The sequence below is a fragment of the bacterium genome, assembly GCA_036382775.1.
Lineage (GTDB): Bacteria > Hydrothermota > Tepidihabitantia > SM23-42 > JAOAFX01 > DASVHD01.
Genome location: DASVHD010000041.1, coordinates 1 through 57,671, shown reverse-complemented (window position 1 = coordinate 57,671; position 57,671 = coordinate 1). Strand labels below are relative to the sequence as shown.

51 protein-coding genes (1 of these 51 running past the window's edge) are annotated in these 57,671 nt (G+C 50.5%); 43 read left to right on the top strand and 8 right to left on the bottom strand.

Annotated features, from left to right (window positions below):
• From VF399_10665 to VF399_10535, 27 genes are all read left to right on the top strand, one after another.
• Positions 1-110: the end of a GNAT family N-acetyltransferase gene (locus VF399_10665; protein HEX7320802.1), read on the top strand. The gene continues 868 nt to the left of window position 1, outside the view; only the last 110 of its 978 coding nucleotides appear in the window; the start codon falls outside the window, past its left edge; the stop codon is at positions 108-110.
• Positions 111-141: 31 nt separating this feature from the next.
• On the top strand, positions 142-1,440 hold the full coding sequence (locus VF399_10660) for a polysaccharide deacetylase family protein (GenBank protein HEX7320801.1): 1,299 nt from the start codon (positions 142-144) through the stop codon (positions 1,438-1,440).
• A 2-nt stretch (positions 1,441-1,442) separates the two neighbouring features.
• Positions 1,443-2,207 carry a class I SAM-dependent methyltransferase gene (locus VF399_10655; GenBank protein ID HEX7320800.1) on the top strand — a complete coding sequence of 255 codons (765 nt, stop codon included), beginning with the start codon at positions 1,443-1,445 and terminating at the stop codon, positions 2,205-2,207.
• A gap of 16 nt (positions 2,208-2,223) precedes the next feature.
• On the top strand, positions 2,224-3,591 hold the full coding sequence (locus VF399_10650; protein ID HEX7320799.1) for a T9SS type A sorting domain-containing protein: 1,368 nt from the start codon (positions 2,224-2,226) through the stop codon (positions 3,589-3,591).
• 136 nt (positions 3,592-3,727) lie between these two features.
• Complete coding sequence (locus VF399_10645) at positions 3,728-4,699, top strand: GDP-mannose 4,6-dehydratase (GenBank protein HEX7320798.1); 972 nt, start codon at positions 3,728-3,730, stop codon at positions 4,697-4,699.
• 5 nt (positions 4,700-4,704) lie between these two features.
• Positions 4,705-5,409 (top strand): sugar phosphate nucleotidyltransferase, encoded by a 705-nt coding sequence (locus tag VF399_10640; GenBank protein HEX7320797.1) that lies wholly within the window; start codon positions 4,705-4,707, stop codon positions 5,407-5,409.
• 18 nt (positions 5,410-5,427) lie between these two features.
• Positions 5,428-6,363: a GDP-mannose 4,6-dehydratase gene (locus VF399_10635; GenBank protein HEX7320796.1), complete on the top strand. Its 936-nt coding sequence runs from the start codon at positions 5,428-5,430 to the stop codon at positions 6,361-6,363.
• A 10-nt stretch (positions 6,364-6,373) separates the two neighbouring features.
• Positions 6,374-7,576 carry a glycosyltransferase family 4 protein gene (locus tag VF399_10630; GenBank protein ID HEX7320795.1) on the top strand — a complete coding sequence of 401 codons (1,203 nt, stop codon included), beginning with the start codon at positions 6,374-6,376 and terminating at the stop codon, positions 7,574-7,576.
• Between the two features lie 157 nt (positions 7,577-7,733).
• Positions 7,734-8,342 carry a GNAT family N-acetyltransferase gene (locus tag VF399_10625; GenBank protein HEX7320794.1) on the top strand — a complete coding sequence of 203 codons (609 nt, stop codon included), beginning with the start codon at positions 7,734-7,736 and terminating at the stop codon, positions 8,340-8,342.
• A complete protein-coding gene (locus VF399_10620; protein HEX7320793.1) occupies positions 8,330-8,974 on the top strand; it encodes a class I SAM-dependent methyltransferase in 645 nt (214 codons plus the stop codon). The genes VF399_10625 and VF399_10620 overlap by 13 nt, the downstream gene beginning before the upstream one ends.
• Positions 8,958-10,193, top strand: coding sequence for a hypothetical protein (locus VF399_10615; protein ID HEX7320792.1), 1,236 nt, complete (start codon positions 8,958-8,960; stop codon positions 10,191-10,193). The genes VF399_10620 and VF399_10615 overlap by 17 nt, the downstream gene beginning before the upstream one ends.
• The gene (locus tag VF399_10610; protein HEX7320791.1) at positions 10,190-11,227 is read left to right on the top strand and encodes a D-2-hydroxyacid dehydrogenase; all 1,038 of its coding nucleotides are present in this window, start codon (positions 10,190-10,192) and stop codon (positions 11,225-11,227) included. Before VF399_10615 ends, VF399_10610 begins: the two co-directional genes overlap by 4 nt.
• Positions 11,228-11,239: 12 nt before the next feature.
• A complete protein-coding gene (locus VF399_10605) occupies positions 11,240-13,090 on the top strand; it encodes an asparagine synthase-related protein (protein ID HEX7320790.1) in 1,851 nt (616 codons plus the stop codon).
• On the top strand, positions 13,087-14,235 hold the full coding sequence (locus VF399_10600) for a glycosyltransferase family 4 protein (GenBank protein HEX7320789.1): 1,149 nt from the start codon (positions 13,087-13,089) through the stop codon (positions 14,233-14,235). The genes VF399_10605 and VF399_10600 overlap by 4 nt, the downstream gene beginning before the upstream one ends.
• Entirely contained in the window at positions 14,232-15,401 is a 1,170-nt protein-coding gene (locus VF399_10595; protein ID HEX7320788.1) for a glycosyltransferase, read from the top strand. The genes VF399_10600 and VF399_10595 overlap by 4 nt, the downstream gene beginning before the upstream one ends.
• A complete protein-coding gene (locus tag VF399_10590; protein ID HEX7320787.1) occupies positions 15,401-16,450 on the top strand; it encodes a hypothetical protein in 1,050 nt (349 codons plus the stop codon). The genes VF399_10595 and VF399_10590 overlap by 1 nt, the downstream gene beginning before the upstream one ends.
• Complete coding sequence (gene asnB / locus VF399_10585; protein HEX7320786.1) at positions 16,438-18,306, top strand: asparagine synthase (glutamine-hydrolyzing); 1,869 nt, start codon at positions 16,438-16,440, stop codon at positions 18,304-18,306. Before VF399_10590 ends, asnB begins: the two co-directional genes overlap by 13 nt.
• A 21-nt stretch (positions 18,307-18,327) precedes the next feature.
• Positions 18,328-19,362, top strand: coding sequence for a DUF354 domain-containing protein (locus tag VF399_10580; protein HEX7320785.1), 1,035 nt, complete (start codon positions 18,328-18,330; stop codon positions 19,360-19,362).
• Positions 19,359-20,405, top strand: a complete 1,047-nt coding sequence (locus tag VF399_10575; protein HEX7320784.1) for a peptidoglycan bridge formation glycyltransferase FemA/FemB family protein — start codon at positions 19,359-19,361, stop codon at positions 20,403-20,405. Before VF399_10580 ends, VF399_10575 begins: the two co-directional genes overlap by 4 nt.
• Positions 20,402-21,520, top strand: coding sequence for a hypothetical protein (locus tag VF399_10570; protein HEX7320783.1), 1,119 nt, complete (start codon positions 20,402-20,404; stop codon positions 21,518-21,520). Before VF399_10575 ends, VF399_10570 begins: the two co-directional genes overlap by 4 nt.
• Positions 21,521-21,589: 69 nt before the next feature.
• Positions 21,590-22,600 (top strand): Gfo/Idh/MocA family oxidoreductase, encoded by a 1,011-nt coding sequence (locus tag VF399_10565; protein ID HEX7320782.1) that lies wholly within the window; start codon positions 21,590-21,592, stop codon positions 22,598-22,600.
• Between the two features lie 3 nt (positions 22,601-22,603).
• Positions 22,604-23,080, top strand: coding sequence for an acyltransferase (locus VF399_10560; protein HEX7320781.1), 477 nt, complete (start codon positions 22,604-22,606; stop codon positions 23,078-23,080).
• Positions 23,081-23,185: 105 nt separating this feature from the next.
• Positions 23,186-24,367, top strand: a complete 1,182-nt coding sequence (locus VF399_10555; GenBank protein HEX7320780.1) for a DegT/DnrJ/EryC1/StrS family aminotransferase — start codon at positions 23,186-23,188, stop codon at positions 24,365-24,367.
• A gap of 63 nt (positions 24,368-24,430) precedes the next feature.
• A complete protein-coding gene (locus VF399_10550) occupies positions 24,431-25,759 on the top strand; it encodes a sugar transferase (protein HEX7320779.1) in 1,329 nt (442 codons plus the stop codon).
• Between the two features lie 76 nt (positions 25,760-25,835).
• Positions 25,836-27,254: a hypothetical protein gene (locus VF399_10545; GenBank protein ID HEX7320778.1), complete on the top strand. Its 1,419-nt coding sequence runs from the start codon at positions 25,836-25,838 to the stop codon at positions 27,252-27,254.
• A gap of 35 nt (positions 27,255-27,289) precedes the next feature.
• Entirely contained in the window at positions 27,290-28,234 is a 945-nt protein-coding gene (locus VF399_10540; GenBank protein HEX7320777.1) for a UbiA family prenyltransferase, read from the top strand.
• On the top strand, positions 28,231-28,617 hold the full coding sequence (locus VF399_10535) for a hypothetical protein (protein HEX7320776.1): 387 nt from the start codon (positions 28,231-28,233) through the stop codon (positions 28,615-28,617). The genes VF399_10540 and VF399_10535 overlap by 4 nt, the downstream gene beginning before the upstream one ends.
• Before the next feature lie 75 nt (positions 28,618-28,692).
• Here the strand turns inward: VF399_10535 and VF399_10530 are convergent, their stop codons facing one another.
• From VF399_10530 to VF399_10515, 4 genes are read right to left on the bottom strand one after another with little or no spacing between them, the layout of a single operon-like run.
• Positions 28,693-29,772, bottom strand: coding sequence for a serine hydrolase domain-containing protein (locus VF399_10530; protein HEX7320775.1), 1,080 nt, complete (start codon positions 29,770-29,772; stop codon positions 28,693-28,695).
• Positions 29,765-30,712: a phosphotransferase gene (locus tag VF399_10525; GenBank protein ID HEX7320774.1), complete on the bottom strand. Its 948-nt coding sequence runs from the start codon at positions 30,710-30,712 to the stop codon at positions 29,765-29,767. The genes VF399_10530 and VF399_10525 overlap by 8 nt, the downstream gene beginning before the upstream one ends.
• On the bottom strand, positions 30,690-31,610 hold the full coding sequence (locus tag VF399_10520) for an NDP-sugar synthase (GenBank protein ID HEX7320773.1): 921 nt from the start codon (positions 31,608-31,610) through the stop codon (positions 30,690-30,692). Before VF399_10520 ends, VF399_10525 begins: the two co-directional genes overlap by 23 nt.
• A gap of 7 nt (positions 31,611-31,617) precedes the next feature.
• Complete coding sequence (locus VF399_10515) at positions 31,618-32,781, bottom strand: DUF1343 domain-containing protein (protein ID HEX7320772.1); 1,164 nt, start codon at positions 32,779-32,781, stop codon at positions 31,618-31,620.
• A gap of 294 nt (positions 32,782-33,075) precedes the next feature.
• On the opposite strand from VF399_10515, the gene pilB (VF399_10510) reads away from it, so the two are divergent.
• From pilB (VF399_10510) to VF399_10440, 15 genes are all read left to right on the top strand, one after another.
• Positions 33,076-34,797, top strand: coding sequence for a type IV-A pilus assembly ATPase PilB (gene pilB, locus VF399_10510; protein HEX7320771.1), 1,722 nt, complete (start codon positions 33,076-33,078; stop codon positions 34,795-34,797).
• A gap of 22 nt (positions 34,798-34,819) precedes the next feature.
• Positions 34,820-36,532, top strand: a complete 1,713-nt coding sequence (gene pilB / locus VF399_10505; protein ID HEX7320770.1) for a type IV-A pilus assembly ATPase PilB — start codon at positions 34,820-34,822, stop codon at positions 36,530-36,532.
• Between the two features lie 85 nt (positions 36,533-36,617).
• A complete protein-coding gene (locus tag VF399_10500; GenBank protein HEX7320769.1) occupies positions 36,618-37,694 on the top strand; it encodes a type IV pilus twitching motility protein PilT in 1,077 nt (358 codons plus the stop codon).
• 123 nt (positions 37,695-37,817) lie between these two features.
• Positions 37,818-39,023, top strand: coding sequence for a type II secretion system F family protein (locus VF399_10495; protein HEX7320768.1), 1,206 nt, complete (start codon positions 37,818-37,820; stop codon positions 39,021-39,023).
• Positions 39,024-39,079: 56 nt separating this feature from the next.
• Positions 39,080-40,543 carry an ATP-binding protein gene (locus VF399_10490; protein HEX7320767.1) on the top strand — a complete coding sequence of 488 codons (1,464 nt, stop codon included), beginning with the start codon at positions 39,080-39,082 and terminating at the stop codon, positions 40,541-40,543.
• Complete coding sequence (truA, locus tag VF399_10485; GenBank protein HEX7320766.1) at positions 40,540-41,283, top strand: tRNA pseudouridine(38-40) synthase TruA; 744 nt, start codon at positions 40,540-40,542, stop codon at positions 41,281-41,283. The genes VF399_10490 and truA overlap by 4 nt, the downstream gene beginning before the upstream one ends.
• Before the next feature lie 102 nt (positions 41,284-41,385).
• On the top strand, positions 41,386-42,024 hold the full coding sequence (gene fsa, locus VF399_10480) for a fructose-6-phosphate aldolase (GenBank protein ID HEX7320765.1): 639 nt from the start codon (positions 41,386-41,388) through the stop codon (positions 42,022-42,024).
• A gap of 295 nt (positions 42,025-42,319) precedes the next feature.
• Complete coding sequence (locus tag VF399_10475; protein ID HEX7320764.1) at positions 42,320-43,759, top strand: trypsin-like peptidase domain-containing protein; 1,440 nt, start codon at positions 42,320-42,322, stop codon at positions 43,757-43,759.
• A 29-nt stretch (positions 43,760-43,788) separates the two neighbouring features.
• The gene (purB, locus tag VF399_10470) at positions 43,789-45,054 is read left to right on the top strand and encodes an adenylosuccinate lyase (protein ID HEX7320763.1); all 1,266 of its coding nucleotides are present in this window, start codon (positions 43,789-43,791) and stop codon (positions 45,052-45,054) included.
• A 166-nt stretch (positions 45,055-45,220) separates the two neighbouring features.
• Positions 45,221-46,408, top strand: a complete 1,188-nt coding sequence (locus VF399_10465) for an aminotransferase class I/II-fold pyridoxal phosphate-dependent enzyme (protein ID HEX7320762.1) — start codon at positions 45,221-45,223, stop codon at positions 46,406-46,408.
• Positions 46,409-46,414: 6 nt separating this feature from the next.
• Positions 46,415-47,539, top strand: coding sequence for an N-acetyltransferase (locus tag VF399_10460; GenBank protein ID HEX7320761.1), 1,125 nt, complete (start codon positions 46,415-46,417; stop codon positions 47,537-47,539).
• 67 nt (positions 47,540-47,606) lie between these two features.
• The gene (locus VF399_10455) at positions 47,607-48,698 is read left to right on the top strand and encodes an isocitrate/isopropylmalate dehydrogenase family protein (GenBank protein HEX7320760.1); all 1,092 of its coding nucleotides are present in this window, start codon (positions 47,607-47,609) and stop codon (positions 48,696-48,698) included.
• Between the two features lie 194 nt (positions 48,699-48,892).
• Positions 48,893-50,140 carry a 3-isopropylmalate dehydratase large subunit gene (locus tag VF399_10450; GenBank protein HEX7320759.1) on the top strand — a complete coding sequence of 416 codons (1,248 nt, stop codon included), beginning with the start codon at positions 48,893-48,895 and terminating at the stop codon, positions 50,138-50,140.
• Positions 50,137-50,715 (top strand): 3-isopropylmalate dehydratase small subunit, encoded by a 579-nt coding sequence (locus VF399_10445; protein HEX7320758.1) that lies wholly within the window; start codon positions 50,137-50,139, stop codon positions 50,713-50,715. The genes VF399_10450 and VF399_10445 overlap by 4 nt, the downstream gene beginning before the upstream one ends.
• 13 nt (positions 50,716-50,728) lie before the next feature.
• On the top strand, positions 50,729-51,244 hold the full coding sequence (locus VF399_10440) for an HD domain-containing protein (protein ID HEX7320757.1): 516 nt from the start codon (positions 50,729-50,731) through the stop codon (positions 51,242-51,244).
• A 557-nt stretch (positions 51,245-51,801) separates the two neighbouring features.
• Here VF399_10440 and VF399_10435 read toward each other — a convergent pair.
• Positions 51,802-52,362 (bottom strand): hypothetical protein, encoded by a 561-nt coding sequence (locus tag VF399_10435; GenBank protein ID HEX7320756.1) that lies wholly within the window; start codon positions 52,360-52,362, stop codon positions 51,802-51,804.
• Between the two features lie 229 nt (positions 52,363-52,591).
• Between VF399_10435 and VF399_10430 the strand changes: the two genes are divergently transcribed.
• Positions 52,592-55,264: a T9SS type A sorting domain-containing protein gene (locus tag VF399_10430; protein HEX7320755.1), complete on the top strand. Its 2,673-nt coding sequence runs from the start codon at positions 52,592-52,594 to the stop codon at positions 55,262-55,264.
• A 228-nt stretch (positions 55,265-55,492) separates the two neighbouring features.
• On the opposite strand, the gene VF399_10425 is transcribed toward VF399_10430, so the two are convergent.
• The 3 genes from VF399_10425 to sppA are packed head-to-tail and all read right to left on the bottom strand — an operon-like array spanning position 55,493 to position 57,548.
• On the bottom strand, positions 55,493-56,350 hold the full coding sequence (locus tag VF399_10425; GenBank protein ID HEX7320754.1) for a beta-N-acetylglucosaminidase domain-containing protein: 858 nt from the start codon (positions 56,348-56,350) through the stop codon (positions 55,493-55,495).
• Positions 56,337-56,672, bottom strand: coding sequence for a hypothetical protein (locus VF399_10420; GenBank protein HEX7320753.1), 336 nt, complete (start codon positions 56,670-56,672; stop codon positions 56,337-56,339). Before VF399_10420 ends, VF399_10425 begins: the two co-directional genes overlap by 14 nt.
• A 36-nt stretch (positions 56,673-56,708) precedes the next feature.
• On the bottom strand, positions 56,709-57,548 hold the full coding sequence (sppA, locus tag VF399_10415) for a signal peptide peptidase SppA (GenBank protein HEX7320752.1): 840 nt from the start codon (positions 57,546-57,548) through the stop codon (positions 56,709-56,711).
• Positions 57,549-57,671 lie beyond the last annotated feature (123 nt).

Sequence of the window (57,671 nt, the reverse complement as noted above, 5' to 3'; positions counted from 1 at the left end):
ATATTGCCCGCTTCAAATCCGGTTTTTCTGACCGGGTGGTTCCTTTCTACTGTATATCCAAAAAAGGCGCAGGATACCGCCTGCTGAACCGGCTCGCCGGGGATCGATGATGAGCGATATATCGCTGACTGGAGAATACAAATGAGCTCGAAGGCCCGTATCACCTTATCTACGTTCAAAAGGTTTTGCCGCTCAGCCGTTGCTCTATCATTCGATTACGAGACTTCGGCTCCCTACGGGAACATCGCCAATTTCAGCAGCCGGGTTCGCGGCAGAATATACGCTATCACGAATAAAGTGTTCCATCGTCAAAGAGACCTTTCATTTTATTACGGCATGGGCTATGCAATGCGAAAAGGTACGGAGAAAATAATCAAGATATTTAATAAATACGGAATCCATGCTACGTGGTTTGCCAATGGGCACGCGTTATTAAAAGATAATAATGATGGGAAAGCTTATCGTATCAATCAAATCCTGCCGTATGCCATTTATGAGGCGGGTTTTACTGATATCGTCACCTGGCGAAAAAACCGTCCCACGTTTTTTTATGCACCAAACAGCGATTATAAAAAATTCCCTTACTGGTATTTTGGAGATCAAGCGGAAATTTTGAAAGAAATGGGCGAGGATATTCAATGCCACACATTTTCCCATCCATATATAGTTTTGGAAGAACATAAAAACGTAGCAATTGATCTTGAAGATTGGCAAAACGCAGCGGTAAAGAACGGTTTTAAAAGGGCGAATATATTGTCGCTTCCGTTTTGCGGCGATGCTTACCGAAATTATTATGATTTGAACTTACTCACCGCGCTCGGTAAAGAAATCGCCGGCCAGAAATACGATCTGGTCTATTTGCCGAATGATATTATTAATATCATGATGAGCAATGGGTTCGATCTGATCACAAGATGCGGCAGTAAAATCGGTAAGATCAAGAATTTTTCCAAATATAACGATTCGGAATTATACTACATGTCGGACATAAATTTTTATGATTGTTTTGATGTGCTTGGTTCGCTAAGCGGGACGTTGAAAAAGATCGTAGAGAATAAGTCGGCAGTCAATATCTGGTTGCATCCATCTGATATCTTGGCAAAAAATAATATCGGCAATTTTGAAGCGCTCATTCAGTCTTTGATTAATCGAAGCAATGGGGGTGAGATCTGGCTGGCGACGATCTCGCAGATCTGGGATCATTTCAAGAAGGTAAAAGCATGTGATCTGAACGTCACCGTGCGCAATGGGAAAGATTATGATGTGGTGGTTGTCAATAAGACGGCATCGGTCATTGTTGATCTGGGTCTTGATATTTACCCGCCGGACGTGTTGTTAGTGTCTGAACACGATAACCTCGAACAAAAAGAAGGAAGGATTTCGATCAAAAGACTGCATCCCGATGTTCCCTTTAAATTAACCGGTCAATTGAGGAGGTAGGCATGGACAGCCTCACGCTGAAGCAATTAAAGCAGATCCCGTGGAATACCAGATATGTGTCCGGTCCCGATATTCCTCCCGAACCTCCCCTGGCTGATATCGCAAGACTTGTCGGGATCCCCTTTATGAAAAGACCCGTGAAGTACGCACTATTTTACTCGTGGTCCGAAGCGATAAAAAGCGTTGGCGTAGAACCGGCGCGGGTACTTGACGCGGCATGCGGAAGAGGGATCATTTCTCAGATTCTGTTATTCAAAGGGCATAAAGTATCGGCATGCGATATCCTGGATTGTTTTTCCGCGGATAAACGGATAGATTTCAAGCGGGTCGATCTAAACCATGAATTTCCTTACGAAGACGATTCATTCGACGTCGTAATAAACAGCGAAGGGTTGGAATGTCTTGAGGGTTCCGAACACTTCATTAAAGAAACCGCGAGGGTATTGAAGAACGGCGGGCGATTGATCCTTTCCATACCATATATCCATAGTCTGGTCAGCCGGTTTAATTTCCTGAGATCCGGGTTGCTGGCCGGCTATGATGCTGCTCTACTCGATCGGCAGAATATTCTGTATCTGCCTTTTCTGAAAGAATTTTTCAAAGTTGTCGGTTTTCATATAATGGTCATCAAAGGAAATGTTCCACAGCTGACCCTTAAATCAAAGGTTTTCAATGCCGTTTTCGGAGATCTGATGTTCGATACGAATAATCCGGTCCTCAGGTTCTCTCATTCACTGATCATTACGGCATCGATCGCCAAGCATTAGGATAAAGGAGGCTGAAATGACTTTTATTTCACGAAGATCATTCCTGTTTTTCTTCGGCCTGGCATCGGTTGTCTTCGGACAATCGGATTCCGCAAGATATCTATGGAATTCCGGCGGTTATCAATCCGGTGATAAATTCTTTAGAAGCGATGTCTGCGATACGATGTTCCTGGGAACGCGGCAGATAATGGGGATATACGATGGCGATTCGAGCGTCGTTTTCCCGCGCAAGAGCATTGACGCTTATGACGATTCGGGAGGGATAAAGATCGAGACTAGATCGTCGACCATGTACTGGCATTTCCCAAAATGCTGGGAAGGCGGTGCGGACAGCACGGCGTACGTGTCCCTGGGGATAGCCCCGGATGAATTTCAGATTTCCATGGAGGGTACGTCCGCTTACAATAAGGACATAAATTTTTATTCCCGGCGGGCCATTAACCTGGGATTGAAGATGCCCGGCGACCAAAGCGGTGATTATATGGTTCAATTCAGAGAACAGTTCAACTGCGGCCTGCCCAGTATGTTCGAAAGATTTCCTTTCCGACTGCACGGCGACCGGTGTGGCTACGGATACGGACTGACCAAATTTTTGGAATTAAATCCAAACTATGCCAACATGGGTTATTATTGCGACTCAGTTATTATCCTTAATATACAGTTCGACACTCTTTTTGGTGCTTACGGAGCGCCGGGAAGCGGATACGGTAAATTCGTCAGGGGACAGGTTCTGGATACGGTTAAATTTGATATTGACCGCACCGGTGCATACACGATCCACAACGGCACCGAGATCCGGCTCAAGGCGATCCAGACGGAAAGTCTGTACGTCAAATATATCGTAGCTCAAGGTGACCGGTTCGCGGATATGGTCTACATAGACCGGCCCAGCGCGTTTCGTGTTGCTTACTATGTTCCGGGGATAACCGCCGAATATGGATGTCTGCTCACGCTGCAGGGAGACGACGATGAATTCATTATTTTGAAGGGATTGTGCAAGACCGACAGCCTCGTGATAAGAGGCAGTGGTGGTTATGCAGGTTACATCGAATATCTGTTGTGCAAAAAGGCTTATCAGAAGATCTGGCCAGGACCCGAAGAATACAAGGCGATCGGTCGTCGCAGATTTTTCAACCTTGAAGTACTGCCAAGTATAACCACCGGCACTACGAAACTGCGATATACGGTCCCGGAACATCGACATATCAAGCTCGCGCTCTATGATGTTGCCGGGAGGGAAGCAGCTTTAATCGTTGATGGCGCGGTCGAGGCGGGGCAATATTCATTCGATCTTGACCTGTCCAGGTTCAGCCAGGGTCTCTATTTTCTCAAGCTAGAGGTCGATGCCGAGATCATTAATGAAAAGGTCGTTGTCGTAAGATAATGCGAAAAAACCGCTGGATCACGCATGGAAATCGCAGCGATCGGTAGTTGTTGTTGAAAGACAGAATTAAAGCAGCGGTGATCAATGCCCGAACAAAAAGTGTTATGGTCCAGTGGCCAAGCGAAAGGAAGTGATCATGGGTAAAATCCTGGTAACCGGTGCCAGTGGATTTGTCGGTTCTCATCTGACCGAGGAACTGGTATCAAAAGGTCATAAGGTCAAAGCATTCATTCATTATAATTCCCGTAATAGCCTGGGCAATCTGACCGATTCCCCATTACAGAATGATGTCGAATTTTATGCGGGCGATGTCAGGGATTTTGATTCCGTGTACAAAGCAATGCACGATTGCAATATGGTCTTCCACCTTGCGGCGTTGATTGGCATCCCATATTCTTATGTTTCCCCGCTGGCATACATCCGTACCAATATCGAAGGGACATACAATGTTCTGGAATGCGCACGGAGCCTGCGTACGAATGATGTTGTAATCGTTTCGACGAGTGAAACCTATGGGACGGCGCAATATATACCAATGGATGAAAAACATCCTGTCGTCCCTCAATCCCCTTATGCTGCGACCAAAAGTGCGGCTGAACAGCTGGCGCTGACTTACTACAAAAGTTTTGGTGTCGGAGTGAAGATCGCAAAACCGTTCAATGTCTATGGACCGCGTCAGTCAGCGCGGGCGATAATCCCGGTGATCATTACCCAGGCGCTCACCAGCGATCGGATATATTTAGGTGCTTTGCCACCGACGCGGGATTTCACTTATGTTACTGACGTAATCGATGGGTTCTTCAAGATCGCGCATTCTCGGGCTTGCGACGGTGTCGTGACCAATCTGGGAAGCGGGTTTGAGATCTCAATCGGAGAGCTGACAAAGAAGATCCTTACTTTAATGGATAAAGACCTGGAAGTGGTGGTAGATCCCGGGCGCGTACGGCCCCAGGAAAGTGAGGTGGAAAGGTTGTGCGCGGACATCAGCCAGGCAAAAAAACTCATCAGCTGGAATCCCGGAGTATCATTCGCTGACGGCCTGCGCACGACTATCGACTGGATTGGCTCTCATCTTGATCGGTATCGTCTCGGCATCTATAATATCTGACGACCATGAGAGCAGTTATCCTGGCTGGTGGAAAGGGGAGCCGTCTAGCGCCCTATACGACTATTTTACCCAAACCCCTGATGCCCGTGGGTGAAAAATCCATACTGGAGATCGTGATCAGGCAGCTCAAGCACTATGGTTTCAGGAAAATCACTTTAGCGATCGGATACCAAGGAGAACTGATAAGAACTCTGTTCCAGGATGGAAAGAGCCTGGGTGTCGCGATCGAATATTCGGAAGAACTGGCGCCATTAGGAACCGCCGCGCCTTTACTATTGATCGAGAACCTGCCGGATACGTTTCTGGTCATGAACGGCGATATCTTAACCGATCTGGACTACAGCGCTTTCATTGAATTTCACAAGCAAAACAAGGCCACGGCGACGATCGGTCTGTGTCAGAAGAAACAAGAGGTTGACCTGGGCATCATTGAAGCGGATGAAGAAGGCCGGGTCAGCAATTACATCGAAAAGCCGTCGATGACATATGAAGTAAGCATGGGGATATATATGTTTGAAATTGAGGTACTGAAGTACCTGAAGAAGGGGCTAAGACTTGATATGCCTGACTTGATCAAGCTGCTGGTCCGGGGCAATCACAGGGTGCTGGGCTATCGGCATACCGGCTACTGGCATGATATCGGACGAATCGAGGATTTCAATGCCGCCACCGAGCTTTTCAATAGAGATCCATCCAAGTTTTTGCTCTAAAATGAACCGTTAAAAATTATGACACGGGTGTTGATCAGTGGTGTGAGCGGTTTTACCGGGGTTCATCTTGCCCGATATCTTAAAACGATGGGATTGGAAATTCATGGTTTGGACACGGTGCTGCCAAAAACTGTTGATCACGGCCGAGTGGAAAATTTGGATCTGTTTTACTCTGGCGATGTAAGGGATAAAAAGTTCATCCAAGAAATCATTCGAACAGTAAGGCCGGACTATCTGTTTCATCTGGCTGGTCTGATCGGAAGCGATAATTTTGAGGAATTGCTTGATGTCAATGTTCAGGGAACAAAGAACATCCTGGACGCAGTTCAGGGGTTGACGACCAGGGTCCTGAGCCCCGGCTCGGCTGCTGAGTATGGCGTTGTTGCCGTTGAAAAGCAGCCGGTTAACGAAGAAATGACGCTGCGCCCCGTGTCGTTCTACGGCATAAGCAAGGTGTGCCAGACATTAATTTGCCGCAGATATCATTTTATTCATGATTGTCAGGTTTATATTGCGCGATCCTTCAACATAATCGGCCCTGGCGCACCAGCTCGTCTTGTGTGTTCTTCGCTCGCCCGCCAGGTAGCTGCGATAAATAAAAAAGAACAAGATCCCGTGATCCGTATTAAAAATCAGGATAGTATCCGGGACTTTGTCGACATAAGGGATGTCGTTAAAGCATACTGGGCGATCGTGAGCACCGGGACCGTGGGAGAGATCTATAATGTTTGCTGCAGCAAAGGAACTCCGATCCGGGATATAGTTGATGCTTTTCGCAATATGGTCAATATGAAAGTTGATGTCAAGCTGGATCAAGGCGGTACGGGTAAAACGGCTGTTCCTATGAGCGTCGGTGATAACCGTAAAATCACGACCGCGACTAGCTGGCGGCCCGAAATTTCACTCGCCAATTCCCTGGGCAGTATGGTGGATTTTTATATGTCAATGTCGTAAAAGCATTACCATGAAAATACTCGCCTGGACCAGGGGCCATTTTGATGTGACATTTGAACTGATAAATCATCTTGCGTCAGGCAATGACATCACCCTGGTAATCCAGACCGAGAAATGGGTGTGCGGCAAGACCGAAAGCGTGCTGGAGCTGAATATTCTGCAACAACCGGGCGTTTTTTCCAGAACTGACGCGCAGTTTAAACTGATCGCTGGGGAAAGAATCCGATCGCTGCTCGACGCAAAGGTCCAGGTATATATAATCAATTACCCGTCGATCCGGATAAAAAATCCGCAAAATCTTCAGTTAATCCCTAAGATAATCCGTATGATTAACAGTCTAGATCCCGATGTCATTCATGTTCATGGCGTTAATCTGCATTTCTTATTCCTCCTGCCGTTTTTGGGAAAATACAAAAAAATATTTACCGTTCATGATTATATTCCCCATAGCGGGGAAGAAGCCTGGCAATGCACTTTTTTTAATCGCCTTATTGCCAAATTGAGGTATCCGCTAATCACCGGTTGCGCCTATCAAAGCCGGCAATTCGCCCGCTATTATCATATTCCTTTAAACCGATTGGCTGCGATTCCCTTCGGTGCGTTGAATACCTACGCGAAATGGGTTGCCCGTGACGTCGGTGAGGAGGAATCCACGGTTCTTTTTTTCGGTCGCATTTCCCCTTATAAAGGTCTGGAGTACCTTATAAAAGCGGAGCCACTTATTTCTGAGAAAGTGAAAAACCTTAAGGTGATTATCGCGGGAGACGGTGATTTTTTGATTTATGAAAATATGATACGTAACCGCAGCCGTTATGAGATCTATAATCATTATATCACCAATGATCTCGCAGCTAAGTTCTTTCAAAGGGCAAGCTGCGTGGTGCTTCCTTATATCGATGCCACGCAGAGCGGAGTAATAATGACAGCTTATGCCTTTGGTAAGCCGGTCGTTGTCACTGACGTGGGTGGATTGCCCGAGGTTGTTGAACACGGTGAGACCGGCTTTATTGTTCCACCCCGGAACGAGTTTTCACTGGCGCAGGCGATAACCACTGTATTAAAGGATTATGATCTCCGGAAAAAAATGAGGAACAATATAAGATCAAGGGTAGAAAAGGAGTTTTCATGGCGGCAGATCGCCGGGCAGGTTGTTGATGTCTATCAAAAGGCATGGCTCAATCAGAGATCACGCCATGATATCAAAACGGGATAGGTAAGACAAGCCGATAATGGTAACGGAATTCCACCGCGTAGGGGCAAGGGTAAAGCAAAAGGGTTTGCTTCACTATTTTACCCATCCCTGGCTTTTCAGTGCGTATGGTCGATTCCTGGCACGCGAGTTAGGTCAAAGGTGGCGAGTCGCCAAAAATATGATCTATATTCTAGATATGCGGCTGGTTAGTCATCCTGCAGACCGCGATGTGCGGGTGCGTCGCATTACCGCGCCGGAATCGCTGCTGTCTTTTATCCGTGATCGTGAACGGGAAGACCGGGATTGGTCGCAGGGTGCTTATGCGGACGAAATAAAACGGCGGTTCGAAGACGGGGATTGGTGTTTCTGCGTCGAATATAACCGTAAACCTGCTTCCGTGGTCTTTGTAAGCCGGGGACCATGCTATTTGAGTCCCGTCGACTATACGTTGAACATCCCTGACAAGACAGTTGGCTTTTACGATGTTTACACATTGAACGCGTATCGCGGTAAACGCTTGTACGCCGCTGTTTTTCAGGCAGCCGTGAATACATGCGTCGATGAAGGTTACACGTCGGCTTGGATGTGGATCATGCCTGATAATTATGTTTCCTTCAGGACCCATAAAAAACTCGGCATGAGGCACATATTCTGCAGAATAGAGTTCCGCCAGTTATGGGGGTTCCGGAAGCGCCAGATCAATAGTCTGGATCTGGATACAGACGCAATTCTCAAGGATTGCGGAACCAAGTATCGAACTGTTCCGGGTGATCTATGCCATGGTTGAGATCCGGCGTCAACAAGTTCATTCCATCTGTCATAACCCAGCCGATTCCACAGGTAAAAAAGACACTCATGTCACTGGCTAAAGGAGCCGCGATCATCGATGTCGGCGCCGGCGGTCGTAAGATTGCCGATCGCGTGATCTGCATTGATGCGGTAAGTCTGCCTAATACCGATATCGTTGCCGATATCGGTTCGTTACCGTTAAGGAATGACAGTCAGGATTGTGTTTTTTGTACGGGTGTTCTTGAGCATATTGAGAATCCGGGCCCGGCATTAAAGGAATTTCGCCGGATCATGAAGCCCAATGGGATCGTGCATATTGAAGTCCCGTTCCTGCAGCCTTACCATAAGGACCCCCAGGACTACTGGCGATGGACCCTGGAAGGCTTAAGGCTGTTTGCCCGCCAACACGGGTTCAGGGAGATCAGGTCCGGAGCGCTCATCGGACCGGCTTCGGCGATGAATGCGATGATCATCGCTTATTTCCAGAGCTGGTTTCGCAATCGTTATATCCGCAAGCTCATCGATATCCTGCTTTCTTTCATGCTGTTTCCATTTAAATTTTTCGATCTTTTTCTGCTGGATCAAAACCCGGATATTCTATCGGCGGTCTATTATGTCGGGAAAAAATAATTCTAAACTTCGGTTGACTCATCAAGCATTTGTGCTGGGACTTTTCGATACCGGGCTGGCCGTTATCAGAAGCCTGGGTAAATACGGGATACCGGTCACCGGTTTAGATTATGATCCGAAAATGCCCGGTTTTAGATCCCGTTACTGCACTGCCAGGCTTTTCCCCAATCCTATCCATAAGCCCGAAGAGACGCTTGATTTCCTTTTGCACGAAGGAAAGAAGCGCGCCGACCACGGCATCCTTTTGCCCACGACGGATGCCTTTGTCTTATTTGTGTCGCGTTATCGGGATGCCCTGAAAGAATATTTTCGATTCAACCTCCCGGCCAGTGATATTGTCGAGTCCATTGCTGACAAGCGCAGGCAATACGAACTCGCAAAAAAAAGCGACGTGCCCTGTCCTCGGGCCTTTTTCCCGGAGTCGGCAAGCGATGTTGAATTATTCAAGAACAAAATCGATTATCCGGCGATCGTTAAGGGCTGCTATTCATATCAATGGCAGGCGAAGTTTCCGCAGATCAAGGGGTTCAAGGTTCACGATCCTCGCGAACTGGAAAAGAAGATCAAGGAACTCCTGCCTTTCCGAATTAAGGTCTTAGTCCAGTCAATAATACCTGGTGCAAATACCAATCATTACAAGGTGTGCGCTTATATAAATGGACAGGGGAAAACGCTGGCTTTATTTGTCCTGCAGAAGATCCGGCAATATCCGGTTGAATTCGGCGTCGGCACCTGCGTCGAAAGCGTCAGATCCGATGAACTCATCAGGCTGGGCATGCAGTTCTTTGACGATATCGGATACCGGGGGATCGGTTCCATAGAGTTCAAGAAGGACGAACGCGATGGCAAGTTCAAATTGATCGAACTGAACCCAAGGTACTGGCAGCAGAACGACCACGCGTTGGCATGCGGGATCGATTTCCCATTGATCCAATACGCGGACCTGACCGGGCAGGATCCGGTCCCACAACTGCATTACCGGACCGGCGTTAAATGGCTGGACCCGATGTCCGATTTCCAGTCATTTCTGGACCATCGCCGCAACGGACGGTTGTCGTTCGGGAAGTGGCTGAGCTCTCTCCGCGGCACCAGGGCATTTTCATCGTGGTCATTGAACGATCCGGGACCAATGTTAAAGAGCATTGAATACGGGTGGAAGATCATCAAGGCGCCGCTATATATCATGAAAAAGAGCATGAAGAAGGCAGGATTGGAATGAAGTTTAAGAACGCCTTAAAGAGGATAGTCGCGCCGGTATTGATGAGATCTCATGATTGGATCGAATGGCTGAATGATCGGCTTCACATCCTGATCGAATGCGTTCCTGAGTATTCGGAAAAAGAATGGTACCTTACGCTGGGTAGTATCTACCCGGCGTGGCAGGAACGCTGCGATGTGAGATTTTTCAAGAACTTCGCGGTTCGCGACAAGTATCTGCCAGGAGCTGATGTTCTGATCGGCACCTGGTTCTCCGGCGAATTATTGGCACGTTCGCCGAAGTTGAAACTGGTTCAGTTGATTACCACCGGTACCGAGTTTTTGGATGAACTCAACGCCGGCAAAAAGATCATGATCACTACCGCCGCGGGTCTGTCTGCGCGGGGTGTGGCTGAGCACATATTACTGCTGATGCTTGCCCTGGACCGCAGGTTAGACCTGGCGGTCAGGCAGCAGGATCGAAGGCAATGGAAGCAGGACCGCATCCTGCCCGGTATCCGCGGTCTTGGCGGGCGGACGGCAGGTGTCATCGGAATGGGCAACATCGGCCGCGCCGTTGCTTCTGTGTTATCCAGCATGCAGATGACCGTGGTCTATTATGACACGCGGCTTGATGTGAAATGCAATGTCGCTGAGCGGTGCGGCAGCTTGGAAGAACTGCTGACCCGGTCCGACTTTGTCATCCTATGCGTACCTTTGAACGACGCAACCAGCCGGATGATAAACGAGAAAGAGCTCAAGCGGATGAAAAAAAGCGCTTACCTGATAAATATCGGCCGGGGACAGGTCATGGATGAAAAAGCTCTGGTTAATGTCCTGCGTCAAGGAGTGATCGCCGGCGCCGGGATCGACGTCACTGCCGCCGAACCCCTCCATTTTTTCAGCCCCTTGTGGAACTGTCCGAACCTTATCATCACGCCGCACGTCGCCGGCAATATTTTTTCCTTTCGCAAGGCGATAATGACCCGGTTCGTTTCGAACATTAGAGAGTTTATGTCCGGCAGGGTCCTCGAGGGCGAGTGGAATGGTCGCTGATCATCCGTCGAAATGATCATTGATATCCTGGGTATTTTTGATCCCATGAGGCGGCCGGTATCTCTTTCGCCCATTCGATCATGGCTGTTGGCGAGCCGCAAGCTGATCGGCGACGACAGCGGTTGCGAGGAACACGAGTTCGTCTTCGCGGATCTGCAGCTTGCATTCACGTCACGCAGCGATCCGCGGGAATATTGCGCGGATGATGATGATCTCATGGCCCTGGCTATCGGTGAAGTGTATCTGAATGCTGCCGGACGCGGAAAGTCAAATGCCGGGCGTGTAAAATTGAAACCGGCCGATTTGCTGAGTTTGTACCGTGCGACCGGCAAGAACTTCAGCGATCATATAAAGGGCGATTTCCAGTTGATCATCCTGAACAAGCCGCGAAGGGAATTCATCATTTTGAACAGCCGGTTCGGGATCTCGCCGTGCTATTTTTCATGGCAGGATAAAAAGCTTTTATTTTCAAACAACCTGGCGATGATCGCGAAATTTACCGGTAATGACCAGGATATCGATACCCTGGCTCTAGCCGAGTATGCGATCTTCGGCTATCCGTTAGGCGACCTGACTTTTTTCAAAAAGATCAAGCGCTTGCCCCCGGCCGCGCGGCTACAAGTCTCGGAGGATTCATTCACAAGCGGGATCTACTGGAACTGCGCCAGCATGCTGCACCAGCCGTTGTATTCGCATGCCGAAGCGGGCGAGATCGGCGGCAAATTGTTCAAGGATACGGTCAACGCCTGCGCGGCAGAACCGGGGAAAATATGCCTGTCGCTGACCGGCGGCTTTGACAGCCGGACGATCCTCGCGGTACTGGACAAGGACCCGCAGGATCTGCTGTGTTATTCGTTTGGCATTGATCAAAGCCTTAATGTAAAAATACCGCGTCAAATGTGCGCTGAAAATGGCCTGCAATTTCTGCCGGTGTACCTGGAGCATGATTATGAACGCGCCTTTGGCGATTGCGCCGGCCAGGCGGTATTTTTCTCGGATTGTCTGTCGTCCATTGAGCGGGCCAACTATCCTTATGCCTTCAGGAAATTGCGTCCTTTTTCAGGTGTCGTTATATCCGGGATATTTGGAAGCGAGTTGCTGCGGACGTTCCAGAACGTGGCGCTCGGTTATATGGTCAACGATAATTACGTCTTGATCAATTTTGCGCGCGACAAAAAGGAAGCGATCAACGCGGTGATCGACCGCGCCCGTGCCGGTTCATATTTCCATGCTGATAATTTCAAAAACCGCGACGAGCTCGTCGAGCATATACACCAGACATGCCTTGCTGATTATCCGACGCAAGACGATCAGGAACGCTTCTACCTGTTCATGCTTAAAGAAGGCATGAGGAAGTACTTCGGGGCGGAGGTGCATATGGAACGGATATATGCCGAGAACCGGTTTCCTTTTCTGGATGATGAATTCGTGGAGTTCATTTTTAAGTCACCCTTTGCCGGCGTATATACCGACCCGCTCAAGCCTTCGATCAGGCAAAGGTTCGAGTCACAGCATTTCTATGCCCGGCTCATCAAGCGATACAGACCGCAGTTGCTGAAATTCACGACCGACCACGGATACCCGCCGCGGTATTTGCTTTCCCGGGCGGCTTTGTTCAAAATGATGCCGGGTCTGGCCCTGAAAAAGGCAAGACGGATATTTACCAACTACCGGGAATTCAAGATCGAAGAGTGGAGCGCTGACTTTTATCGCGGTCATATATCGCCCTCAGACCTGGTGCTACCTATGTTTTCGAACCGGTTGAAAGCCGATTATACCGATAATAAGTGGTCAGGCGACCGGATGAAATTCGCTCAGGCGGTTTCTCTGTCATTGTATCTGAAGATCCTCAATAGCTTATGAAATCTGTTCATAGGATCGCCGTCCTCACGAACTACCCTTCTGATTTTACCGGTTTCAGCGGCGGAGTGGAAACCGTGACCTCCTATCTCCTGGAGGGACTGGATGGCCACTATCCTGAAATCGAATTCCATATTGTCAGTCTATCAAGAACGATCAAGAGCGATCAGCATCTTGTCAAGAACGGTTTTCGATTTCACTTTCTTGCGGTGTCGGCCAATCCATTGTTGAAACCTCATACGCCGTACAACATCGCCCGGTGCGTACTATTGCTCAAAAAAATAAAGCCGGACCTTGTTCACTGCCAAGACAATGTCGCGCTGGCGCTTGCCGCTGTGATCGGCGGATATCCGAGAATATTCACCGTGCACGGGATCCGCAGGACCGAAGCCAAGCTCTGGATTGGGAACACGTACTGGAGCCACCAGCTGGACAGGGTCATTGAGTGGTTCGTGCACAGAAATTACCGCTATTTTATCGGCGCTTCGCCTTATGTGGCAAACTTGCTTAGCCGTCGGAAGCGGGTTTTCATTTTGCCTAACCCCATTTCCGAACAATTTTTTGCCGGCGATCCGGCAGCCGTTCATGCTGCGAACGAGATCCTGTTCATCGGTGCGATCATCCACCTGAAACAAGTGCATGTTTTGATTGATGCTTATGCCAAATTGAAACGGGAATTTCATGATATCCGGTTGAATGTCTGCGGCCGCAAAGATGACATGGAATATTATCAGAATCTAATGAACGCGATCCACGCGAGCGTTCATGCCCACGTCAGTTTTTTCCATGATCTGCCGTCATCCGGGATCAAAGATCTCCTGGCAACGGCGGCAGTTTTTATATTGCCATCGATCCAGGAAAACAGCCCGATGACGATCGCCGAGGCAATGGCAGCCGGCGTACCCGTGGTCGCCTCTCGTGTGGGTGGCATTCCATACATGATCGAGCACGGCCGGACCGGTCTGCTGTTCAGCGCCGGCGATGCCGATGAACTGGCGGCATGCATAAAGACACTGCTCGTGGATAAGGAACTGGCTGATCGAATACGCAGGAATGCGCGGCAGCACGCAATGGACAACTACCGGTGCCGCGATATCGCCCGCCGGCACATTGCCATTTACCGCGAGATTATGGACCGTGCCCCATGAGGAACAGCAATCCGGTCGTCGCTCATCTCATGCGTCAATATCTCGGGCCTACGGAAACTTTCATCCATTACCAGATGGCGTTTTTAGGAGCGTATCGCCCTTTTGTAATATGCCATAGACTGCGAAACGGTGTCGAGCCGCCGGCTGATTATAATGTGTTCAGCGCCGTCGCTCACACGGCGGGATTTCCAAAAACGTGGGCAAGATTTGCCTACCAGCTGCTGAGGTATCTTCCTGCCGTCGAGATCGGTCTGATGGAAGACGTCATCAATGATGTCAAAGCTAAACTGCTGCATTTCCACTATGCGGTCGATGCCCGGTATTTTCTCGGCCTTAAGAAAAGGATAAGACTTCCATCGCTGGTTTCACTCTACGGTTATGACGTTTCCCTGTTTCCCCGTCTCTATTTTGGATTGGGATTGGATTATCTCAAGCCGATCTTCGTATCGATCGACCGCTTTATCGCGATGTCCAATGATATGAAGAAAGACCTGGTCGCCCTGGGCTGTCCTGAAGACAAGATCATCGTCCATTATTACGGCGTGGAATGCGATCGTTTCGCAAATCCAAAACGGGAATACCGGCAAAAAGATATTTTGAATATTCTTATGTGCGGAACGCTGGAAATAAAAAAGGCGCAGCACCTGGTCCTCGCTGCGCTGCATGAGATCGAAGAACGAAAAGCAGCAAAAGTGCGTTTTCAGATCACCTTTGTCGGCGACGGCCCGATGAGGTCGAACCTGGTGAATATGGTCGAGCGATACGGCTGGCAGAAAAGGGTGAGGTTTTGCGGTCATATTCCTTATGACAGCGATGTGCTGATCGAAGAATTCAGAAATGCCGATATTTTCGCCCTGCCCAGCATAACCGTTAAAGGCGACAAAGAAGGAATACCGGGCACTATCGTAGAAGCCATGGCCGCAGGTCTGCCCGTGATTTCCTCCTATCATGCCGGCATTCCGGAAATAATCGAAAACGGCGTTCATGGGATCTTGGTTCAAGAAAAAGATCACCAAGGACTTATCGATGCGCTGACCGCACTGCTCGAAAACCGGTATCTGCGCGAAAAGATGGGCAAAGCCGCAGCTGGAAAGGCGATCGGCGAGCTCGATGCGAGGAAAAGAATTTTAGATCTTGAACGCATATATGAACAACTACTTGGTTAATGGACGACCATAACAGATATCGATCGATCTACGGATCTGTCCGCTCCCGCCTTCCTTCTTCATTGAGGATGCTGCTGTCTCGGGCCGTTTATCGACTGCGCCGAAGACCGGTTTATCACGTGAACGCAGCCAAGAATGGCATCAGGGATCTGGAATTGGGAACGGTTATTTTTACGGCTGATTTTGAATTGGCGTGGGCGTGGCGGTTTGACCGTGACCCAAAACACAAGATGATCGACCTTTGCAGTGCGGAAAGGGAGAATATTTCCTTGATCCTTGAAAAACTGGAGACCTTAAGGATTCCTATGACCTGGGCAATAGTAGGCCACTTATTCCTGGATCATTGTGAAAAGGTAAATAACAAAGCCCATCGCGAGATGCCCAGACCGAATTTTTTTAAGAATAACTTATGGAGCTTTATGTCCGGCGATTGGTATGATGGCGATCCATGTTCAGACGCTGCGCACGGTCCAGAATGGTATGCTCCGGACTTAATAAAAAGCATTATCAATACCAGGGTTAAGCATGAAATTGCGTGTCATTCCTTTTCGCATATCGGTTTTAAAGAAAATTATTGTCCAGCCGAGCTTGCCCGCGCAGAATTAAAACAGTGTGCCGATATTATGGCGGGATGGGGATTGAAGCCCGTCACTATGGTGTTCCCTGGCGATGAAGCCGGCCACTTTTCTTTGCTGACCGAATACGGATACAAGTGCATGCGGTATTTCCCGGATGATGACGCCGAAATATCCATGCCATTCAGGACGAATCACGGTCTCTGGGCTTTTCCCGTGGCATCAAATATCGTCCCCGACGATGAATGGAATTCGAGATATATCTTATGGCGCCTGAAAAAATGCGTGGATAAAGCGATCAAGAAAAAGGCACTGTGTCACTTCTGGTTTCACCCTTCGATCAGTCAGGAACGGATAGACGAAGTGTTGTTCCCCGTCATGGACTATTGTGCACAGAAAAGAAAAGAAAATAAACTTAAGATCAAAACAATGGCTGGTGTGATGGATTCGCTGGAGAAACAGTGTGCGGGATAGCCGGCATCTATAATTATGCGAATAAAGAGCCGGTGGACCGTGCTTTATTGAAGCGGATGACCGACATTCTCAGCCACCGCGGACCCGATGGCGAAGGTTCCTATTATGATGATAGAAATGGAATCGGTTTCGGTCACCGGCGTCTGGCAATAATTGACCTCGTGACCGGTCAACAGCCCATGAGCGATGAGAACAAGGCGGTGTGGATAACGTACAATGGCGAAATATACAATTACCGGGAGATTAAAAATGATTTGATCTCCAGGGGTTATCGATTCAGGACCGGTTCGGATACCGAGGCATTGGTTCATGCGTACCGGGAATACGGGACCGGCATGCTGGATATGCTGAACGGAATTTTCGCTTTTGCCATTTGGGATTCTTTGAAAAAGGAACTTTTTATGGCGCGCGATCACCTCGGGGTTAAGCCGCTGTATTACCATGACACGGGGAAGAGTCTGGTGTTTGGTTCCGAGATCAAATCCCTGCTCCTGCATCCCGAATACTCAAAAGGTGTGAATACGGACGCCGTGGACCTGCACATCACCTTCCGGCAAACGCCCGCACCGCAGACTTTATTCCAGGGCATTTATAAAATGCCGGCCGGCTCTTTTCTGAAGGTGAATTCTAAAGGTGCCGGAAAGATCAAATACTTCTGGGCTGATGCCCTGCCGATCGATCATGCCAAGAACGAAGGGGATAGGCTGAACGAAATGAACGCCGCCGTCGAAAAAGCCGTGAAACGCCAGATGATGAGCGACGTCCCGATCAGCCTGTCACTGAGCGGCGGCGTGGATTCCAATCTATTGCTGGCGGTCCTCAGCAGGCATTCAAAAACGAAAGTCAATTGTTTTACCATTGGTTTTGCGGACAATGAACAGTATGATGAGATCGCGCTGGCTCGGGCATCGGCTGAATATTTCAACGGCGACCTAAAGACCATGACCTTGAGCCCCCGTGATTATCAGGATATGTTCAATAAGTATATGCGGGATCTGGAAGAACCATTGGGTAACGAGTCGGCGTTGGCCTATTATTTTGTCGCGAAACTGGCCCGGGACAACGGCATAAAAGTGTTGTTGAACGGCCAGGGCGCTGATGAACTGTTCGGCGGTTACCACCGGCATCTGGGCGAGCGGTACCGCCGGATAATGAACATTGCACCACGGTTCCTGACTAAGCCGGCCAGCCGCCTGGTCAGGAACGAAAGGTTAAAGCGCTCGTTGTACACGCTGAGTGAAAATGATGAAATCGACCGGTTTTACCTGATCTACTCGGTTTTTCTTCCGGAAGAGAAAATGAAACTCTATAACAAAGACCTCTGCCGCCGGTTTGCGCTTGACCGGGGAAGAGCGTGCATCGAACCGTTCTTCCGCCGGTTCACGAATCATTCATCATTGGACAAAATGCTTTACATTGACCTCAGGTTCTCCTTGCCCGATAATCTGCTGCTCGCCGAGGACAAAATGGCGATGGCGGCAAGTGTCGAGGCCAGGGTACCGTTCCTGGATATTGAATACGTGAGATTGGCGGAAAAGATCCCGTCAGAATTGAAACTCAGGCGCTTCCAGTTCAAGCATATTCACAAACAGATCGCCCGTCGCTGGCTGCCCGGTTATATCTTGAAAAGAAAAAAGATCGGTTTCACAAATCCCATGAGCGAATGGCTGACTCATGATCTGGAAAAGTATTTTCTGAATTTGATCAGCGGCCGCGATTCTTTCACACGGCAATATTTCAATATCGAGTACGTGAAAAATATATACGACCTGCACAAGCGTGGCAAAAAGGATTACAAGCGCAACCTGTTCCTGCTGTTATCCATGGAACAATGGTACAGGACTTTTTTTAATTGAAATTTTTAAACGAGCGTGGTCATGCATAATGAAATCAGGGCGCGCATGTGGTTTGATTTTGAGAATGCGCCGCATGTCTGGGTCTTAAAACCACTGCTCACCTATTTTACGGGCAACGGGTATTCATGTTATTGTTCAGCTCGTGATTTTTCATATACAATACGGCTCCTGAGATCGGCCGGGATCGAGGCCGAGATCCAACCGGCGCGTGAAACCAGTAATAAGGCGGCCAAGATCATCAACCTGCTGGTACGCGCGGCGCGGCTCGTTTGGTTGTATCGTAACCGAAAAATAGACATCGCCATTGGACATGGTTCCAGGAGCCAGATAATCGCATCCCGTCTTCTCGGAATCCCGGTCATTTCCATGGATGACTATGAAAAGTCCGACCAGTTCCTGGTGCGGTTTACTGCCCGGACGCTGGTGCCGGCGATCATCAGTAAGTCGAACTGGGGAAGGTTCCAGGATCGGATCGTTCATTACCCGGGTCTGAAAGAGAATATCTACATGGACGGATTTGATTTTGATCGCAAGATCCGATCCCGTCTGGGTGTGGATGAAGACAAGGTTGTTGTATTGCTGCGACCGGAGACCGTCTCCAGCCATTATTACGACCGTAAATCCAGTCGATTGCTGCACTCCTTTCTCAATTATTTGGGCAGCTATAACCGGATGATCGAGGTCGTGCTGTTGCCCCGGAATAAAAAGCAAGAAAAAGAAATCTGCGCCATATTGGAGAGAATTAATGTGGGCTGCATAGTCCCTGATCCTGAAAGGTATGGTTTTGAGATCGTCAGCGCGGCGGATCTTGTGATTGGCGGCGGCGGCACTATGCTCAGGGAAGCCGCTTGCCTTAACATCCCGGCATTCAGTTTTTTTGCCGGGCAATGGGGAAGCGTCGATGATCATCTGGTAGCCAGCGGCCGGTTGACGAAAATAACCGGCGAAGAAGATCTGCGAAAGATAAATTTCGTAAAAAGGAAGGGAACGATACCGGTGCCAAATTCAGGGGGCAGGGATTTCATAATAAAATATATTGAGGATTATCTCGAATGATTAGAGCAATGCGCATAAACTTCATTGATCCCGCACAGGACGGGAAGTGGGATGCTTTCGTCGACGAACACCCGGATTCTAATTTTTTCCACTCGGGCGCATGGGCCAGCGTTATCAAGACGGCCTACGGATATCAGCCCGCCTACTGTGTCGTAATCGATGATCACGACCGGATCACCGCTGGTTGTTCCTTCTTCGTTGTCGACAACTTCCCGTTAAAACGGCGCCTGGTTTCCTTGCCATTTTCCGATTTCTGCCCGCCCTTGTGCAGCCTTCCCGGGCATTGGGCGATGCTGGTCAGTACCATCATTAAGTACGCGCGCGATCATGGGATAAACGGCATCGAGATTCGGGGTCAATTGCCGGGTGTACCGGAGAACTGCGCCGTGACCAATGATTATGTTGACTTCGTGATCCCGCTGGACGGCGGATTCGAAGATCGGATAAGCCGTCGCTTCAAACGTTACCTTCGAAACGTCTGTGAACCGAACCTAAGTATCACTATCGGTTCATCTGAAGATGATATGCACGCGTTCTATCGATTGAACCTGCTTACCAGGCACAAACTGGGTGTTTTCCCCCAATCCTTCCATTTTTTTCGGGCGATCCACCGGCATGTGATGGCTGCCGGTCTTGGTTTTGTTGCCACCGCCCGTTACCGCGGGCGTGCAGTTGCCAGCGGTTTGTATTTTATGCATCGAAATACTGTCTACCATAAATATACCGGGACCGATCTCCGTTTCGATCACCTGCGCGGGAACCATTTTCTGGTCTGGATGATAATGAAATATGCCCTGGACCGCGGCATGCGCTTCTATGATTTTGGCCGGACCGTGAATACCAACCACGGTCTCATCCGTTTCAAAACGAATTGGGGCGCGAAGGCTATCGGAATACCATACTGCTATATCCCCGGAAGGCAGGGCACGAGCAGTGTCAATGAAGAGAGCGCCAAATACCGGATCGCCACCTGGATCATCCGGCGTCTGCCAATGTCCGCCACGACATTCGTCGGCGGCAGGGTGTACCGTTACCTCGCATGATCAAGGAATATTGGAAAGGCAGGGAAGGGACCTTCCAGCTGGATACCGACCATGACCAGCAGGTCCAAAACATAATCTTTGAACGCCGAGTATGGGGCCAGCCATCCGCAACTAAACGTTTGTTCTATGCAGTAAAGCCGCTCATACCGCGCCGCCTGCAGATATACTTTCGAAAGAAAAAAGCTCAAGGGATCGACCGTTCCATCAAACCCGGTATCGAGACCCTGCTGTGCAAACCGGTCATTGAATATGTTCGTTCTTCCGGACTTGATTTTTCCTTCATATGGTTCTGGCCTGGGTCGCATAACCTGGCTTGCGTTATCACGCATGATGTAGAATCTACGCACGGTTTTCAGCAGGTCCTCAGGCTGGCCGAGATCGATGAGCGTCATGGTTTCAGATCGGCGTTCAATTTTGTTTGCGAAAAATATCCGGTTGATGGTGGTGTTATCAAAGAACTGAAGAGCCGCGGTTTTGAGATCGGCCTCCATGGCGTCAGACATGACGGAAAACTCTTTTCGTCAGAAAAGGTCTTTAAAAAGCGCCTGGGGATCATGGCACATTATGCTCATGAATGGCAGGCCGTCGGGTTTAGATCACCATCGCTTCTCCGTGATATCATTAGCCTGCGGTCGTTGCCTTTTGCGTGGGATTCATCGATCCCCGACTGGGATCCTTTCGGACCGCAGCCCGGCGGATGCCGTACCGTGTTCCCCTTTTTTTTATCGCCGCAAACGATCGAGCTTCCCGTGACCATGATGCAGGACCATACCCTGTTTGAGGTCCTTGAAGAAAAGGATGATGCGATCTGGAAAGAAAAGTTCGCTTACATTTTCCGACTGGGCGGTTTGGTGAACCTGATCGTTCACCCCGATTATGTATTTGAACATGGCCGGCTGCGCGTCTACCGGCAATTTTTGGAATACCTTCGCTCCCAAGAACGATTATGGTCAGTAACACCTCGTGAGATCTGCCGATGGTGGAAAGAACGTGACCGGAGCAGTCTCGTGAACAGGGGAGGGAGTCTCGTAGTTGATGGTCCAGCGTCGGTCCGCGCGTCAATCGGAGCCTGGTCCCGGATCGGAGAAAACTGGTTCCGAGCACTGGTTCATTGACATTTAGAACTATTTAAATATAATTTAATATATTGAAAGGTTTATCGGTATAACTATATGAGTGAAAAATTGAAAATTGCTGTCGTCGGTATCGGGTACTGGGGTCCAAACCTGGTTAGAAATTTCCTTAAAAATGATCATGTCAGCGGTGTTGTTTGTATCGATACGGACCGCAACCGGCTGGATTTTATCCTGAAACAACACCCCAACGTCGAGACCGAAACGTCATTCGAACGGGTGCTGGATAACGCTGACGTTGATGCGGTGGTCATTTCGACCCCGGTAAGCACTCACTATCCAATGGCGAAATCGGCGCTTGAGCATGGAAAGCATGTTCTGATCGAAAAACCGATGACCTCAAACAGCCGGGACGCCAAGACACTTTATGAACTTGCCAAGGAAAAGAGCCTGGTCCTCATGGTGGACCATATTTTCGTATACAATGGAGCGATCCGCAAGATCAAGGAGCTGATAAAAACCGGCGAGATCGGCAATATCATGTACTATGATGCCGTGCGCATCAATCTCGGTCTGTTCCAGCACGATGTGAACGTGATCTGGGACCTCGCGATCCATGATCTGTCGATCATGGACTTCTTATTGCCCGAAAAGCCGGTCGCGGTCTCGGCCGTCGGCATCGGACACTACGATAACCGGATCGAAAACATCTCGTACCTGACCTTGTTCTTTAAAAATAACTGTATCGGACATATCAACGTGAACTGGCTGGCGCCGGTGAAGATCCGCCGGATCCTGATCGGCGGCGACAAAAAGATGATCGTTTTTGACGACGTTGAACCGGTGGAAAAGATCAGGGTATACGACAAGGGTGTTTCCGCTAAGACTCAGGAAGGGATCTATCAGACCCTGATTCAGTATCGGACCGGCGACATGTATGCTCCCAAGTTCGACACGACCGAGTCCCTGGAATCGGTCGCAAGCGAGTTCACAGGATCGATCCGGAAACGAAGCGATCCGTTGACCGATGGCGCCGAAGGGATAAGGATGATAAAACTCCTGGAAGCGGCCGAGAAATCGCTCAAGAACAATGGGTGCATCGTAGACCTGAACGGGATCTGAGCCGTGGCCAGCGACCCGCACCAGATCCTGAAAGACGTGAAGCTCGGCAAGGGCGTAAAGATATTAGGATTTGTCAACCTGTACGGCTGCGCGATCGGGGATAACACGAAGATCGGAAATTTCGTGGAGATACAGAAAAACGCGTATATCGGCAATAACTGCAAGATCTCGACCCATACTTTCATTTGCGAAGGGGTCACGGTCGAAGACAATGTTTTTATTGGGCATAACGTCACTTTCATCAACGACAAATATCCGCAGGCGACGGCCCGAGACGGTGTCCTACAGACGGAGTCTGATTGGAAAGTGATCCCGACGCTGGTCAAGAAGGGTGCGTCCATCGGGTCGAGCGCGACCATAATGTGTGGCGTGACGATCGGTGAAAATGCAATAGTGGGCGCCGGCAGTGTGGTCACAAAAGATGTGCCCGCCAGTGCGGTCGTGGCGGGTGTCCCTGCCCGGGTCATTAAAAAACGTTGACCAAACCTGCCGTCAGCGAATTTTATTTGTGATTTGCCATAATTCGTAAAATTCGATGCGTTATTTGCATAAATTCGTGATCTTTACCGGAAAGGAGAATAAATAATGGAAGTACCGTTCATGGATCTCAAGCGACAATACGAATTGATCAAGGATGATATCGACATAGCGATAAAAAAAACGCTCGATTCCTGCGCTTTCGTCGCCGGGGAGCGGGTAAAGGAATTTGAACAGAATTTTGCCGCTTTTTGCGGGGTGAAACACGCCGTCGGCATTTCCAGCGGCACCAGCGCCATTTACGTAGCCCTCAAAGCCCTGGATATCGGGCGGCATGATGCGGTCGTCACCGTGCCCTATACGTTCATTGCCACGGTGGAAGCGGTTTCACTGAGCGGCGCCAAACCGATCTTCGTGGATATCGATGAAGCATCGTATACGATCCTGCCCGCTCGAATAGAAGAGTATTTTAAGAAGGAATGTGAATGGAGTGAAAAAAAGAAAAGTCTGGTTGACAAGGAACGCAAAGTGCGGATCAAAGCGATCCTGCCCGTGCATCTGTATGGTCAGATTGCGGACATGGATGAAATAAACAAGATCGCCCAGAAATATGGCTTAGCGGTGATCGAGGACTCTGCCCAGGCGCACGGTGCGACTTACAAGGGTAAAATGTCGGGTTCGATCGGCCATTGCGGCGCCTTTAGTTTCTATCCCAGCAAAAACCTCGGCGCTTATGGTCAGGGCGGCATGGTAACGACCAACGACGATGCAATAGCGGAAAAAGTGAGGATGCTCATTGACCACGGCCAGAAAGAACGTTACCACCACGTTTTCGAGGGATGGAATTTCAAAATGGATGGATTACAGGCTTCGATCCTTAACGCGAAACTTGAATACTTGAACGACTGGAACGAAGACCGCCGGCAGAACGCTGCCTACTACAATATGCTGCTCAAAGAAGTGCCGGGAATTCAAACGCCCGTGGAGAAGGCGGACCGTAAGCACATGTATCACCTGTATGTCGTGCGGGTCGCCGACCGCGAACATTTTCAGTCGTTCCTTCATAATGCCGGGATCGGTACCGCGATCCACTATCCGATACCGCTGCACTTGCAGGAAGCGTACAAACCGTTGAACTACAAGGCCGGGACATTCCCCTGTTCCGAAAAACTGGCAGACCAGATCGTTTCGTTGCCGATGTTTCCCGAATTGACCAAGCAGGAGATCGAATATGTATGCGGCATGATCAAAGAGTGGTCCAATCAGAGCGGCCAGACGACGGGAAGCTGATTGGAAAAAAGATGGTAAGAAAGCAATAAGGCAGAAAGGCAAGAAGAGAAGAGGATAAAAACGATGCTTAAGTCAATGCTTTTGATCAGCGACTTGTTAGTCATCAGTGGAGCTTATGTGATCTCTCTTCTTTTAAGGTTTCAGGGCATACAAAATGTGGTATGGAACCAATGGGGGACCTACGTTTTTCTCCTCGTGGTTTTCCCCATGTTATTGTATTTCTACGGTGCCTATAACCGCCTGCTGTTTGTCCAACGCGTCCGGTTGTTCTTTACGATCGTGAAGATCGTGATGGCGGTGCTGCTGTTGTACGTCATCGTTGGCTTTGTCACTAAATTCTATTTCTTGATCGAAAGCCGGGCGTTTATTTTTTTCCTCCACAGCATACTGTTCTTGTTTTTCTTCGTTGTCCGTGTCGTTATTGTTCCCCAGATCCTTGCGCAATATTATTTGAATGAACGTAACCGGCGATTCTGCAAATATATCGGTCCCCTAAACCATTTCAAGGTGATAAACGGCTTCCTTAGTGAGAATGCGGTCTCCGGACTGTGCACTTTCCTGGCGGAAAAGCATGGTAAGCAGCCGCTCAACGGGCACGATACTTTTGTCTTCAGCGAAGCGCGGGATTTTGATACGCTATACTGTGAGATCACGTCCAATACCGATTCCTCCTCGCCGCTGCATATCGTTTCTCCGTTATTCGGCGATCTGAAGCTTAACTGGGAATGGGGTTATTTTGACAACGCTCCGATATATACGTTCGACCGAATGGCAAATCAAAGGCTGCGTGACATCGTGCGCCGTTGTTTGGATATCGTTGTCTCGCTTGCCGTCTTAGGGCTCCTGCTGCCGCTTTTCGCAGTTATCGCCTGCGCCATAAAGATGGATTCGCCCGGACCGGTCATTTACAAACAAAAGAGGTGCGGTCGGGATGGAAAAGAATTTACCTTTTATAAATTCCGATCCATGTTCGAGCGGGACCGTAAGGATGAAAAAAGGGAAGAGGAGTTCAAGCATTATATCGAACACCAGCTGCCCAAAGGCAAGGTCATTAACCGGCACGATATCACTCGTGTCGGCAGGATCCTGCGCAAAACGTCATGCGATGAACTGCCCCAGTTCATCAATGTCCTGAAAGGCGATATGAGTCTGATCGGTCCCCGCCCGCCGATACCATACGAGGTCAAGCATTACAAAAAATGGCATAAAGACCGGCTGTTGATCAAACCGGGGATCAGCGGTTTATGGCAGATATACGGCCGGGGCAATATGCCCTGCGATTCATCGATCTTTTTGGACCTTATTTACGTGATCAACCGGTCGCTTTCGCTTGACATCAAACTGATGCTGAAGACGATACCGGCCGTGCTGCTGGGCAAGGGAGCCTACTAGCGGATGTTAAATGGTGATTGGTGAATGGTTAAATATTTAACCATTTAACGATTTAACCAATTATTTTAGATCTAATATGACAATATTGTTCCTGTTATCAATCTTCTATCCCGTGGATTCCTGGCAAAATATGCTGATTGACGAGATCCAGGTTCGGGGAGTTCATATGACCGGCGTCCCCGGCCTGCGGCCGTATAATCTTCCTCATGGAGAACGGCCGCGGTTTGACACGCTTCCCCAGGTTGTGGAAGATTTCACCCGGCAATTGCAGCGTCAGTTATGGATGCCCGGTATTTCGATGGCCATGTCCTATGATACAGTGAAAACCGTCCGTCTTCGTCCAGCATTGTATTTCGACTGGTCCGATTTTTCACTGATGATCCGGCCGGTGGTTAAATTCGGCAATGACAGTATCCCGCCTTTCAACAAGTTCGCGGATTTGTTCGCTGGCGACAATGAACGCGCCTTGGTGCGGTATGATAACCGGAATTTTGGGGCTTTCGTGGGACGCGAACGTTTCTCGATCGGTCCTTCCCCAAGATATAACCTGCTGTTATCTTCTTCTTCTGTCCCGGCTGATTGGCTGAGCTATTATTTCCAAACAAGCAAGGTTCGGTTATCGATCTTCTTAAGCCGGTTGGACAACATGACCTGCAAACCGATCGAGTACGTCGGTGATACCATTACCCAAACTATTACCGCGAAACGGTTCATCACGATCCGCCGACTTGATTTCACGCCGTGCGATCGGCTGAATTTTAGTTTTTCCGAAGCGGCGCTGGTGGGCGGCGAGGATCTGGACCTTTCGTTCTACTATCTATCACCGCTGGAACTGATCCACACAAACCAGTACAATTACGGGAATGATGCGAATATTTTTTTCCATCTCGACGCGAAGGTCGTGTTGAAGAACATCGCTTTCTATAGTGCGCTGCTGGTCGATGATTTCCAGCTGGACGCGGATCCCAACGATGAGCCAAACCATTTTGGCTTCAATACCGGCGTTGAATTCACGGATCTATTTGTAGCGAAGACGTTCGTGTTGTGCGAGTATACCATTATTTCCCGCTATGCCTATTGCCATTTTTATCCCTACCAACGCTATCAATTCTATAATATCCCCATTGGTTATCCTTATGGTCCCGATTGTGATAACGTCTTCGTACAGCCGTTGTACCACATGACCGCTGATCTCGATTTCTACGGGACCGGCGAGCTCCTGCGTAAAGGTTCGGTGACGATCGATAGCTTATGGCCCATCCCTGAAATTCCCAGGGTTCCGGGCACAAGATTTCCGGCACGGAACTTTTTATCAGGTATTGTCCAGCGGTCAATCAGCGTGGGGTTTGGCCTTCGGTACAACTTCCGCCGCCAGCTGGCGGTCGACTGTTCGGCGGGTGCGACATGGCATTCGAACTATCATAATATCCAGGGCGAGCGGAAAACCGCGCCGTATGCTAAAGTGCAGATCGATATTATCAATCTTTCTCAATAAGAAAACCAGTTAGACCTTTTTTAAGATAACCCACTTTGACCGGTACCCTGCGAAATAAAACAAATATCTGGGATTATGTTTTCGTAACCCGGCCGATCCTGCTGGTGCCGGTCTGGGGTTTTTTATTGCTTGGCTATTATCGCTCCGGCGGACCCCGGTTCTTTGTCAGCGGCTACTTTGTTTACACGTTGGCGTGTTATTCCCTGTTGCTTGCCGCGCTTTATATCTTGAATCAGATCTTTGATGTACAATCAGACGCGATCAATAGAAAGCACCTCGTTATTGCGGAAGGACTCTTGCCGAAAAAGGGAGCTTATCTTTGCGCTTTCGTCATGCTCGCCGTCGCATTGGTCATGATGCTGCGGCTGCCCATGCTTATGATCATGTTCTTTTTATTCTCCCTGCTATGCGGAACGCTTTATTCGCTTCCCCCGGTAAAATTAAAAGCGCGTCCGATCGTCGATTTTACGGTCAACGCGATCGGTTACGGATTTTTCAATTTTTCGCTGGGATGGTTGACGCACCGGCCGTTCTCCATCGATACCTTTATCTTTTCGCTGCCTTACGTATTCGCGGTTGGTGCTATTTTCATCAATACCACCATTCAGGACATCGACGGCGATATCAAAAGCGGTTATTGCACGACCGGGATCTTTTTGGGCAAGAATAAGGCGCTGATACTAAGTACGTCCCTCATATCCTGTTGTATCGTTTCATCGGCAGTCACCCGGGACCTGATATGCCTGATCCCGTCGGTGTTAGCGCTGCCTTTATTCATCATTGCCGCGGTCAAACGCGATCTCGATTCGGTCGCTCGTTCGATCCGCATCGGTGGTCCATTGTTGATCTTGATGACCGGTGTGCTGTTCCCTTATTTTTTCATCGTTTGTTTACTCGTGTTATTATTTCTGCGGCTCTATTACCGTAAAAGGTTCAATATCAGTTATCCCGATGTCAGCACGAAAGACTATCGATCATGAGTTTGCTCGCCACGTTTCTGATATGCGCTTTTCTTAACGAACCCGGCGACACGCAAGCCGATTCCATTTTTGATACCGGCGCCGTCGAACCGGCTGCCATCGGTCGCGAGAACGCGTTGTCAGATCCGTGGTTTGGTCAGGATAAGCTCATGCACTTTTACGCATCGGCCGGTATTTGCGGCAGTTCGTTTTACCTTTTTAAATACCATTTTGACCGTGATGTTGGAGAAGGTACGATATATTCGGTGTCAGTCACCGGGTTGATCGGATTGGGCAAGGAGACTTATGATCTGATCAAAGGCAGACATTTTTCCGTAAAAGACCTTTTCTGGGACGCGGCCGGCATCGCCGCGGGGTATTTCATCTTTATGCACCAATACTGATCGCAGAAGGTGATCAGTTGTAAAACCGCAGGGCTGTGTCCCTGCGTTTTTTTTGGCCAATTATTCCAGGTCAACTCAGATCGCCTTAACCACTGATTCGATTATTTTTTTCCTGATCAAGGGCATGATGCCCAGCCGCACGCGGGGATGGACGCTATTGGCAAGGAACACGACCACGAGTTCGCGCGCCGGGTCAACGCAGATCATGGTGCCGGTGAACCCGGTATGACCGAATGACCGCGTGGACAAAGCACCGGGGTACATATCGACTTTCCAGCCCAGACCGAAGCGCTCGGAACCCATGCGGCCCGTGTGGTTTCGCGTCATGTTCGCCACCGACTGCATACTAACGACATCGCCGTTGATGTAGGCGTTTAAGAATTTCGCAAGGTCGGTCGCATTGGAGAAAAGACCGGCATTACCCGAAACGCCGCGGTATGCATAATAGCAGTTGCCGTCGTGCACTTCGCCGCGCAGCACATAGTTTCTCCACTGAACCCGCCGGGCAGAGTTTTTGTTATTCTGGTACCGGCGGACCTTTTGTTTTTCATGTTCGTTGCCGAATTCGGTGGCAGCGATGCTGGGTTTTGCCCCGGGGCAGAACAAGGTATTGTTCAGGCGCGCTTTTTTAAATATCCTTGAATGGCAGAACCGGTCAAGCCGCATGTCGGTTACCTCAGCGATTATTTCGCCTAAAATAACATAACCAAGGCAGGAGTAATTGACCGCTTTATCCCGGATATGGGCGCGGCTCAGATATCCGGTCCGGCAATTACCGCCCAGCAGATACAGCGGATACCAGGACGGCAACCCGGCGGTATGCGTTAGTAATTCCTCAAGCGATGCTGCGCCGTTTGGCTGGCCGCGGAATTCAGGTAGATACCTGCTTACCGGATCACCCAGTTTCAGAACTTTTTCCTGGTGTAACACCATGACCGCCATGGCGGTAGCCAGCGGTTTGGTGAGCGAGGCAAGATCAAAGATCGTATGGAAGTGCATTTTCTCCCGCCTGGGTACGACCTGCAAGAAGCCATAACTTCCCTGAAAAAACGTTTTCCCCTTCAGGCCGATCCAGATCACTGCGCCGGATGGAAAACACCTGCAATTCACGTTCTCTTTCATCACTGCGTCGAGGTCGCTGGTGTCTTTAGCCATGACTTTCCATGACGGTCAGGATCTTTTCGTAATCAGTGCCGCGTAAAGACCGCGTTAGAAATTCAATACCCCGGCTGATATGTTTTCCAAAATGCGGTTTGCCCCGATTCAGCGAAAGGTTCGCGAAAGCGCCCAGAGCCTGGAGCAGGCGCTGAACCGCGCAAAGCCGGTAAGCCTGCAGGAACCGGTTTTCATCGATGTCCAGCCAGCTGGCCGCCACCCGGACCGCCCGCAAGTAGTAATCAACGAGCACGTGTTCGGTTCTCGCCGGGATGTTCACGTACGGGTCTCGCAGCAACGCGGCCAGGTCGTAGGTCAGCGGTCCGATGCGGGCGGATTGAAAATCAATGATCCGGACCTTGGAATCCTTGATCATGATGTTCGATGACTGAAAGTCCCGGTGCATCAGGAATCCGGTGACCGGTTTTATGGCATTATTTACATCCAGTTTGAGTTTTAAGAAAACCGGGTCCAGTTCTTTGATCGATTGTTGCGGGAGCTTCATGTACTGGCGCAAAAAAAATTTTTTAAAGTAACTTTGCTCCCATCCAATGTGCCTCGTGTCGTAGTAAACCTTGACGGGCGCACCGGGCCGAGCTTTGATCTGAAATTTTATCAGTTCCCCAATCGCCTTTTTATAGTACGGTACTGCACGCCTGGGACTTTCGGCGGCTAGCCGCAATAATGATCGCCGGCCCAGGTCTTCGGTGATCAGCAGATCGCTATGCACGCGATAGATCTTCGGTACCGCGACTTCAGCTTTTAAAAGATGTTTCTGCAGTTTTAGATATTCGCGGCCGTGCTGGCGATCAAAGACCGCGATGTAGCTTTTTGATCCTTCCCGGCACCGGAAAAACAAGCGCGGCGAGCCGCCGGTATCGATCATTTCAGTTATCGAATAGCCAAGGCGGGTAATCTTATCGGCTATCGTTCCCTTCATTATCAAGGTCCCGTATGCAGAAACTTCCTGACAACAGGCAATTCCTGTAAGTTCCCTCCATTATTCGGCTGCCCGCGAAGACCACCGTATTTTCTATCACGACATTTCTGCCGATCGACGAATTTGGTCCGACGATCAAAAAGCCCCTGACATCCTTTGTTTTCACTGAACTCGTTTCATGGATGCAGACTGGATCGGGGCAGTGAATCTCCGGAACCGTCATTGTTTTTTCAGCCAGGAGTTTGTGGGTTCTCCAGTACGATCCGGGAGTGCCGATGTCGATCCATTTTCCCTTGACCGCGTGCCCCAGGATATATTCATTATTGGCTAAAGCATTCTTGAACACATGATCGACCAGGCTGAAACGCTGCTGGCCGGATGGGAAATAATCCGTGATCCTGGGGGAAAGGACCGCGATGCCCGTGTACGTGTAATTATTAGCACCGGCGGTTTTGTTGAACTGTTTTACGCGGTCGCCATCGACAGCGACAAGGTCTGTTGTGGCATTCCTTGTAAGGGCAATGGTAGCCAGCGGGTTTTTAGACCGGTGGATAGTGAACAATTCATTGATATCGATCTCCGACACGACATCACAGTTATGGACCAAAATCATGTCATCCAGCAGGTCTTTAAAGCCTAGAAAAGCTCCTCCGGTGCCTGCAAGTTCATCTTCAAGGGAAATCTTAATCAATGAGGAATATCTCAATAAAAAATCGGCAATAATGTTATGTTGATAATATACATTAACTCCGATTTTTGCGCAACCCGTATGGACCAGCTTATCAATGATCGTGCCGATTATCGGTTTATTCATCAAGGGCAATAATGGTTTTGGTGTTGTATCTGTTAAAGGGTTGAGCCGCGCTCCAAGGCCGGCAGCAAGTATTATCGCGTTCATGTCTTTATTATTTATATAGCAGGTATCCTTGCCTTAATGCAAGGAAATTAATGATGCCCTTCTGCCATTTCCGTTCGATCACTCTGAGTGGTTCGCCGTGCTCAATAGATTTCCTGATCCAGGAGTTGCCGGTCAGGATATCAAAGGGCAGTTTCTTTTTTTCATATTCATAAGGCGGCAAACGCCAGGCAAACCAGCTTGAATGCCGTTTGAACAGGGTCTTGATGACCGCGAGCCCGGTCAGGAACGACCTGAACCGATGCGGGTCCGTGACACTGATTTGAGCGCCACCGCAGACCTTGTTCGCGAATTTGCTGAACGTGGGACTGAAAAAAGCAGGACGGAACCGGACGCCAGCAAGCCTTTCCTGTTTTACAACTTTGTTGAGTTCCAAAACCAAGCCGGAGGGATTGACCCAGGGCGCGCCGAAGATCTCGAATGGCCTGGTCGTACCCCGCCCTTCTGAAACATTAGTGCCTTCAAGCAGGCACATGCCCGGATAGACAAGAGCCGTTTCCGGTGATGGCATATTAGGTGACGGCATGGTCCAGGACAATCCCGTGTCAATATGGGACCATGCGCGTTTCCACCCCTTGATCCGGATAATGCGAAGATCGCACCCGATATGATATTCGGCATTCACAAGACTGCAGATCTCGGCGATCGTCATGCCGTGCCGTACCGGCAAGGGGTACAGGCCGACAAAGGAACTGAAACTTGATTCCAGCACTGGTCCTTCAACCTTTATTCCGTCAAGGGGATTTGGGCGGTCCAGCACGAAAACTGGTTTACGCGACCGGGCAGATGCTTTCATGCACAAAATCGCGGTTTGAGTAAAAGTGTAGTACCTGGTGCCGATATCAATGAGGTCGATGACCATCGCATCAATGCTTGCCATGTCACACTCTGACGGCGATAATTTTCTGCCGTACAAACTGATGACCGGAACTTTGCCAAAGCGGGTATCATGATCGCTGATTTGATCTTGTAGGGCACTGTATAGTCCGTGCTCTGGAGTAAAAATGACCTTGAGGCGGGATTTTAGGTGATCATTGAACAATTCGATCGTTGGCCGCAAAAATCTATCAGTTGTTTGGTAGTTTGTGCATAATCCGATTTTCATGCCTTTCAGTTCTTTAAAGCCGTTTTTCTGCAGGATATCAATGCCCAAGCGCACCGATAAATATATGGCATATGGAAATTAAGTCAATAGTTCAGGTTATCAGGCCATCAGGAGATCAGGGAGTGGATATCAGGTCATCAGGAAATCAGGAAAGCAAAAGCCTGACAGCCTGATACTCTGGTTTCTTTCCCTCTGATATCCTGACTTCATTAGCAAGGCTGAAGCCCCGCGGTGCGGGATCATGACCTTGCCCTGCTAATGAATGGTGTCCCTGTGGGATAACCTGATAAACTATAACATGCTCTTGACAAGTCGTGAATTTTAATTATATTATAATACAATATGAAACTAGGGGAGATACTTGTCCGCCAGGGAACGATTTCCGAGGACATGCTCACCAGGGCCTTAGACGAGCAAAAGAAAGACGGAACACGGCTGGGCGCGACCCTGATCAAACTGGGTTTGCTTAAAGAAGAGGATTTGCTGGTCGCGCTATCCAAGCATTTCGGTGTTAAATCGATGGATCTAAGGGCGGCAAAACTGGATGATTCGGTGCTCAAGCTCATTCCTGCCGATCTTGCAGCTAAATACCTGGTCGTGCCCGTGCGGCGGTTTGGCCGGGCTCTGACCATTGCCATGGTGAACCCGGGCGATGTCGCCGCGATCGAGGACATTAAATTCGCGACTGGATTTGATATCGAACCCGTCGTTTCATCCGAGGATATCATAATAAAGATCATTAACGAGCATTACCACGTTCAACAAATGCTTTCTGATGTCATGTACGAGATCGAGACCGCCGAAACCGGTGGTGATGCTTCGGCTAAATCAATCGACAACGTGAATGTTACGGAAGCCAAGGAACAGGAAGACCTTTCCAACGTCGCTGACGACAGCGACAGCGGTCCGGCGCTGAAGCTCGCATCTAAGATCATCACCGACGCGGTCGACCTGAACGTTTCCGACATTCACATTGAGCCGTACGAGAATGACATGAGGATCCGTTATCGCATCGACGGCATCCTGCATGAGGTCATGAAGCCGCCGCGGAAGCTCAACCGCGCCCTGGCTACGGTGATCAAGGTTATGTCAAAACTGAAGGTCGAAGAAAAACGTTTGCCGCAGGACGGCCGCATCAAGGCGCGCGTGCACAATAAGATCATTGACATCCGCGTTTCCACGGTGCCCACACTGTTCGGCGAGAAGATCGCGCTGCGTATCCTCGACCGCTCGGCGATCCAGCTGAACCTCGACCTGCTGGGAGTTGAAGAATCGACGCTGAAAACGCTGCGCCGGGCGATCAAGACGCCATATGGCATCGTGCTGATCACCGGCCCAACCGGTTCCGGTAAGACCACGACGCTGTATTCGGGGCTTGTCGAACTCAACGACATCAGCACCAATATCACGACTGCCGAAGATCCGATCGAGTACTCGCTGACCGGCATCAATCAGCTGCAGGTCAATGAGAAGATCGGTCTGACCTTCGCTTCGGCGCTTCGTTCCTACCTGCGTCAGGACCCTAATATCATCATGGTGGGTGAGATCCGTGACCTCGAGACCGCGGAGATCGCGATCCGTGCGTCTTTGACCGGCCATTTGGTGCTGTCGACCGTTCATACTAACTCTGCCGCGGCGACGATCACCAGGTTAGTCAACATGGAAATCGAACCGTTCCTTATTGCCTCCACGATCCTGGCCGTGATATCGCAGCGTCTGCTTAGAAAATTGTGTACGAAATGTCGCATAGAAACGAAATACGCCCCTGAGGTCATGATCGACGCGGGTATCGATCCGAAAAAGATAGATCATCCCCTTTTCAAGGGCGAAGGTTGTCAGGAGTGCCGGGGCACGGGTTACAAGGGCCGGATCGGCGTTTTTGAGAACATGGTCGTGACCGCTAAGATCCGTGATATGATCCTGCAGCGCGTACCGACGGCCGAAATCGAACGGGCAGCGGTCCAGGAAGGCATGATGACCCTACGGCAATCGGCCCTGGCAAAGCTGCGCCAGGGAGTGACGACCGTCGAAGAAGTGATCCGCGAAACAATGGTGGAGCAATAGGCAGGCCCGCTTGGAGCGTTAAATGGAAGAAAGACTGGGAACATATCTCGTAAAGAACGGGCTCATCAACGAAGACCAGCTCAGGACGGCGATCCAGGAGAAAAAGGAGACCGGACAGCGGCTGGTAAGCGTGCTGACCAGGCTGGAATTCGTCGATGAACAGAAACTGCTCGCGCAATTGAGCAATCTCTATCAAATGGAAGTCGTTGACCTCGACTATATCATACCCGAAGAGACCGTACTGAAGCTGATACCGGCTGAAAAGGCATATCACTATGAAGTTCTACCCATTGACCGCAAAGGCCGGTACATCACCGTTGCCATGATCGACCCGACCGATATCAGCGCGATCGAGGATCTAAGGTTCATCACCGGCATGGAGATAACGCCGGTGCTGGCTTCCGAGTCGAGCATCCGGCAGGCACTCGATACTTACTATGAAATGACCAAGGGCATGGCCGAAGTCAAAGTCGAGTCCGGGCCCAAGGAACTAGGGGTCGAGGATATGGAGCTTTTAGAGACCGGGATCGATGAAGAGGTTGAAGAGTCGAAACTGCGCGCCGATGCCGAGGGCGGACCGGTCATCAGGCTTGTCAATTTCTACATTGCCGACGCCGTTACCAAAGGCGCGTCGGATATTCACGTCGAACATTTTGAAAGGAATACAAGGGTGCGTTTTAGGATCGACGGCGTACTGAAAGAGCAGCAGTCCCCGCCGCTTAATTTGAAAGCCGGTATCGTAACCCGTTTAAAATTGATGTCCAAAATGGACATCGCGGAGCATCGTCTGTGTCAGGACGGCCGCATCAACATCGTGGTCGGGGAGAAGACGATCGACCTGCGGGTATCCGTTATTCCGACGCTTTTTGGCGAGAAGGTGGTCATGAGGATCCTGGACCGTGGCTCGCTCATGCTTGACCTGACCAAGCTGGGATTTTCCGAGGAAGCGTTGAAAAAATTCCTGAAAGTGATCGAGAGCCCCTATGGCATCGTTCTGGTCACCGGTCCCACGGGCAGCGGCAAGACCACGACGCTGTACTCAACCCTTTCGCGTCTGAACAAACCCGACCGGCAGATCATGACCATTGAGGACCCGGTCGAGTACAACATCCATGGCATCAACCAGATTCAGGTCCACGAAGAGATCGGCCTGACGTTTTCCGCGGCGCTGCGTGCCTTCCTGCGCCAGGCGCCCAACATTATCCTTGTCGGCGAGATGCGCGACACGGAAACGGCCGAGATCGGGATCAGGGCGGCGCTTACCGGTCATCTTGTTTTCTCCACGATCCATACCAATGACGCGCCAACAACGATCAACCGTCTGGTGGACATGGGCATACCGGCGTACCTGGTAGCAAGCGCGCTGCTCCTTATCCAGGCTCAGCGGCTCGTGCGGCGCATATGCCCCAAGTGCAAAGAACAGATAAAAGTAAGTCCCAAGCTGCTCGAGGAAGCAGGCATTCCGGAAGGTACATTCCCGGATAATCTCGTTTTCAAGGGCGCCGGCTGCTCCAACTGCGGGCAATCTGGATATAGAGGCCGGGTCGGGCTCTACGAGGTGATGCCGATATCACCGGATATGAGAAACATGATCCTTAAGGGCGCATCATCGGATGAAGTGGCGAAGCAGTCGAGGCTTGAAGGCATGAAAACCCTCCGGGACGACGGCATTGACAAGATCATCAAGGGCGTCACGACCGTCGAGGAGCTCATGAGGGAAACGGCGTCGTTTTGACGAGCATGAATTACGAAAATAAAATTTTATTATGTTTACGATCAGCTATTAGCGATCAGCTATTAGCCACACCTAAGGAGGTTTAATGGCGGTTACAATGAAGCAGCTCTTGGAAGAAATGGTACAGAGGAACTCGACCGATCTTCATCTCACCACCGGCGCTCCGCCGATGCTGCGCATTGACGGCGAGCTCGTGCCGACGAACTATGAGATCCTGACCCCGGAGTTGATCCAGCAGCTAGCCTACAGCGTGCTCAACGACCAGCAGAAGAAGAAATTCGAGATGGAATGGGAACTCGATTTTTCATTCGGCATTGCCGGCCTGAGCCGTTTCCGCGGTAACTGTTTTCAGCAGCGCGGCAGTATCGCGGCCGCCATCCGCACGATTCCGTTCGAGATCCGCGGTTTCAAGGAACTGGGGATCCCGCAGGTGGTACAGGAACTGGCCTCGCGGCCCAAGGGTCTTATCCTTTTGACCGGTCCGACTGGCTGCGGCAAGTCCACGACCCTGGCGGCGGTCATTGACAAGGTCAACAGCGACCGTCACTGCCATATCATGACTGTCGAAGACCCCATTGAATACCTGTTCCGTCATAAAAAGGCGATCGTTAACCAGCGGCAGGTTGGCAGCGATACGAAGTCGTTTGCCAACGCGTTGAAGTACGTGTTGCGGGAAGACCCCGATGTGGTTATGGTCGGCGAGATGAGAGATCTGGAAACGATCGGCATGACCTTGACGATCGCGGAGACGGGTCACTTGACCCTGGCCACGCTGCACACGAACTCGGCGGCGGAATCGATCCACCGGATCATCGATATTTTCCCGTCGCACCAGCAGGGACAGGTGCGGTCGCAGCTGGCGTTCGTGGTCGAAGGTGTGATCACGCAGCAACTGTTGCCAAAGATCGGTGGTGGACGTGTGCTGGCCGCCGAGGTTCTGATCGCCACGCCCGCGGTGCGGGCGTTGATCCGCGATGAAAAAGAACACCAGATATATTCGCATATCCAGGCCGGTCAGAAATATGGCATGCAAACGATGAACCAGGCTTTGTACAATCTGTATGCCAAACGGCTGATAACGCTTGAAACCGCGTTCGACTATTCGCCGAATATTGAGGAATTTGAGCACATGGTGGAACAGAAATCACCGGTGCTGCAGTAAGGATTGAAGATAAGAGGTTGGGAAGCTAGGAAGATATGATGAAAACAGACAGAAAAAGAATCATAACTTCAAATCTTCACACCTTCAAAACTTCGCTTTTTTCAGTAAGGAAAGGGAGGTAATATGCCGGTATTTGTCTGGAAGGGAAGAAGCGCGACCGGAGCCGCCGCCAGCGGTGAATTGACCGCTGCGTCGCAGACCGATATTGTCGCTGCATTGCGCCAGAAAAAAATAATCCCGACATCGATTAAGATCAAAGAAGAGAAAAAAGGGTTCTCGCTTTTCGGCGGACGCGTCTCGAGACGCGCTCTCGCCGTTTTCACCAGGCAGTTCTCGACCATGCTCAATGCCGGTCTGCCGCTTTTGACCTGTCTTGAGATTCTGGCTAAACAGACCGACAGCCAGAGCCTGAAGCGTGTCCTGAACGAGGTCCGCGGCGATGTTGAAGGCGGTCTATCGCTCGCCGATGCTTTAAGGCGCCAGACGAAGGTGTTCGATAACCTGTACGTCAACATGGTCGAATCGGGCGAAACCGGCGGTGCACTCGACGTCATTCTCGCCCGCCTTGCGACATACCTCGAGAAATCGGCAGCCCTGGCGCGTAAGATCAAAGGCGCCATGATCTACCCTGCCATCATCAGTCTCGTCGCGGTCGGCGCGATCTCGGTCATGTTGCTGTTCGTGATCCCGATCTTCGCGCGCATGTTCTCGGGCATGGGCGCCGAGCTGCCGGCAATGACGCGTTTAGTCATGGCGCTGTCTAATTTTGCCAAGGTCGGTATTCTGCCGGTCATTATCGGCGGGATCGCGCTGTTCACGATCCTGCGCCGCTGGCATAAGACCGAATCAGGAGCCAAGGCAATGGACCCATTGTTCCTGAGAGTGCCGGTCTTCGGCGACCTGAACAAGAAACAATCGATCGCCCGTTTCTCAAGGACGCTGTCGACCCTGCTGGGAAGCGGCGTGCCGATCATCGATGCCCTTGAGATCACGGCCAAGAGCGCCGGTAATTGGGTCATTGAGGATGCGATCCTGAAAGCGCGGGTTTCGATCAAGGGCGGTGAGAATATCGCGGATCCGCTGGCCAAGACCAATATCTTCCCGCCGATGGTGACCCAGATGATCGCGATCGGCGAAGCATCCGGCGGTCTCGACGATATGCTCGCTAAAGTCGCCGACTTCTACGATGCGGAAGTCGATCAGGCCGTGGAAAACCTGACCAACGCTCTCGAACCCATCATCATGGTCTTCCTGGGCGGGATCGTCGGCTTCCTGGTCATCTCGATGTACCTGCCGATATTCCAGCTGGCAGGAACGATCAGTGAATAGGGGTCATTAAAGTTTAATACGCACCGGTTCGCGGACTGGATCACCGGTACTCTCCAGTGGCGTATACTGACAGAATAAATCCGGTCACCGGCATTATTCTCCTCCATCCGTTAACCATAACGTTCGTGCTGTTGACGACCTCGTATCCCATTCATTATCAGATACCGACCCAATTCTGGTTCATTATTCTTTCGTCCTTTATTCTGGCCATGATCTTTTTGCTCCTGCAAATACGGATCGGGGAAAAGGTCCTTCAATATATTATCTTTCTTTCAGATGTGCCCCTTATCGGAGCGGTCGTGTATTTCAGCCGGGGCATCGAAAGCATGTTCCCGTTGCTCTATATCATATTGATCATCGCGACCGCGAGCCAGCTGTACCGCACCGGGGCTTATATCATCAGCATGGCCACCGTGATTTTCTTCCTGGGACTTATCATCGTCGATATCTTCAGGACCGAAGTCCCAACCGGGCTGGTCATGCAGCGATTCTACATGTTCTCACTCCTCTTCCTGTTCACCGCCATCCTGAGCGGCAGCCTGTCCGAACGTTACCGCATTCGGACCGAAGAAGTGGTGAAGCTTAAGCTTACCACCGAAGAAATCATCCGCCACCTGCCGTCCGGGATCATCACGATCGATCAGGGAGGGGATATCGTCTTTACGAACATAAAGGATGAAACCGTACGTTCGCACGCGCATCTCCAGATCGCAAAATTTCTCAAAGACCCGGAAACCGTCGTCGCCCGGGAACTGGTCATCAAGGAACGGTATTATTTTCTGTCCTGCGCCCGGATCCCCGATGCTCAAGGCGCGCTCGGCGTGCTGCAGGACCTTACCGACATAAAGCGGCTCGAAGAATCATCGCGTATCTCCAAACAGACGAAGATGCTGGCTGAACTGGGCGGATCGCTGGCTCATGAGATACGAAACCCCCTGGCTTCGATCAAAGGTTCACTCGAGGTGATATCAAAATCCGCCAACCGGACGATCCGGCCTTTCGTCGCCATGGCTTTGAAGGAATCGACCCGTCTGAATGTTATCGTGACCGATTTCTTGAATTTCGCGCAATTCGCGCCCAATCGTCTCAACCGCGTCGTCATTGGCGACATAATCAGCGAGGCGGTGCTTGAAGCAGCGTCGCGTTTCGCCGGCAAAAATATCAGCGTGGTCAGGGAAGACCGGGATTTTAGCATAATGACCGACCCCGACCGCATGAAAGCCGCCCTCGTCAATATCCTGAGCAACGCATACGAAGCCAGCGGCGTTGGATCGGTCGTTACGATAAAGACATCGAGCGAGGAAAAATGGGGTGTTATCGCGATTGGTGACGAGGGACACGGTATCGCCAAAAAAGATCTGCCGAAGATATTCATGCCGTTTTTCACCACAAAAAAAGGCGGCACGGGTCTGGGGCTTTCAATATCGCAGCGCATTATCGAAGCGCATGACGGAAAGATCGAAGTAACCAGTGTGATCGGGGAGGGCACGACATTCAGGGTGATGCTGCCGCTTGCATGATCAGCTGCGATGGGATGATGAGAAACCTTAAGCTTGTGATCACCTACGACGGGACGGATTTTCATGGATGGCAGTACCAGCCGAACGCGCGGACCATTCAGGGCGAGGTCGAAGCCGCTCTGCTGCGTGTGACCGGCGAGCCGGCAAAATTGCACGGCGCCGGCCGCACTGACCAGGGGGTCCATGCCCAGGGCCAGATCGCAAACTTCAAGACCAACAGCAGTATGCCCGTGTCAGATCTTTGCCGTGCCCTAAACGCGCTCGTCGGCAAAAGCATCGTTATCGCCGATATCGCCGAGGTCAGCCCGGATTTTCATAGCCGCTTTTCAGCGGTCGGTAAGGTCTATCAATACCATATTATTTTTAAGCCGTCCCCATTCCTGGCAAGGTATGCATGGCATGTCACGTATTCGCTGGAACTGCCGGCCATGGACCGGGTTTTCAAAAGATTGCAGGGAAAGCATGATTTTGTGCATCTTTCAGTGCATAACGGTGATGATACCGGCACGGTATGCGTGCTGAACGAACTGAACTTGACAGAACATGATTCCGGGATTATAATAAAAATCAAAGCCGACCGTTTTCTGCGGAAAATGATCCGCGGCATCATCGGTTTTGCGGTCGATGTAAGCCGGGGTCATTACTCGGTCGCGGATACGGAAAAGGTTTTTCAAGGGCAGATAACCGACCTTTATTTCGCGCCGCCCCACGGATTGTGCTTGATGGAAGTAATATACTGATGGTTTGTCGTTGTACGGCATGGCTGCTGGTATGGTAATAAGTCATGGTCTTTACGGGCGGCGATGCCTACTAACGTTCAACGATTTTTATAAGGGAGGTTTATGAAATTATTTCTTGATACCGCCAATGTGGAAGAGGTGCGGGAGATCGCGGGATGGGGCATTCTTGACGGGGTTACGACCAATCCGTCGCTCATGGCAAAAGAAAAGGGCGATTACCGGTCTATCCTCAAGACCATTTGTGATATCGTAAAAGGGCCGGTCAGCGGCGAGGTGCTCAGTCTGAAGAGCGAAGCCATGATCCGGGAGGCAAAGGATATCGCGGGTCTTAGCGAGTACATTGTGGTCAAGGTCCCCTGCACCGTGGAGGGGTTGAAAACCACCAGGGCGCTGGAAGCCGAGGGCATCCACGTCAACATGACCCTTGTTTTTTCCGCCAACCAGGCGCTTTTGGCCGCAAAAGCCGGCGCTTCATACATCAGTCCGTTCGTCGGCAGGCTTGACGACATTGGTAATCCAGGAATCGACGTGGTGCAGGATATCTTGTCGATACTCGAGACCTACGGGTTAGCATCCCGGGTCATCTTCGCTTCGGTCCGTCATCCCGAGCATGTCCGGCAGGCGGCACTCTGCGGCTGTCACATCGCCACCATCCCGTACAAGGTATTCAACCAACTGGTGCGCCATGCTCTGACTGATACCGGTATCGAGCGCTTTTTGAAGGATTGGCAGAGCCGATGAGAGCAACACCGTCGCGATCAGGAGACCGATCCCCTCGATGCACGTATCAGTGCATAAGCCTCGGGACGCAGAACAGCATACCGAAAGCACTAAATCCTAATATCGAAATCCCAAATAAATCCAAAATTCCAAATCCAAATGTTCTAAACAGTCTTGAATTTAGAAAATTCGTGCTTAGATATTGTTTATGTCTCATGCTGAGTATTCGACACGAAGCGGAATTTAGTATTTCGTATTTAGGATTTCAAGGAACGGGACAACCAGCATTTAATATCGCTTTGCGATCGGGAGTTCAATGAAGTTGCGCGATCTGATCATGGCGTGCATTGGTGTGCTGTTATGCGTCGTTGTTTTTTTCGCCATCAATGCCATCCGTAACCGGACGGCCGGCTTCTTTCCCGATAATCTCAAACTCGTGGAACTCAACGATGAAATTTCCAAGCAGCGCCTTAATGCCATCGTTCTTGCTGCCAACCGCGTCGGCCCCGCCGTGGTGTCGATCACGGTCACCCAGACCAGGGTCGTTTCGATTTCTCCTTTTAATGATGAATTTTTCAGGGATTTTTTCCGTGATTTCTTCCCGGAACAAAAATATCAACAGGAAGTCAAAAGTCTGGGATCGGGCGTATTGATTTCATCAGACGGTTATGTTCTGACCAATGAACACGTGGTCGCCAATGCGACCAAGATCCGCGTGACCATGCCTTCGGGTCAGCAGTACGATGCTCGTATCATCGCCGGCGACCGGACCAACGACCTGTCACTGCTCAAGATCGAAGCCGGAGACCTGCCGTATGCGGAATTAGGGGAGAGTGACGATCTGATGATCGGTGAATGGGTGATCGCCCTGGGCAATCCTTTCGGTTTCATGCTGGAGGACACGAGACCGTCCGTGACCGTTGGCGTCGTTTCTGCCCTGGGTCGTTCCATAAAATCAACATACGAGGAGCGGGTTTATAAAAATATGATCCAGACCGATGCCGCCATCAATCCCGGTAACTCGGGCGGTCCATTGATCAATATCGTAGGCCGCATCGTGGGTATCAATACATTCATTTTCACTTCGGGCGGCGGTTCCGAGGGTATCGGTTTCGCGCGGCCGGTAGCGGTCGTTAAGAAATTCATCGAAGAAGCCAAGAAATACGGCATGGTGCGGACCCCGTGGATCGGCCTCTACGTCCAGAATATTGATGATAACCTCGCGACCGCCATGCCGATCAAGGATAACCGGGGTTTGCTGATCAGCACGGTCGAAGCGAACAGCCCGGCAGACCAGGCCGGCATTCACGAGGGCGACCGGATAATCGCCGTCAATCGCACAGGCGTAAGCACGATGCACGACTGGCAGCGGATGATCGCCGATGTTTTCGTCGGCGATACTCTTGATATCGCGATCCTGAGAACCGATGATTCCCTTGACGTTGCGATCCAGGTCAAGGAGTATCGGGACGAAGAAGCAGGAAGTGCCTATCAGGGTATCCACGTGGAAAATATAACGGCCGATCTCGCGCGCCGTTTTGGACTCGGTTACCCCAGCGGGATTGTGGTTGTGCGGGTCGACAAGGGAACACTGGGTGAGAAACTCGGGCTAATGCCCGGCGACGTGATCCTTAAAGTCGGCGGCAGGCGGATAAATAAGCGTGAAGATTTCAAGGAAGCGATGAAAACCATGCCGGCGACTTATTTCATCGTCGATCGCGGCGGTCTTATTGTTCAGGTTTACGTGGGCGCATGAAAACGGTCCATGGCAACGGGAGGTGACGAATGATCGCAAGGTACAAGACCAAAGAAATGGCTAAGGTTTTCAGCGAAGATCATAAATTCAAGACCTGGCTGAAGGTAGAAGCGACGGTCGCAGGGGTTCAGGAAAGGATGGGACTGATTCCGCGCGGTCTTGGCCGCCGGCTGGCTGCCGTGACGGTCACTGAAAAAAGGATCAACGAGATCGAACGCGTGACCAACCACGACGTGATCGCGTTCCTGGAGGCGGCGCGTGAAAAACTGGGCAAAGAGGCAAAATGGCTTCACTTCGGCATGACCTCCTACGACCTGGTCGATACCGCGCTCGCACTCCTGATCCTGGAAGCGACCGACGTGATCGTCGGGGAAATGGAACCGCTGCTGGATATTCTCGGCGTGCTTGAAAAAAAATACCGGCGCACGCCCCAGATGGGCAGGACCCATGGCATATTCGCCCAGCCAATAACCTTCGGTTACAAGGTTGCTTCCTGGCGGCAGGAAATGCTCCGTGCCCGTTCGCGCATCGTGCGCGCGCGCGGGGAAATCGCATACGGCAAACTGTCGGGCGCGGTCGGCAGTTACACGATCCTTTCGCCTCGCGTGGAAAAACTGGTCATGACCGAACTCGGTCTCAAAGCCGAACCCGTATCCACGCAGGTGATCCCCCGTGACCGCCTTGCTTATTTCATCTCGGTCCTGGCTTTGTATGCGTGCGGCATCGAAAGGATCGCGACCGAGATCAGGAATCTGTCGCGTTCCGAGATCGGCGAGGTATCCGAGCCTTTCGCCAAAGGTCAAAAAGGCAGTTCGGCAATGCCTCACAAGCAGAATCCCATCACCTGCGAACGTATCTGCGGTCTGGTTAAAGTTATCCGGGGTTATCTGGTTCCCGTTTATGAGAACATTAACATGTGGCATGAGCGTGATCTCACGAATTCCTCGGTCGAGCGGATCGTCATCGGCGATACCTTTTATCTTGTCCACTATATCACGATCAAGGCATGCTGGGTGCTTAAAAATTTGAACGTATTCCCTGAAGCCATGGCAACTAACATAGCTAACAGCCGCAGTGTATACGCCTCGCAGCAGCTAATGAACCGTCTTATCGAAAAGGGGATGAGCCGCAGGGATTCATACGATCTCGTTCAGGCCTTGTCATTTAAAGCGATCGAAGCACAAAAAAGCCTGGCCGAGGTTGCGGCCGCTGACCGCAGGGTCGGGGTTTTGCTGAAACCCGCCGACCTGAAACGCGTTTTCGATTTGAACTGGTTTTTGCGGAATATCACGTGAAAGCATAAATATTGGTTAAATGGTTAAAATGTTAAAAGGTCATATGGTTGAATATTTAACCATTCACCAATTGCCAATTATCCCCAAACCAAGCTAACGGCCTTACCGCGCCATGATAAATGCTTTTAAAGGATTGACTAAAACGAAAAATTCGCTATACTGAGTTATGGACCTTTATAAAAAATGCAAAGCGACGGTTGACGCGGTCAACCGCGCACACGAGCTTCAGATCTACCCGTATTTCACGCCTATCGAATCGGCCCAGGATCACCATGTTAAGATCGGTAACCGGGAATTCATCATGATCGGTTCCAACGGTTACCTGGGATTGGCGAACGATCCGCGTTTGAAGGATGCCGCCATCCACGCCATAAAAAAATACGGCGTGACTTGTTCGGGATCGCGCTTTTTGAACGGCACGCTCGACATCCACGTGCGTCTCGAGGATAGCCTGGCCCGTTTCTTCGACAAGGACGGCGCCATAACCTTTTCCACCGGTTTCCAGACAAATTTGGGGATCATTTCCGCGATCGCGGGCAAGGATGACATCATTATCATTGACCGCCAGGACCATGCTTCCATCATCGACGGCTGCCGTTTGTCGTTCGCCGAGGTGAAAAAGTACCGCCACAATGATGTCGATGACCTGGAAAGGCTGCTCAAGGGGCTCCCCGCGAACAAGGGAAAATTCATTGTCGTGGACGGCGTCTTCAGCATGGAGGGCGATCTGGCGCCGCTGTCAGACATCGTGCGGCTCAAAAAGAAATACCATTGCCGTCTCATGGTCGACGAGGCGCACGGCATAGGCGTGATGGGCAAACACGGGAGAGGCGCCAGCGAGTATTTCGGGGTCCTGGATGACGTCGATCTGATCATGGGTACGTTCAGCAAATCCTTTGCGTCCCTGGGCGGTTTTGTAGCCGCGGAAAAAGACGCGATAACCCATATTCGTCACACCGCTCGGTCGAACATTTTCTCGGCCAGCATGACGCCCGCGTCGGTTATCTGCGCGCAGACCGCGCTGAACATTATAAAGAACGAACCGGAAAGACGCAAGCGGCTCTGGGAGATCACGGAGCGCGTGCGAGAAGGTTTTAAAAAAATGGGATTTGACACGGGTAACAGTGCAACGCCCGTGATCCCGGTGATCATCGGTGATGATGACAAGTGCTTTGCGTTCTGGAAGGCACTTTTTGAGAACGGGATCTTTGTTAACCCCGTGAGGTCTCCGGCGACGCCGCCCGGCCGTGCTTTGATCCGGACGAGTTACATGACGACGCACACGGACGAGGATATCAAGATCGTACTTGAAAGATTCAAAGATTGCGGCCGTTCGTTCGGTATGATATCCTGACAGAACATGATAAAGGTCGTACCGGTAACTACCGACCAACAACTGAACGATTTCATAGATCTTCCTTATTCATTATACAAAAATAACCGTTATTGGGTGCCGCCGCTCAAACGCGAAGTCAAGAATCTGCTGGACAAAAAACACAATCCTTTCTGGGAACACTCGGAGCGCGAGATGTTCCTGGCATACCGCGGCAAGAACCTCGCCGGCAGGATATGCGCGATTATCGATCACAACTTTATTGATTTCTGGAAGGAAAAGACCGGGTATTTCGGCTTTTTCGAATGTGACAATGATGAGGACGCAGCCCGCGCCCTTTTCGAGGAAACAAAGCGTTACCATTATGAAAAGGGCATGGATAGATTCATCGGCCCCTTGAACCCCTCGACCAACGAGGAGATAGGGTTCTTGCTGGACGGATATTTTTCACCGCCGATGATCATGATGACCTATACGCCTGAGTACTACCATAAGCTTGCCCAGGCCGCCGGCCTGACAAAGGCAAAGGACTACTACGCTTTTTATATCGAAGCCCAGGGGCGGCCTCTTGAGTACCTGGAACGGATGTGTTCGATCGTACGCAAACGCGTGCAGGACCTGAAGGTCCGGCCGGTCAGCATGGCGGATTTTTCCAATGAAGTGAAAAGGATCAAGGTAATATACAATGACGCGTGGAGCCGCAACTGGGGTTTCGTGCCGATGACTGACGCTGAGTTCAACCTTTTGGCAAAAAACCTCAAGGACCTTATTGTGCCCGAGCTCGTTATTCTGGCCGAGATAAACGGCGAGCCGGCCGCGGTTTCACTGACGGTGCCGGATTACAATTTCATTTTGAAAAAACTCAATGGCCGGCTCGGTCCGGTCGAAATGCTGAAATTCCTTTATTACCGCAAAAAAATAAAGGAGGCTCGCCTGATGATCATGGGCGTGCGCCGGCAGTACCAGAAGCTCGGGATCGAAGCGTGCATGATGCTGGATACGATCCGGAACTGTCAGCGCATGGGCATCACCGGTGGCGAACTATCCTGGACCCTGGAAGATAATTACCTGATAAACAATACGATCCTTAAGGTGGGTGGAAAGATCTATAAAAAATACCGCATTTACGGCTGCAAAGTCGTCAGCGGCTAATGGCTTATGGCCGACGGCGATCGACAATCACCAATAACCGACTGCTGATAACCAACGGAGGCCGATAATGGCAAAATACAAGATCGCGTGGCTGCCGGGCGACGGCATAGGCAATGACGTGCTGGAAGCGACCAGGATCGTGCTGGACGCGCTCAAGTTCGACGCTGAATACATACCCGGCGATATCGGCTGGGAGTTCTGGCGCCGCGAAGGCGACCCGCTGCCCCAGCGGACGATCGATATGATGAAAACGACCGATTCCGCCATGTTCGGAGCGATCACGTCCAAACCAAGAGGCGTGGCGGACAAGGAGCTGGCGCCGGCGGTGCAGAACAAAGGGTTCGTGTACCGCAGCCCGATCGTGCGGATGCGCCAGGTGTTCGATCTTTACATATGCAAAAGGCCGTGCAAAGCATATGCCGGGAATCCGCTCAATTACCGGGAAGGCATCGATCTCATGGTTTTCCGGGAAAACACCGAGGACCTGTATTCGGGCGTGGAATTCTTCCCGGTACCCGACGAAATGTTCCGGATAAAGGGCATGGAAAAGGTGCCGCGCGACGCCGCCATTTCCATGAAGATCAATACCCGCAAAGGATGCGAGCGGATAATCCGCGCCGCGTTCGAATACGCGTCCGGGCACAAGCGCAAAAAGATCACCTGCGTCCATAAAGCGAACGTGGTCCGCATGACCGACGGTCTTTTTCTGGAAACATTCTATGACATTGCGAAAGAATTCAAGGGGATAAATGTGGATGACGCCAACATCGACGCGCTTACGATGTGGCTGCTCAAGAACCCATTTAATTATGACACCCTGGTGGCACCCAATCTCTACGGTGATATAATTTCCGACCTCTGTGCGCAGATGGTGGGCGGACTGGGGTTCGGTGCCAGCGGGAATATCGGCGTGGATTATGCGGTATTCGAACCGACCCACGGTTCCGCACCCAAATATGCCGGTCAGTACAAGGTCAATCCGATCGCCACGATCCTCGCGGCGCGGATGATGCTCGAGTGGCTAGGAGACGATGAGCGGGCGCGCCGCCTTGAGAACGGTATCGTGCGGGTTATTAAAGAAGGCAATGTCCGGACTTACGACATGGGCGGCAAGGCAACGACCCTGGAAATGGCGAAAGCGATAACAGATAAATTCTAAATCCGAAATGCTAAATCCCGCTTCGTGTCGAATCCTCAGCATGAGACATAAACAAATTCAAAATTCAAAATTCAAGTGTTCACCCCCACCTAAATCCTCCCCCCTCGAGGGGGAGGGCAAGGGCGGGGGGGGAAAAATTAGTGCTTTGATATTATTTAGGTTTTAGAGCTTAGTGTTTAGGATTTATGCATCAAATGACCATCATTGAGAAAATATTCTCCCGTGCCTCGGGTAGACCCGTGAAGCCGGGCGATCTGATCTGGGTCGATCTTGATCTCGTAGCGATGCGCGATTTTGGCGGACCCAATGTCGTTGGAGAATACCAGAACAGCTTTGGCTCCTCTCCCGTGTTCGATCCGGACCGCGTTGCGATCACCTTCGATCTCCATATCCCGGCACGCGATGAAAAAGTCGCCCAGAACCAACGGCGGCTGCGTGATTTCGCGAGTACCCAGGGCATCCGGCTCTTTGATATTAATACCGGCGTGGGTCAGCACATCCTATTCGAAAACGGTCTGGTCAAACCCGGCGATATCATAGTAGGCACGGACAGCCATATGAACTTGCTCGGCGCGCTTGGCGCGGCAGGTTTTGGCATGGGCACGACCGACATTGCCGCCGGCATGTACTGCGGCCGGCTGTGGTTCAAGGTGCCGTCAACGGTAAGGATCGTGATCAAGGGTAAACTTGGTGAATATGTCACCGCTAAGGATGTAATACTTTTAATAATAAAAAAAATGGGCACCGATGGTGCGCTTAACCGCGCCCTCGAATTCACCGGTCCTCTGGTCGATTCACTGTCGCTGGCTCAGCGGATCACGCTTTGCAGCATGGTGACCGAAATGTCGGGTGATATAGGTTTTATCGAACCCTCTGCCGCAGTCCTTAAATTTATCCAAGACAGGGTGCCTGGCAAGATTGGATCGATCAGCTCGGACTCAGGCGAAAAATTTGAGAAAACAGTCGAGTTCGACGTCGACGGACTCGGACCGCTGGTCGCGTGCCCACATTCACCGGATAACGTCAAACCCGTCGGCGAGGTCGCCGGGACCGCTGTCGACCAGGTCTTCATCGGTTCATGCACCAATGGCCGGCTTGAAGATCTTCAGCTGGCTGCGCGGATCCTCGAAGGTAAGCGCGTGGAAAAGAGTATGCGTTTGATCATCGTGCCCGCAACCATGGAAGTTGCCCGGGAAGCGCTCAAAGCCGGTCTGTACGACATTTTTCTCGAAAGCGGCGCGGTCGTTACGAACCCCAGTTGTGCACTGTGCACGACCGGACATCCGGGCATCCTTGCGCCCGGTGAGACCATGGTCTCGACCTCAAACCGGAATTTTATCGGCAAGCTCGGCAAAGGCGCGGAAGTCTATCTCGCTTCTCCGACCGTGGCGGCAGCAACCGCCCTGACCGGCAAGATCACCGATCCCAGGGAGATCGAATGACGCCGCCGATGAAACGTGCGCGTCAGTCCGCGTCGCCGCCCGCGTTGATCCGCGGTCGGGCCTGGCTGTTCGGCGATGATATTGATACCGACCAGATCTATCCCGGTAAATACCTTCCGTTAACCGATAAAAGCGAAATGGCGCGTCATGCCATGGAAGGCACGGAGCGCGGGGCTGAGTTCCTTAAAAGCGTCAAGCCAGGCGATATCCTTGTCGCGGGCCGGAATTTTGGCTGCGGTTCATCACGCGAACACGCGGCGATCGCGATTCATGGCGCTGGTATCAGCGTGGTGATCGCCGTTTCCCTGGCGCGCATCTTTCACCGCAATTGTGTTAACACTGCGCTGCCTGCGCTGGAATCTGCGGGTGCGCGGAAAATCCATGACGGCGACATGCTGGAGATCGATATTGCGCGCGGAGAGATAAAAAATGAAACCCAGGGTATGGTCCTCAAGACCGAGCCAATGCCAGAATTGGAAAGGGAAATAATCAGTGTCGGTGGTCTGCTGAAATACCTGAAAAGTAAAGGGGATATGGGGATTAGGGGATCAGGGGATCAAGGGGTTAGGAAATGAGGAGGACCAATCCATGAATAAAAAATTTTTCAATAAGATTTTTCCGGAAATCGTGTTGATAAAAAGTAAAAAGCTTCGTGCCGGGGTCATCGAAGCCTGGATCCTGGCCGCAAAGAAAGGTAAGTGGAACGCCAATAATATAAGGAAGGTCCCGTTCACGCTGCTTACTAACACGAAAAAAACATTGATCCAGCACACCCGGTCAGTGACTAAAATGGCAATGGCGGTAGCGGGGGTCCGAAAAGACCTCGATTTTGACATTGTGATCGCGGGCGGCCTGATCCACGATGTCGGTAAGCTTCTGGAGTACGAATATTCAAACCGTGCTTACCGTAAAAGCGAGTACGGGAGGCTCGTGCGCCATCCGGTATCAGGTTATGGACTGGCACTGGAAGCTGGTTTACCGCTAGCAGTTGCGCATATCGCTGCGGCTCATTCGGATGAAGGGGAGAAGGTCACGCGTTCCGCCGAAGCGATCCTGATCCACCATTGTGATTTCATCGATTTTGATATTGAACGACAGAAATAATCAGGTAACTCTTCAGGGGCTTCATTAATCTCCTGATCGCGCAGCGATAATAAAAGCTGGTTGTCCCTTCAGGGGCTTCCGCGAATTTTCCCTGAATCTTATTTGATTCAGCTGAAAAATTCAGCGTCCCGAGGATTTTGCACCGACAGGTGCATCGAGGGGATTGATTTCCTGATTTCACCCTCTCCTTATTCCTCCCCCCTCGAGGGGGAGGGTTAGGGTGGGGGGGATAGCTGGTTGTCCCGTCAGGGGCTTCCGCGAATTTTCCCTGAATCTTATTTGATTCAGCTGAAAAATTCAGCGTCCCGAGGATTTTGCACCGACAGGTGCATCGAGGGGATTGATTTCGAGATCGCGCAGCGATAACATATAAAATTCTAAATCCGAAATCCTAAATACTAAACAATAGCAAAGCACGAATTCTCCAAATCCAAAACGTTTAGAATATTTGAATTTAGGATTTAGGATTTAGGATTTGTTTATGTCTCATGCTGAGTATTCGACACGAAGCGGGATTTCGATATTAGGATTTCGTGCTTGATATATGTTTTAACCGTTTAGTGTTTAGTGTCTTCTCCTTTATTTATCAGCTTTTTCAGCAGGTATCCCGTCATGATCTTGTTCAGGTGATCAAAACCCGTGCTGCCGGCAAGGTCAGTGGCTTTGATATCCGCGTAGTAGAGTTCATCGGTATCGGCATTCTTTTTTTCCACCTTGACGTTGAACTCGGCGTCGAAAGCGGTCATGAATTCTTTCAAACTTACGCAGAACACGCCTTTTTCCGAATAACCGGCGATCAGTTCGTCAATGAGCCGGCGGCTTTTTGTCAGCCTTTCGATCTCTTCTTCGATCAGACCCCGCAGGCCGATGATCTTGCCGAAAAAGAACTGGACATCGGCCGGCGCGTTGACTTCCTTGAGCCGGTCTGAACCTTTTTTCAAAGCGCCCTCGAGGATCGCGATCGCCTTTTGTATCTTGTCCTGCGCATCGAGCAGGCACGAAAGGTAAGCCTGAATAACCTGGAATGAAGGCATCATTTCAAGGTTGTCATAATATAACTGGCCAAATGGTTTGCAAAAAGGTCCTTTATTGGTATCTTCCATATCGTCAAAGATCATGCCGTCCTCCTTATTGAATACATTGTATTTACCGCGCTTCTGATGTCAAGCGCGGCCGATATATTACATGTTCAGCTCAAACGTCATTCGTTATACGGCGTGGCTATTCGGCAATGGAATGCTTGTGACGACAGACGATCAACGATGGACGATACGGGCAGCGATGCCAAAAAAACGAACTATTTCATACTTGACATTCTTCTCTATCCGTGTATAACGTTTCATAATCATGAAGATTAAATTGATCGTTGCCGTATTCGTCTTATTAGTGGTTTTTGCGTCGGGCACACCATTCTGGGAGCACGACGATTTTCAAAGAGCGGAAAGAATGTCCCGACCGGCGCCGGTCATGCAGCATGAGTTCACGCTTGCCCGTGGCGAATGGCAGCGCTGGAGCTATATCCATGAGCTATTCCAGACGGCGGCTTTCGTCGCCCGCATGCAGGTGAGCGATTCTATCGATCCTGAATTCGGCGGCATAATCGAAGGCGAAGACCAACTGAGTGTCGTAGAGACCGACAATACCCAGCAGGCGATCTGGGTCTGGTCCCGGTATTGCGAAATCACCGGCGATACCGCCTATGCCGTGAACCTGCGGCGTGCCTGGTTCTACGTCATGAATCATCCTGCCTACAATGAAGAAAATTCGGGAAGCGAGTATTACCGCGTGTGGAACTGCGGCCTCGCTCTGTTTGCCGAAAGCAAATTCCGGTGGGTGTTCGGCGACTCGAGTTATATATGGTACGCGGATACCTGCATCAGCTATATGATGGCGCACCCACTTTCATTTGTCGTGGGCGATCAGTACTACCGGCGGCTTCATCCGAAGACCACGTCGCTGGCTGCCGGGATGCTCTACCTATATGGAAAAGACTTGAACAATCAGGCCTTCAAGGACACGGCTCTTCTGTACGGCGAACGCGTGCGGCTGTGGATCGAACAAGACCCGGCCGTCAATATCAATGACGAGATCTGGGCGATGTCCGGAGGCACGGCGGTCTGGGGTTTGTGCCGTTCCATCTTTGACGCCGATACCAGCGCCGGCATCGCATGGCTCAATACCTATCTTCCTTTAATGAAGTATTTTCAGCCCGCCGGGAATTGGAACAATTCCTGGAATATCTGGTACGCCAATGCCTATAATTTTTCCGGTCGTATCTGCAATAACCAGAACTACCTTGCTTACCATCATTCCTTGACCGACAGCATGCTCGTCCAGGATTATGACGATGATGGCGGCGTGCCGCCGACCAGGGGATGGAACCAGAACCAGGACCATACCTGGGTCTCAAACTACATGGTGTTCATGGGTTTTGAGGGTTTAATGGATTCGATCAGGATCTACGATGCCGGTGTGACCGGTACGGGCGGTCGCGGTCCCCGTGACTTCTTGCTGACCGGGGATTCGATCTATATGTGGACGACCGCTGTCAATTGCGGATGGATGCCGCTGAATACGGTGGGTGTCAGCATATCGGGCGTCTTTTCGGCCGATACCGTGATCAGCCTGCAAATGGGACAGGAAGATACGGTTAAGTTCGCGTTTCCCTGGATCCCGGTTGATACCGGATATTACGGCTTCGTTTCATTCTGCCATTATGCCGGCGATGAGCGGCCGTTCAATGATACCATAGACAATACGCTATTTGTCAGGCCGGTGCGAGTAGTTCAGGGCAGCGTATCCGATTCGGTCCAGGGAAGCGGTATTGCGGCACGCGTTTACTTTGAATTCATTGACGACACCACTCATTGTTATTTTGACACCGCGCTTGTCGATTCATTGACCGGTGCGTTCACTGCCGACCTTATCGATTCACTGTACCGGGTCGAAGTCAAGACCAGGATCCCGTACCCTGACCTTGCCGAGCCGTGCATTTACGTAACGCCTGATTCCGTTACTGACCTTTCGTTCTTGACATCAGCCGCAGATCTGGCGATCATAAACCGCGACGATCTGGCGCGTTACAATGCGTACTACTCTTTCATCCTGGATTCGCTGGGCGTTTCATATAAGATCTGGGTGCCTTCTCAGCAGGGCCTATTCCCGGTTAGCCGCATGCCCGAATTCACCAACGATATTATCATCTGGTTTACCGGTCGCACGGAAAGCGGTACCGTTAACCCGGCGGAACAGGAGAGCCTCATGCTGTTTCTCGACGGCAGCGGCAAACTGCTCATTACCGGGCAGAATATCGGCGAAGAGATCGGGTCGTCGCCGTTCTACCAGGATTACTTGCACGCCCGGCTGATCAGCGATTCTATCCTCGCGTACAAGATCTTCCCCAACCCTTCAGATTCACTGGGCGCGCGACTGGGTAAGTTCCAATCCGTGGGTTCCAACGGAGCAAACAACCAGTACTCGCGCGATGTCATTGCCGCCGACAGTTTCGCGCGTGAATTCGTTTATTATGATTCCGTGTTGACCAGTTGTGCCGGCATCTGGTACAACAACGGGGCGTACCTGTACAAGGTGGTTTATTTCGCGTTTGGTTTCGAATCGATAAATAAAGCTCCCTGGGCCGGTTATCTATCGCGCAAAGATGTTCTCGACGAGATACTGCGCTGGTTCGGCATGACCGGCATCGATGAGAACCCGGTGATGAAACAAGAACTTCCAGCTAATCCGTATCTCGCGGTCTATCCAAATCCCGTAAAGCATAAGTTAAATATCATTGTTGATTTGGACAAAAGCACTACGGGCGGGCTTTCGGTCTTTGATGTAACTGGCAGACTGGTGAAATATTTTCACGTACCGAGCACGGTTCAGACCGGCCCCCGTAAGTTTACCTGGCCATTAACGGACCGCTCGGAGAGACATTTATCATCAGGAATTTACTTTGTCGAACTAAAGGCGGGCGGTACAACGGTTACGAAAAAAACCGTGATTATTACGGCCGAATAAAGACGGTGGACCGTATTCCGTGGTTTGTAGGCAGCAAAAAACATTGATCAAGCACGAAATCCCAATATCGAAATCCTAGATAAATCCAAAATCCCAAATTCAAATGTTCTAAACAGTTTTGGATTTAGAAAATTAGTGCTTTGATATTGTTTATGTCTCATGCTGAGTATTCGACACGAAGCGGAATTTAGTGCTTCGAATTTCGGATTTAAACGAACGCTTCTGGCGTTATGTGTGTAAACTGTAGATCCGGCTTGCTTCTTTCCACGCCGCGCGCGGTTTGTAATGCCACGGATCTTTGAAAAACCTTGACGCGGTATAGATAAGCGGCTTTGATTCCTTGTATTCATTCATTGGGTTAAGCATTATCCCCGCAACCCCGTCAACGATACCCGGATTCCTCCCTTTGTAGGGAAACCGCAATATCGTCCCGGGAGGAATATAATCGTTGGCAAACAGATTGTCCCAGATCAAAGGCGGCCTCTTAAGAATTTTGGTGATCTTTTCGATTTGTTTGACGGTTATGCGCAGCGATATGATCCGGGGACCAGTCCAGAAAATTTTGATGTTTTTGTTCAGACTGGCGCCGATCGTGCTTATATAACCGGTTTGCTTAAAACCCCGGTATTGTGTTGGGCAGAAAAAAAGAGCAGTTTTAGGATCTTTATTCTTCAATGTTTCAAACAAACGGTTTGCCGTATCGGCTTGTTTTCTGGCGGTTCGTTCATCCATTGGAACATTGATATCATCGAATAATATACTAAAATGATGGATGCCGGAATCATAAAGAGACATCATTTTTTTTGCTATGATCTTGATATTGGGACTTTTGCCCGGTGATAAAGCATAATTGAACATAATGCCGTTTTTTCCCGCAATTTCGCATAATTCACCGAATTCTTTAAGCATTATCGCCGGATATGACCGTTCATAATGCCGACGGTGAAAAATATCAGCCTTTGGCGCATATACATAAGTGTTCAGACCAATATCTGCCAGGAACTTGAGAAGGTCACGCCGTTGGGTGAAAGAGTAAGGTTTACGGTAAAAACCTTCGATCACACCGAAATGCTTATTTTTTTTCATTTTTTGTCTTCGTCGTATCAGTCTTGTTGTTTGTCTTGCGCCCTTGAATATCGTTGAGAAGCCGCACCCACGACTGCGGACTGCTTTTAAAGCGGACGACCTCTCGCTCCGGGTTGATATTAAATTTAGCCGCAAGCATATCAATGGAGTCCTTGAGACCCTGTTCCGGCGTGACCCTCGACCTTAATTCTTTTTCCGCCTTCAAATAAGCGGGCAGTTTAGGGTTATAATTTTGGCTGCAGATCGTTAAGGCGAGGACAGAAAGGAATAAAATGAGTAATTTGGGTCGATTTTTCATTATTAGCGCCACTAAGATCATCATGTTACATGCTACATACTAATTTCTAAATTCCGCCTTTTATTTCCAAAGATACTGCAGTTTCGGTTTGAACATTTCCTCGATAGGTTCGGTAAAATATTCGATGATGCTCAGGCGGCGGGGAGGGTATACAAGCACCGGTTTTTCAATGCCGATCAGGTCGCCGCAGATCTTGACCGCGTCCTCAAAGGTGCCCAGGGTATCCACGAACCCTATCGTTTTCGCTTGACGACCGGTCATGACCCTGCCATCGGCATACTTGAGGACGGTATCCCGGTCCAGTTCGCGGCTTTCGCAGGTTGCGGTCACAAACTGGTCATAAACGTCAAGAACCATATCCTTGAGCAGTCCTTTTTCCCTATCGCTCATTTTGCGGTAGGGCGAACCAGTATCCTTGAACTCGCGCGATTTTACCACTTCGAAATCGACGCCGATCTTTTTCAGCAGATCACTGATCACCATGAACTCCATAATGACGCCGATTGAACCGGTGATCGTGCCGGGGTTGGCGACGATCACATCGGCCGGGAGCGAGACATAGTATCCGCCCGAAGCCGCCAGTGCGCCCATGGAAACCACGATCTTTTTTTGCTCGCGTGTTTTCTTCAACTGCTCGTAGATCTCCTGGGACGCAGCGACACCGCCGCCCGGTGAATCGACCCGCACCAGGATCGCGGCGATGGACCGGTCGTCACAAAAATTCTTCAGATCCTTGACCACGGTCTTTGACGATACGATGACATCATTGATCTCGATAACGCCGATGCTCCCATAGCTGTAAGGCGAGCTTTTTATGCTGAGCGCGATGACCAAGCTGATGCCAATAATGGCGATCGCGCCGATAACTATGAATACGACATAGATGGGTTTTATCTTCATTAATTTCCTGATTTCACCCTCTCCTTATTCCTCCCCCCTCGAGGGGGAGGGTTAGGGTGGGGGGGATAGCTGGATGTCCCGTCAGGGGCTTCATTGATCTCATGATCGCGAAGCGATAACAAA

Coding starts and splice junctions, on each gene's coding strand:
- VF399_10660 (HEX7320801.1), top strand. CDS start 142: ATGAGCTCGAAGGCCCGTATCACCTTATCTACGTTCAAAAGGTTTTGC.
- VF399_10655 (HEX7320800.1), top strand. CDS start 1,443: ATGGACAGCCTCACGCTGAAGCAATTAAAGCAGATCCCGTGGAATACC.
- VF399_10650 (HEX7320799.1), top strand. CDS start 2,224: ATGACTTTTATTTCACGAAGATCATTCCTGTTTTTCTTCGGCCTGGCA.
- VF399_10645 (HEX7320798.1), top strand. CDS start 3,728: ATGGGTAAAATCCTGGTAACCGGTGCCAGTGGATTTGTCGGTTCTCAT.
- VF399_10640 (HEX7320797.1), top strand. CDS start 4,705: ATGAGAGCAGTTATCCTGGCTGGTGGAAAGGGGAGCCGTCTAGCGCCC.
- VF399_10635 (HEX7320796.1), top strand. CDS start 5,428: ATGACACGGGTGTTGATCAGTGGTGTGAGCGGTTTTACCGGGGTTCAT.
- VF399_10630 (HEX7320795.1), top strand. CDS start 6,374: ATGAAAATACTCGCCTGGACCAGGGGCCATTTTGATGTGACATTTGAA.
- VF399_10625 (HEX7320794.1), top strand. CDS start 7,734: ATGATCTATATTCTAGATATGCGGCTGGTTAGTCATCCTGCAGACCGC.
- VF399_10620 (HEX7320793.1), top strand. CDS start 8,330: ATGCCATGGTTGAGATCCGGCGTCAACAAGTTCATTCCATCTGTCATA.
- VF399_10615 (HEX7320792.1), top strand. CDS start 8,958: ATGTCGGGAAAAAATAATTCTAAACTTCGGTTGACTCATCAAGCATTT.
- VF399_10610 (HEX7320791.1), top strand. CDS start 10,190: ATGAAGTTTAAGAACGCCTTAAAGAGGATAGTCGCGCCGGTATTGATG.
- VF399_10605 (HEX7320790.1), top strand. CDS start 11,240: ATGATCATTGATATCCTGGGTATTTTTGATCCCATGAGGCGGCCGGTA.
- VF399_10600 (HEX7320789.1), top strand. CDS start 13,087: ATGAAATCTGTTCATAGGATCGCCGTCCTCACGAACTACCCTTCTGAT.
- VF399_10595 (HEX7320788.1), top strand. CDS start 14,232: ATGAGGAACAGCAATCCGGTCGTCGCTCATCTCATGCGTCAATATCTC.
- VF399_10590 (HEX7320787.1), top strand. CDS start 15,401: ATGGACGACCATAACAGATATCGATCGATCTACGGATCTGTCCGCTCC.
- VF399_10580 (HEX7320785.1), top strand. CDS start 18,328: ATGCATAATGAAATCAGGGCGCGCATGTGGTTTGATTTTGAGAATGCG.
- VF399_10575 (HEX7320784.1), top strand. CDS start 19,359: ATGATTAGAGCAATGCGCATAAACTTCATTGATCCCGCACAGGACGGG.
- VF399_10570 (HEX7320783.1), top strand. CDS start 20,402: ATGATCAAGGAATATTGGAAAGGCAGGGAAGGGACCTTCCAGCTGGAT.
- VF399_10555 (HEX7320780.1), top strand. CDS start 23,186: ATGGAAGTACCGTTCATGGATCTCAAGCGACAATACGAATTGATCAAG.
- VF399_10550 (HEX7320779.1), top strand. CDS start 24,431: ATGCTTAAGTCAATGCTTTTGATCAGCGACTTGTTAGTCATCAGTGGA.
- VF399_10545 (HEX7320778.1), top strand. CDS start 25,836: ATGACAATATTGTTCCTGTTATCAATCTTCTATCCCGTGGATTCCTGG.
- VF399_10535 (HEX7320776.1), top strand. CDS start 28,231: ATGAGTTTGCTCGCCACGTTTCTGATATGCGCTTTTCTTAACGAACCC.
- VF399_10530 (HEX7320775.1), bottom strand. CDS start 29,772: ATGGCTAAAGACACCAGCGACCTCGACGCAGTGATGAAAGAGAACGTG.
- VF399_10525 (HEX7320774.1), bottom strand. CDS start 30,712: ATGAAGGGAACGATAGCCGATAAGATTACCCGCCTTGGCTATTCGATA.
- VF399_10520 (HEX7320773.1), bottom strand. CDS start 31,610: ATGAACGCGATAATACTTGCTGCCGGCCTTGGAGCGCGGCTCAACCCT.
- pilB (HEX7320771.1), top strand. CDS start 33,076: ATGAAACTAGGGGAGATACTTGTCCGCCAGGGAACGATTTCCGAGGAC.
- pilB (HEX7320770.1), top strand. CDS start 34,820: ATGGAAGAAAGACTGGGAACATATCTCGTAAAGAACGGGCTCATCAAC.
- VF399_10500 (HEX7320769.1), top strand. CDS start 36,618: ATGGCGGTTACAATGAAGCAGCTCTTGGAAGAAATGGTACAGAGGAAC.
- VF399_10495 (HEX7320768.1), top strand. CDS start 37,818: ATGCCGGTATTTGTCTGGAAGGGAAGAAGCGCGACCGGAGCCGCCGCC.
- truA (HEX7320766.1), top strand. CDS start 40,540: ATGATCAGCTGCGATGGGATGATGAGAAACCTTAAGCTTGTGATCACC.
- fsa (HEX7320765.1), top strand. CDS start 41,386: ATGAAATTATTTCTTGATACCGCCAATGTGGAAGAGGTGCGGGAGATC.
- VF399_10475 (HEX7320764.1), top strand. CDS start 42,320: ATGAAGTTGCGCGATCTGATCATGGCGTGCATTGGTGTGCTGTTATGC.
- purB (HEX7320763.1), top strand. CDS start 43,789: ATGATCGCAAGGTACAAGACCAAAGAAATGGCTAAGGTTTTCAGCGAA.
- VF399_10465 (HEX7320762.1), top strand. CDS start 45,221: ATGGACCTTTATAAAAAATGCAAAGCGACGGTTGACGCGGTCAACCGC.
- VF399_10460 (HEX7320761.1), top strand. CDS start 46,415: ATGATAAAGGTCGTACCGGTAACTACCGACCAACAACTGAACGATTTC.
- VF399_10455 (HEX7320760.1), top strand. CDS start 47,607: ATGGCAAAATACAAGATCGCGTGGCTGCCGGGCGACGGCATAGGCAAT.
- VF399_10450 (HEX7320759.1), top strand. CDS start 48,893: ATGACCATCATTGAGAAAATATTCTCCCGTGCCTCGGGTAGACCCGTG.
- VF399_10445 (HEX7320758.1), top strand. CDS start 50,137: ATGACGCCGCCGATGAAACGTGCGCGTCAGTCCGCGTCGCCGCCCGCG.
- VF399_10440 (HEX7320757.1), top strand. CDS start 50,729: ATGAATAAAAAATTTTTCAATAAGATTTTTCCGGAAATCGTGTTGATA.
- VF399_10435 (HEX7320756.1), bottom strand. CDS start 52,362: ATGATCTTTGACGATATGGAAGATACCAATAAAGGACCTTTTTGCAAA.
- VF399_10430 (HEX7320755.1), top strand. CDS start 52,592: ATGAAGATTAAATTGATCGTTGCCGTATTCGTCTTATTAGTGGTTTTT.
- VF399_10425 (HEX7320754.1), bottom strand. CDS start 56,350: ATGAAAAAAAATAAGCATTTCGGTGTGATCGAAGGTTTTTACCGTAAA.
- VF399_10420 (HEX7320753.1), bottom strand. CDS start 56,672: ATGATGATCTTAGTGGCGCTAATAATGAAAAATCGACCCAAATTACTC.
- sppA (HEX7320752.1), bottom strand. CDS start 57,548: ATGAAGATAAAACCCATCTATGTCGTATTCATAGTTATCGGCGCGATC.